Raw genomic sequence first — 57,671 nt, 5'->3', positions numbered from 1 at the left:
GTCCAATTTCTCCTCGCATCCCCCCTGTACCGAATTCCAGATATTTATAAAAGCAATCCTCCGTCGCTTTTTCGTCTTTCGTTATTTCTTTCAGCAGGTCCTTTAAATCTTGATCTAAGCCTTCAAATGAACTCCAGCGTTCATAATGTTTCTTCCAAACCATACCTTTCCTCCTCGTTTCTTTCCAGTAGTAAAGCTTACTTTCTCTTCCATTTTTAGAGTATCATGTACATTATTATTTTTATAGAAAAGTTTTCTTTTTCCTTCTTTTTTCCTCCAACATATATAGATCTCGTTCGTCAAATTTCTCTTTTCCCCAACATGTACTGGGGTGAGTTCTCTCAAATTACAGGGAAAAAAGCAATTTTTTCTCACAAAAAAGGAACAGGCAGCCTGTTCCTTTTTGTCTTATCCCACCACTTTTTTTGCTTCAGGACCGGATTCCTTTCCTAAAGGTACCTGAGCCCACTTTATTTCTTCCTCTAGTACTCTAGTAAATAATCTTTCTTGCTCCTCTGTCCAACGCAAGTGATCTTTCATATAAGCAGTGACGTTCTCCTTATAGGCAGTTACCTGTTCCATTCCAAAATATAAATAAGCTGTTCTGCGATTAAAGAAGTCAAGTGGAGTCACTGCCATTTCATCCTGAAGAGCATACAGAAGTTTACCAGCTAAGTGAAGAGGCAGTCCATACTCCTTTGCAATCTCCCCTTGTTCTTCCAGTAATTCAAAAAGACGGAGAGCGTTTGATCCATAAAACCGTACGATCTCCCTTGCCTCTTCGTGGGATAATCCAAGTGATAGTCCCTTAGCTTGATTTTCTTCAATAAAATGATCAAACCCTGCGCTTCCCCCTACATCCCCGCCTGATAGTTTTATATGTTCAGTCGGGCACGGGGCGTGAATGTTAAGCTTTTCGGTAACAATATCAGCAATACGTTCTGCCATCTTCCGATACCCTGTCAACTTTCCCCCTGCAATGGATATTAATCCAGACTCAGAGATAAACACCTCATCTTTTCGGGAGATTTCAGAAGCATTCTTACCTTCTTCATAAATAAGGGGACGGAGGCCGGCCCAGCTTGATTCCACGTCTTCTGGTGACAGGTTCACTTCAGGAAACATCTCATTTGCTGCCTGAAGAAGATAGTCCCGGTCTTCTTCGGTCATTCTTGGACTAGCAATATCTCCTTTATATACCGTGTCAGTCGTGCCTACATACGCCTTTTTGTCCCGGGGGATGGCAAAGACCATTCTTCCGTCAGGCGTATCAAAGTAAACAGCTTGCTGAAGCGGGAACCTTTCCCGGTCAAACACCAGATGAACACCTTTTGTTAAATGAAGCTGTTTCCCCTTTTTTGATCCATCTTTTTCCCTTAACTCATCGACCCAGGGACCTGCCGCGCTTACAATATGCTTTGCATAGATTTCATAGGTTTTATCGTTAACCAGGTCTCTAACATTTACTCCCACCACTTTATTTCCTTTATAAATAAATGACTCTGCTTTCGCATGGTTCACAGGGTTGGCACCTAAATCATTGGCCTTCTTTATCGTTTCTAATGTTAAGCGGGCATCATCAGTGCGATATTCCACGTAAACTCCGCCGCCTTTTACTTTATCCTTTAATAATAACGGTTCTTTTTTTAACGTTTCCTCTTTATTTAACATGTAACGCTTTTCACTCTTTTTTACTCGTGCAAGAGTATCATAAACTTTTAAACCAAGAGATGTTGAGAATTTACCAAAGGTGCCGTTTTCAATGATAGGAAGCAGCATCCATTCAGGTGTTGTAACATGGGGAGCATTTTCATAGACAATCGCTCTTTCTTTTCCTACCTCAGCCACAAGCTTCACTTCAAATTGTTTTAAGTAGCGAAGCCCTCCGTGTACTAGTTTGGTAGATCGACTTGACGTTCCTTCAGCAAAATCCTGCATTTCAATCAAACCTACATCTATTCCTCTTGCAGCTGTATCAAGGGCTATGCCTGCACCAGTAATCCCACCGCCGATGACAAGCAAGTCTAGCTCCTTACCTGACATTTCTTCTAACCGCTCTGTTCTAGATATGGCAGAAAACCGTGATTGTTTCATAGGTACCTCTCCTTTTTCTATTGTCAGAATTAGGAATAAAAAAAGACCACAATACACCTGCTGTTGCGTAGCAGGGTATTGTGGTCTCTCTGTAACTCCGACCATTTTATTAACTTAGTTCTATTATAACGAGAACCACTGATAATATCAAACCCTTTGCTAAAACAGCAGGATTTCCTTGATGATAACAAGACCTTTCTTAACTAAATCATGTAATAGTTATTTTCTGTTAAAAAATGCGACAAAACAACATACTTTTCAACAAAAATAATCTTTTTTCTGCTGATTGGACGGGGAATGGAATGACTAAGCCACTTTCCTTGTTGAGTCTCAGGTTGTTTTGCCTGTTTTCCACGTCCGACAAATGTTCTAGGCCGATGTAATAAATAATATAGTTAAACGCTACGCTTTTTGTTTGCACTTTATTATCTACCTATTATTTCAGGTGCATGTAGTGAGAATGCAGTGTTTTTAAGAATCATATAATCATGTACCCTGCATATAAATATTTTACGCGTTTTGCAGAAAAAATTTGTCAAAAAACTTCGCAAAGTTTTCTAAGCAGTTAGAAGGTTTATTTCTCTGTGAAAGAGAAACTTATACTAACTCAAAACGGCTCTGTAGTTGACAGCCAGTAACTTTTTCATTTCACCAGGGGGATTGCAATGGATAATTTAGGGATTTCTGAACACGATTTGTATTTATTTCACCAAGGAACTTTTTTTCAAAGCTACGAGACATTTGGCTGCCACCACTTGGTACTTAACGGAGAATCTGGGTACCGCTTTGTTGTCTGGGCTCCTCATGCAAAGCAGGTCAGTGTGGTGGGAGAATTTAACTATTGGAACGGGGATGATTATCCCCTTCACCGGATTAATGACCAGGGAGTATGGGCTGGCTTTTTCACTTCCATTGAAGCTGGTACATCCTACAAGTACAAAATCACCACATCTTATGACGAAACATTATTAAAAGCAGACCCTTATGCTTTCACTTCCGAAGTTCGGCCTGCCACTGCCTCAGTAGCACCAGCTCCATCCACCTATAAATGGAGTGATCAGGAGTGGTTTTCAGAAAGAGAGAAGCAAGCGCCTTATGACTCCCCTCTTCTAGTCTATGAAGTGCATCTGGGTACGTGGAAACGCAAAGATGATGGAACTCTTTATTCCTACCGGGAGCTTGCTGAAACTCTTGTCCCATATGTGAAGGACATGGGGTTCACCCATATCGAACTTCTTCCTTTATCAGAACATCCATATGATCGCTCATGGGGTTATCAGATTACAGGGTATTTCTCTGTCACAAGCAGATTTGGCTCTCCTGATGACTTCCGTTACTTTGTTGATACGTGCCATAAGCATCAAATTGGTGTCATTATGGACTGGGTACCTGGCCATTTTTGTAAAGATAGTCACGGTCTTCGTCTCTTTGATGGCGGTCCCGTATTTGAATATGAAGATTCAAGGAAGGCTGAAAAGCTTTCGTGGGGGACATTAACCTTTGATTTTGGTAAGCCTGAAATCCAGAGTTTTCTTATATCCAACGCTGTTTTCTGGATGAAGGAGTTCCACATCGACGGATTGAGAGTGGACGCAGTAGCTAACATGCTCTATTTAAATTTTGATAAGCATGATGGAGAAGAAAAGATTTATAACACGTACGGTGGAGAAGAGAACCTTGAAGCCATTGCTTTTTTACGCAAGCTGAATGAAACGGTTTTTAAATACCATCCTCATGCATTAATGATGGCTGAAGAAAGTACTTCCTGGCCTCTTGTCAGCTCCCCTACTCATGTTGGCGGGCTTGGCTTTAATTTCAAATGGAACATGGGCTGGATGAATGACATGCTTGAATACATGGAGATGGATCCCGTCCATCGAAAGTGGAATCACTCACTCATTACTTTCTCTTTAATGTATGCCTTTTCAGAGAATTATATTTTACCTTTATCTCATGATGAAGTGGTCCATGGGAAACGTTCCCTTCTTAATAAAATGCCAGGTGACCAATGGCAGCAGTTTGCTCAGCTCAGATTGCTTTACGGCTATATGATGACCCACCCTGGAAAAAAACTACTCTTTATGGGAGGCGAACTGGGCCAATATGATGAATGGAAAGATTTAGATGACCTGGATTGGAACCTTTTAGACTATCCTCTGCACAATAAAATCCATCGTTATGTAAAAGAGCTGAATCACTTTTACCTTGAAGAAAATGCATTGTTTGAAAAAGACCACGAAGGTGAAGGATTTTTTTGGATTAACGCTAATGATTACGAGCAAAGCATTATTTCCTTTGTAAGAAAAGGATTTGATCCTGAAGATGAACTTCTAATTGTATGTAACTTTACACCTGTGGTGCGGTATGACTACCGCGTAGGAGTACCTAAACCAGGCACCTATAAGGAAATATTCAACTCTGACTCTGAAGCTTTCGGAGGTTCCGGGCAAACGAGCTCAGCCCCCCACTTTACTGTTCCTGAACATTGGAACGGCCAAGATCAATATATATCGTTGAAAATACCTCCTCTAGCCATCACTGTATACAGGCGCCTTCCCGAGGGGGAACAAGCAAGGGAGGAAGAACAATGAAAAAAGAATGTGTCGGAATGCTCTTAGCAGGAGGAGAAGGAAAAAGATTAGGACTTCTTACAAAAGATACGGCAAAACCAGCCGTTTATTTTGGCGGGAAATACCGCATTATAGATTTCACATTAAGTAATTGCACAAATTCTAACATTGATACAGTCGGAGTCCTCACCCAATATGAACCTTTGGAATTAAACAAGCATTTGGGCATCGGGAGACCATGGGATATGGATAGAAAGCATGGCGGAGTTTCTGTACTTCCTCCTTTTACCGGAAAAGGTGAAGCAGGGGAATGGTATAAGGGAACAGCTGATGCGATTTATCAAAATATCCAGTTTATCGAGCAATTTAACCCTCAATACATTCTGGTTATCTCAGGAGACCATATTTACAAGATGAACTATGCAGCCATGCTTGATTTTCACAAGGAAAAGAATGCTGATACTTCTATTTCCGTGATAGAGGTGCCATGGGAAGAAGCTTCCCGCTTTGGGATTATGAACACGGCGAGCGATTACTCAGTAACTGAATTCCAGGAAAAACCTGCTGTGCCTAAAAATAATCTTGCTTCTATGGGAATTTATATCTTTACCTGGAGTGTCCTGAAACAATATTTATTGGACGATGCAAAAAGCGAGGTTTCCAGCCATGACTTTGGAAAAGACATTATTCCGGCGATGCTGAGAGATCAAAAGCGACTCTTTGCCTTCCCGTTCAAGGGTTATTGGAAAGACGTTGGAACTATTAACAGCTACTGGGAAGCCAATATGGACTTACTTAAAGAAAGTCCATCTCTTCAGTTAACGGACTACAACTGGCGGATTTATTCAGTCAATCACAATCAGCCCCCTCACTACGTCGGTCCTGGTGCGCAGGTTACGAGCAGCCTAGTAAATGAAGGGTGTCAAATATACGGAAAAGTTCACCACTCCATCTTATTCCACGGCGTAGAAGCTGGCCAAAACTCAACTATTGAGCACTCTGTTATTATGCCAAACGTAAAAATAGGCCGGAATGTAAAAATTGAAAAGGCCATTATTAAAGAGGGAACAATTATTCCTGATAACTGTACGATTCAGTCAGGTCCAAATGAAGAGTTAAGAGTTATAGATAAAGACACGATGCTTGAAGATTTTGCCGTCAGTAAATAAGTAATGATTGGATATTAAACATTCATACATTGACATTCGCTAGGAGGCTCGCAGATGGAACGCATGATGGGCATTATAAATTTAGATCATGAACACGATTTTTTGCAGGAGTTAACTTATTTCAGGTGCGGGGCCGCTGTTCCTTTCGGCGGCCGGTACAGGCTCATCGACTTTGTTCTCTCCAATATGATTAATAGCCAAATCCATGATGTGGCTTTGTTCACCCGGTATAAATACCGTTCTCTTATGGATCATTTAGGCACAGGTGCAGAGTGGGATTTAGACCGAAAAAGGGGCGGGCTATTTATTCTTCCCCCAGACTGGAATGATCCCACTGATATTTCCAGAGGAGATCTTCAGCATTTCCACAATAACAGAGACTTTCTTTACCGGGGAGGACATGCCCAGTATGTATTAATCAGCGGAAGCCAGTTCATTGGCAACGTGGATGTTCAAAAGGCATTCAGGCACCATTTAGAAACAGAAGCTGATGTCACGCTGATCAGCAAGCAATTTGAACAAAAAGAACCTGAACATTCCCCCTGCTTGAAGCTCGAAACAGATGAACAGGGCTGGGTTACGGATATTACTCATGACCAAAATAATTCTCATGTCTTTTCTGGCATGTATATTATTGGGAAACGCTTGCTTTTGAGTCTGGTCGATGAATGTATTGCCTATGAAAAAAGCAGCTTCTTCCTTGACGGAATTAAACGGAACTTAGACCGTCTCCATGTCCAGTCTTACGTGTTCGATGGATATGCAGCAATCATTAATTCTGTTGAAAGTTTTTATAAGCATAATATGAAACTCTTAAACCCAGAGGTCTATCAAAACCTTTTTTACGGGGATCAATTAATATACACAAAAGTAAAAGACGAACCACCCGCTGAGTACTCGCCCTCTTCCTCTATCAGCAATTCATTGATCGCCAATGGCTGCAAAATCGATGGAGAAGTGGAAAACAGCATTTTGTTCCGGGGCGTCAGAGTTGAAAAAGGGGCAAAGGTCAAAAATTCTATCATCATGCAGAAATGCAAGGTAAAAGAAGGAGTACACTTAGAAAATGTCATTTTAGATAAGGACGCCGCGGTTTCAACGGAACGAACATTAATTGGCGGCTCAGAGCAGCCTTTTGTGGTTGCCAAAAGCAAAACATTATAAGTCTATCTTAAACACCAGAAAGGAGTTCCCTTACAATGAATGTTTTATTTGTCGCTTCAGAATGTACCCCTTTCGCCAAAACCGGGGGACTTGCAGATGTCATCGGCTCCCTTCCTCAAGAACTAAAAAAGAATCACCGTGCAGACGTGCGGGTGATTCTTCCTTTATATGAGGATATAGCAGATGAATGGAAGGAACGAATGGAGAAAGTAGGATCTACTACCGTTCCCGTCGGCTGGAGAAATCAAAAAGCCACTCTTTATAAATTAACTCATGACAGCATCACCTACTATTTTATCTACAACGGATACTATTTTGGCAGAAACGGATATTATGGCTATTACGACGATGGCGAGAGGTTCGTTTATTTCAGCAGAGCTGTCATAGAATGTCTGTCCCTTACTGACTTTACTCCTGATATTGTCCATGGTCATGACTGGCAGGCAGGCCTTGCTATCGCCCTGTTTAATATCCTTCAGCCCGTACCGGGGATAAAAACAGTTTTTACGATACATAACTTGAAATACCAGGGAGTCATGGGGATTGATATGTTTCAGGACATGTTAAATCTTCCTGGAGAACACCTCTTTGGTTTTGAATGGAACGGGATGCTCAATTGTATGAAAGCCGCTCTCTTCCACGCAGACAAAATTACTACAGTCAGTCCCTCATATGCCAAAGAAATCCAGTACCCTTACTTCGGTGAAGGGCTGGACTCTATCCTTCGCGACCGGCAAGAGGATGTAGAAGGAATCATTAACGGAATAGACGGTGAAGCTTATAATCCTGAGTCAGATCCCTATTTGGAAGCTCCCTATAAGCAGGATCCAGACGCTAAACAGACCAATAAAGAGGCTCTTCAACGAAAGCTGGACCTTCCAGTAAACAAGGATATACCTGTCATAGGCATTGTTTCGCGCCTGGTGGAACAAAAAGGTCTTCCTCTCGTTCTTCATATGATGCCCGAATTAATGGAACAGGACGTTCAGATTGTAGTGCTTGGCACTGGCGAGAAGGAGCTTGAGGATGGTTTTTCCCATGCAGCTTATCTCTATCCTGACAAAATTTCTGCTAATCTTTACTTTGATGAAGGGTTAGCTCATCAGATTTATGCAGGTTCTGATTTCTTTCTTATGCCGTCTCTCTTTGAACCATGCGGTTTAGGACAGCTTATTGCACTGCAATATGAAACGATCCCTATTGTCCGGGAGATAGGAGGTTTAAAAGATACTGTTGCTTCATTCAATGAGTACACCGGAGAGGGAAATGGTTTCACCTTCCGCAACTATAATGCCCATGACATGTTTAATACAATTAAGTATGCTTTAACAGTTTATGCTGTTCCTGAAAAACGACAAACCCTGCTTACAAACGTTTATCACAGTCAATATGACTGGAAAGATTCAGCCCATCAATATATTTATCTCTATTCATCACTCGTTCCCAGCCAATAAAGAAATAGAAAAAAAGGAGTGGAGCCTTCCAATGATTATGACGGCTGAAAGCATGAAAGAAGCCATTGTTGACAGACTCGAAACGACATTAGGAATTCCTTTTGACCAAGCAACAGAACGTGATATCTATGTGGCTTTAAGTACTCTTGTAAAAGAACAGGTCAGTAAAAATTGGACACGCACCACTCAAACATATAAAAAACAGCAAGAACGACAAGTTTACTATTTTTCTATGGAGTTTTTACTTGGACGTTTAATTGAGAATAATCTTCTTAACCTAGGTCTCCTTGACGTTTGTAATGAAGCGTTGCAGGAATTAGATTTTGTCCCTGAAGAAATATACTCTCAAGAACATGATGCTGGGTTAGGAAATGGCGGACTTGGCCGATTAGCCGCTTGCTTCCTGGATTCCCTTGCTTCCCTTGAGCTGCCGGGCCACGGCTGCGGCATACGTTATAAGTATGGATTGTTTCGCCAGCGTTTTGTTAACGGTCACCAGGTAGAACTGCCTGATTACTGGCTGAAAGAAGATTACGCCTGGGAGACCAGACGTGGTGAGCAAGCGGTAGAAGTTCGTTTTGGCGGAACCGTTGAGATGAATGACAATGATGGCAAATTAACATTCCGTCATAAAGATTATGAAACTGTACTGGCCGTCCCCTATGACGTTCCCATTGTAGGGTATCAGAACAAAACCGTAAATACACTCCGGCTGTGGAGCGCAGAGTCTTCATCGGATGACTTTAATTTTTTTGGAAGCGATAGGGCTGACTACTATAACTACCTTGAATACAAAAGGTCAATCGAACAAATATCCGAATTTCTATACCCTGACGACTCTCATTTTGAAGGCAAAGTATTGCGCTTAAAGCAGCAATATTTCCTGGTGGCCGCCGGCTTAAAAAGTATCCTCCGTTCATATAAAAAGAAGCTTGGCCTGCCCCTCTCCTCTTTGCCAGAAAAAATAAAGATACAAATAAACGATACTCACCCGAGCTTGGTCGTTCCGGAACTCATGAGGATTTTGCTGGATGAAGAAGGGTTAAGCTGGGAGGAAGCATGGGAAATAACGAGGAAAACAGTTGCCTATACCAACCATACAACCTTGAGTGAAGCACTGGAAACATGGCCGACTGAAATGGTAAGAGATCTTCTCCCTCGTATTTTTATGATTATAGATGAAATCAATGAACGTTTCTGCAAAGGCCTATGGTTTGATCACCCTGAACTCCGGGACCAAATACCTGAACTTGCCATTATCGCTTACGATACGATAAGAATGGCTCATCTAGCCATCGTAGGAAGCTTCAGCGTCAATGGTGTTGCTAAGATTCATACAGATATTTTAAAGAAAAAAGAGATGAAAATGTTCTATTCTCTCTATCCGCAAAAATTTAACAACAAAACAAACGGGATCACTCATAGACGCTGGCTGCTTCATGCCAACCCAGAGCTTTCAGCTGCCATAAGTGAAGCAATCGGTGATAAATGGATTGAGCACCCAAAAAACCTGATTGGGCTTCTTCGCTACGTAGATGATAAATCCTTTCAAGAGAAGATTGATAGCGTAAAACGATACAACAAACAACAATTTGCCAAGATCATTAGAGATCAAACAGGAATCATAGTTGATGACCATTCCATTTTTGATGTTCATATTAAACGACTTCATGGGTACAAACGACAGCTTTTAAATATCTTCCATATTATTTATCTTTATAATACTTTACGAGAAAACCCGTCTCTTGATATTACACCCCGGACATTTATTTTCGGGGCAAAAGCTGCTCCCGGGTATCACTTCGCTAAGCAGGTAATCAAACTCATTATTTCTGTGGCGGACATGATCAATAGTGATCCATTGATTAAAAATAAAATCAAGGTCGTCTTTATGGAGAATTACAGTGTAAGCCTGGCTGAAAAGATCATTCCGGCAGCTGATGTAAGTGAACAGATTTCTACAGCAAGCAAAGAAGCATCCGGCACGGGCAACATGAAATTAATGATGAACGGGGCCCTGACTCTAGGGACTCTTGATGGGGCAAACATTGAAATTAAAGATATGGTTGGAAAAGAGAACAGCTTTATTTTCGGCCTCAGTGCGGATGAAGTTCTTCATTATTACAATCACGGTGGATATGTTGCAAGAGATATTTACAACACGGATGACCGAATTCGTACAGTCATGGATCAATTGGTCAATGGATTTTTTGGTTCCGATGAAATGGAATTTAAAGATATTTACTATAACATCCTTTCAAATAATGACGAGTACTTTGTTTTGAAGGACTTTGACAGCTATGAGGAAGCACAGGAACTTGTAGATCAGACATACCGTAACCGAAGTAAATGGATGCAGATGAGCATTACCAATATTGCTCACTCGGGCAAGTTTTCCAGTGACCGGACCATCTCTGAATATGCAGCTGAAATATGGGGGCTTCGATCCACTACCGTATAGTCACCCTTCTCAATAAAAAAGACAAGCTTATCGCTTGTCTTTTTTTGATGAACTAATTTTGCCATAGATTGATTTACCAAATGTCTACCCACTAGTGAATGAGATTGTAGAGTGTTCCCTAAACGTAAGCGAAGAGATAAAGAACAAAACTCATCTGTCAGTCTCTACATATTACATTACGTTAAAAAGATGTGCCCCATCACCCCAAACAATAATGTTGATATCAACGTAATCACTCCCCCGACTAAAAATTCATACGGAAGCAGCTGAAATCTTTCTTTTAATGACATATCCACTGCAGCTCTGGAAATATGAAAAAGCGTGCCTTGTGGCATATTATCAAACATCCCGGCTCCGGCATGAAGCATAGCTGCCCCTGCCAAAGGATGCACTCCCAGCTCCAGTATTGATGGAGCAAACACATTTCCGGCTACAGCTGCCGCTGCCGAAGTAGAGCCTGTTGCGACAGACATGCTCATCCCCGCTACGGGTGCAAGCATATATGCAGGCATCCCTAATTGATCAATTCCGGTAATAATTATCTCTATCAGTTCAGAGTGAGCGATAATACCTGCCAGCGTCCCTGTGCCAATCAAAAGGATGGCAACCCCGCTCATTCTTTTGAGTCCTTCATGAGCAAAATGATTCAGGTCTTTTCCTTTTTTCATCATAAATGCTCCAATTGCTCCCCCAGCAGGCAAAGCAACCAAAGGGTCTATGGCAATACCGAATAAGGGCTGAAGGAGAAGAAGACCAATAGCTGCTGCAGGCCCTGACAAAGAAGCTGTCAGTGAAGGGAGCTCAGAGGTACTCACTTTTTCTGTTTCCTTCTTGTCTACCTTCTCCCCTTTATGCTGAAGATGCCTGGCGATAATATAGGTTATCCATATCCCTCCTAAAGCGGGCACAATCCCGGCAAACATCACTGTCGTCAGAGGAAGCTGAAATGCATCAGCTACTGCAATCGTGTTAGGGTTGGGAGATATAATGTTTCCGGCCTTTCCTCCGCATGTGATAGCAAGAAGTACAGCCATTTTCGAAAGGTTGGCTTTATGGGCAATGGATAATGCTATCGGAGCCACAGTTAAGACAGCAACCCCTATAAACACACCAACACCTGTCAGAACCATCATGGCCCCAGCAATAGCGAGCAAGGCTTTGGATACCCCTAATCGGTTAAAAATTTGCTCAGCTATTGTCCGAGCAGCTCCCGATTCTATCAGCACCCCTGCCAACACTCCGGCTGCCAGTACTCTTAACACTACACCAGTCATACCACCTGCACCGTCTATCATTACCAGTACAGTGTCTTCAATTGTTATTCCTCCTGCTATGCCTGCAAATAAAGCTCCTATCATCATCGCATAAGCGGGACTTACTTTTTTTATAATGAAAAAAATAGTCAGCCCAAGGCCCAGTAACGTGCCTAAGGCTGAGATTTCGATACCATTCATGGGGGCGTCTCCTACGTATCTATTTTATGTAAATCAAATAACTAGAGTTTCTCTACTATTTCAATGTTTTTTATGTATCTCCTCTTTTAAATACCTATTATTCTCATTTTTTGTCGAAAAGAAAAATAATATTCTCTAACAAGGGGCACTTTCCTTCGTAATTATTTGCTGTATATAAAAAGAACGCAGGATCCCTGCGTTCTTTCCTTTTAGGATTTTATATCCATCCCCTCACGGTCCTTACTGGTCTTTTTCTTGGATCCCGACCAAAGGGATACGAGAGCCGGTCCGGAAATATTATGCCAAACGGAAAAGATGGCACTTGGCAAAGCAGCAAGCGGTGTAAAATGCACGGTAGCGAGTGTAGCTCCAAGGCCTGAATTCTGCATGCCCACTTCAATTGAAATCGCTCTTCTTTTTGTCTCATCCAGACCGCAGACTTTCGCTGTTGCATATCCAAGCAAATAACCAAAACCATTATGCAGGATGACAGCTGCAAATATAGCCAGGCCGGAAGTTATCAAGTTCTCTGTGTTTGCTCCAATGACAGCTGCAACGATAGCCAGAATCGCAACGATGGAAACAATGGGAAGGGCGGCTGTTCCCTTTTCTACTGTTTCAGGCATAAAACGCCTAACAAGGATACCTAATGCAATAGGTATGATAATAACCTGGATAATTGACATAAACATTGCACCTGCATCAACAGGAAGCCATTCCCCTGCAAGAACCAATAAAATGAACGGCGTCAAAAAAGGAGCCAGCATTGTAGAAACGGAAGTCATGGCAACCGACACTGGCACATCACCTTTTGCTAGATAAACCATTACGTTGGATGCCGTGCCGCCAGGACACGCACCTACTAAAACAAGCCCCGCTGCAAGTTCAGGAGGAAGCTGCAAAGCGATGGCTAACCCGAAAGCAACCAGGGGCATAATAACAAATTGTGCAACTATTCCAATAAATACCGGCAGAGGTTTTTTAGCTACTACCGCAAAATCTGACAACCTCATCGTCAAGCCCATGCCAAACATTATAATTCCAAGAAGAATTGTAATATATGGAGCAATCCAGACAAAGCCTTCTGGCACAGCAAAAGCAATAAGTGCAATGAGAATAACAAACACTGCAAAATATTTGCTGAAAAAATTACTCGTCCTTTCCAAACTATTCATCTCTCTCACCCTTTATGTATTATTTCACAGGTCTTTATTTTAACTTTTCAAACTTTTTAATTCAACCTTTTACAACATTAAAGTAAAAAAGCAATCTTTTCCTTATTTATTCTCTCGAAGGCTAAAGGTTATTTCATCTGAACACATTCTCTTCCTCAATTTTTTAGGCATATTAGCCTGCCTGTAGATAAAGGAAGTGCCTCCCAAAGTTCTTCTGCCTCCAAAGTATATGTTTAAAACTATCCTTTGCGGGTAGAAAAAAACTAGTCTCATACGAATTATTCTTGGAGGTGTGTTTCTTGTCAAAAAAACCAAATCAGCCTGACCACGCTTATGAAGAACAACCTGATATTCAACCCCCTCAGCATCAGGATCGTCAGCCAGGTATTGAATCTGAAATGGAACCTCAGCCTTATCCGGAAGAAAAAGATTACAAACCAGCCGGCAAGCTGAAAGGCAAGGTTGCTTTAATTACAGGCGGAGACAGCGGCATTGGCCGGGCAACAGCCATTGCTTTTGCCAAGGAAGGTGCTGACATGGTGATTTCTTATTTAGATGAGCACAAGGACGCTGAAGAAACCAAAAATCGTGTAGAAGAAATTGGTCAAAAAGCTGTTCTCATCCCAGGTCATGTGGGGGACCGCTCCCATTGTCAAAGACTGATTGATGACACAATCAATGAGTTCGGAAAGCTGGATATCCTGGTAAATAATGCGGCAGAACAGCATCCTAAAGACGGCTTAGAGGAGATCGACCTTGATGACATGGAGCAGACCTTTCAAACGAATATATTTTCCATGTTTTATTTAACTAAAGCAGCTCTTCCTCACTTACAAGAAGGAAGTTCAATCATCAATACGACTTCTGTCGTAGCTTATCGAGGCAACCCGGGGTTAATCGACTACTCTGCAACAAAGGGTGCCGTTACCTCATTTACTCGTTCAATGGCTGTTTCATTGGCCAAAAAAGGGATCAGAGTGAACGGTGTAGCCCCGGGACCTGTCTGGACACCACTAATCCCTGCTACCTTTGATGAGGATCATGTGGACAAATTTGGCGGCAATACGGAAATGGACCGTCCAGGTCAGCCAGCAGAGCTCGCTCCTGCTTATGTTTACTTGGCAAGTGAAGATTCCTCATTCATGTCAGGACAGGTTCTCCACTTAAACGGCGGTATGGTAGTAAACGGATAAAATCTGGAAGGGCTGTTCCCTGAGTCTACGTCAGGCTTGTCAAAGGGGCAGCCCTTTATTGATAAACATAGCATGGTAGTGCCCCCTATTGTTAATCATTCGTTTATTTAGTGTACTTTTCTGGTCCATATGGCAGCTTTTCGGGTCAATTCGTTAGTAATTGGATCACTCTGAAGTTATTTGGGTCAATTTTGTTGTTATTTAAGTCAATTCGGTCCTTATTTGGGTCAAATTTATCACTAATTGGGTCAAAATAGATAACTTTTCGGTCAACTGACTTAATTAGACAAAATCTACCCCTCCCCTTCCATCCACTCTATATGCTGAATTGCTTCCTTTCCAACCTTCTCAACGCGCTTCCTTTCCTCGTTTTTCATGCACCTGTTATAATGTTATTCTACTTATTGTTGAAAGGACGTGAGACTTGTGGGGGATCAAGCTGTAAATTCCACATTAGAAAAAGCTACCTTTGCCGGAGGATGTTTTTGGTGCATGGTTAAGCCATTTGAAGAAATGGACGGCATAATTGAAGTTGTTTCCGGCTATACCGGAGGACATAAAGAAAATCCAACATACGAACAGGTAAAAACCGGGGCCACCGGCCATTATGAAGCTGTTCAGATCACTTACGACCCAACTATTTTCCCTTATGAAAAACTATTGGATATTTACTGGCCCCAGGTTGATCCAACAGACAATGAAGGGCAATTTCATGACCGTGGCCCTCAGTACAGGCCTGCAGTCTTTTTCCATAATGAAAAGCAAAAAGAACTAGCCGAACTGTCAAGAAAGGAAATTGAAACAAGCGGTCGTTTTTCCAAGCCTGTAGTAACCCCTATACTCCCTGCAGCACCTTTTTATCCCGCAGAGGACTATCATCAGAAGTTCCACAAGAAAAATCCTAAAGAGTATAAAGAAGACCGTGCAAAATCAGGAAGAGATGAATTTATGACTAAACATTGGGGATAATTGTCTACTGTCTACATAAGAGAGGAGGAGGCACAGCTATGAGGCTTGGATACCCTTGCCAAAACTTAACTCTGCCAAGCCGGTTTAGAACGTGCCGGCTGCAAACGATGAAAACAGAAGGAGAAGAAAAGGTAAAAGAGCTGGCACTTCACAATTTCAAAGAACTCCAACGAGTATTGGAATGGAATATTACAGAAAATATTACTTTCTTTCGTATCAGCAGTGATATTGTCCCGTTTGGAAGTCATCCCCTTTTGGAATGGGAATGGTGGAAAGATGATGATATCTTAGCCGCTGCCTCCTCTATTAAAAAACTCCAGCAAAAGCACAATATGCGTTTAAGTGTGCATCCAGGACAATATACTGTATTAAATTCACCCAAAGAAAATATTGTGGAAAATGCTGTCTCGGATCTTGAGTATCACGGACACTTACTCTCTCTTTGCGGAGGAACAGATATGATTCTTCATATTGGGGGCGGATATGGAGATAAAGAATCTGCCAAAGAAAGATTTATCACCAACTTTGATAAAGTAAGCCCTTTTGTTAAAGAAAGCCTTCGTCTAGAAAATGATGATAAAACATACCACATTGAAGATGTACTTGAAGTCTCCAACCATCTTAAGGTACCGGCTTGCTTTGATATTCACCATCACCGTTGCAATCCGCCTGGGGAAAATAAGACGAGGAGTTACATTGAAGACGTATTTTTAACTTGGAAGAATAAGAGCATCCGTCCTAAAATGCATATTAGTTCTGGTAAAGCTCATCAAGTTGATACCTCTCATGCCGATTATATAAACGATGAAGATTTTCATTCTTTTATAGACCTTTTGCCGGATACAAATATCGATCTAATGCTTGAAGCAAAGAAAAAAGAGAAAGCTGTGTTCGCTTTACGAAAGTAGCTGATCATGTTTACTTTTTTGGTGGAGGCGTTGTCAATGCTCCGTTTCCATATTACAATATAAATGTAAGGGCGGGATGTAGCTCAGCTTGGTAGAGCACAGGCATGGGGTGTCTGGAGTCGCAGGTTCAAATCCTGTCATCCCGACCAGCCACCACGTACTAAATCAAACCAGACTCCTTAATGGCTATCCAACCACTAAGGAGTATTTTATTACTCTTATTAACATAGAAAGATAACTGCCAGAACCTCTACAGGAAGGAAAAATCCCAAGCTGGAAGTCTTTTTGTATGGCTTAGTAAATAAAAAAGTTCGGATGTATTATCCGAACCATGACAGCATCCATTCAATTCCATAAAAAGATGCAACTGTCATTCCAGCAGCCCATAAGGCCAAACTTGCATTCATCCACAGAGCTATTTTCGTTTTGTTGGCTTTGAAAGCCATCGCAAACAAAGTCGCAAGATGGATCCCCGTAATCGCCGGGCCTGTAATGGCGAGCCCAGCCAGCCCATACTTCTCGAATATCCTTTGCATTCTTTCTTTTCTGGCTTGTTTCTTTTGGAGCTTTTCCTCATTTATTTGTTCGTTCTTTCTTTGTTTGTTCAGTTCCCTCTTCTTCTTCCACGCAAGATACCATCGGTTGTTTGTAAGCCAATGAAACTTATACAGAAGAAGAAACACAGGAATGGCATTTCCCAGGAACGCAATAAATCCTACAGCAACAGGATTCAACCCTGCTCCTATTCCTATAGGGATAACCACAAGCATTTCAAGCCAAGGAGTAGCAGCCATTATGAATATACTAAAGTACCAGCCTATCACTTCTAACATTTATCCCACCTGCTCTCATGCTGTAATGCCTTTCCAAAAAATTTCCCAGGAAGCCTCCACTTTTTCTTTCACTTTGGAAGTCTCATATATAAACATTTCTGTTGCTACGCCGTCCACTAAGCAATAGTACGCTTTTAAATACGTATCTACAGGACCTTCTCTTATTTCTTTATTGGAAATACCTTCAATTATAAGGTTATTAAATAGGTCGTCTGTTACTCCCTCACATCTTAAAAAGCGTGTTTTAATTTCGTTCTCCAATTCCTTTGGAGGAAACATTAATACGCGCATATAAAGAACACCTACATCATGACTGCTTAAAAATTGGCATGTGGAATATAACACTTGCTTTAATTTGTCTTCTACGTTGCTTTCCCCAAGAGCGGAGAGAGAGTCATGGACATAGGTAATGTAAGACGTGAAAACATCTTCTACAATTACTAAGAACAATTCTTTTTTGCTTGAAAAGTGATTATACAGGGATGGCTTTTTAATACCGACTTGGTCAGCAATGTCTGCCAAACTTGTTCCATTGTACCCGTGTTCAGCAAACAAGGCCCTTGCAGCCTCTTTAATTTCATCTATTCTCATTGCTTTTCTCTCTCCTTTCCCCTTTATGCCAAGCTTATGAAACTAACGGTCGTTAGTAACAATACCTCATCCTGTTTTTTGAGTCAAGAAAGAGCGTTTGTGCACGGTGAAGGGGGAATACTCTTACAATTGAAAGAGCTCAATTTACTATACAAATTTGTACTCCTCACACTCGTTTTGGTTCTATGTGGACAACTGACACGTTTAACGTTGCCCCTCCTTTTGTTGAACAGCATATTCATTTCAGCAAAAAAAACAGCATCATAAGTGATGCTGCTTTTTCATCCGTTATTTCTGTCTCTTACTGAATTTCTTTCTACAAGACTTCCTTGCAGTCCTTTCATGATAGGCTGATCACTGCTTTTATTTTCCTCTTCAAGTAACAGCTTGATAGAATGTTCAACCATTTCATCAACTGGCTGAAGCCAAGTTGTTAATTCATAAGAAGCCCATCCGGACGTTTTTACGTTATCAAAACCAATTATGGATATATCCTCTGGGATCCTGTATCCCATTTTTTTAATCGCATCCATGGCTCCAAAAGCTGATACATCATTGGCACAAAAAATTGAATCAACAGCTGGATTATCTTTCAACAACCTGATTGCTGCGTCAAAACCGCCTTCATAGGAATACTTTCCATCTTCAGAAGGAAAAGTTACGATTCCCCCCTCAAAAAGGGCTTCCTTAAAACCTTTCTCCCGGTCTATAGTTGTAGAAGTATTCGTTGGACCTGAAATAAAAGCAGGCTTTTGATGGCCCTTTTCAAGCAAATATGCGCCTATTTTCTTTGCAGCTGAATAATTATCACAATATACTGCGCTGCAGCCAGAAAAGTAGATATAGCGATTAAATAACACAACGGATATCCCGTTTCTTAAAAACCTATGGACCGCTGAAGAAGCGAGAAGGGCATCTGTAATGATTACCCCTTCGACGCTGTATTCAATAAGCTGACTGATTTCGTCTTCTTTAATTTCATTGTTCTCTGAGTTAATAAAGAGAAGCTGGTACCCTCTCTCCGAAAGCTTATTGTAGAACTTTTCAAGTACTTCTGGATAGAAGGGGTTCCCAACATTCCTCATTACAATTCCAATGATTCTTGATTTATTCGTAGTAAGTCCTCTTGCAAAGGCATTAGGCTGATACCCAAGTTTCTCCGCAGCTTCTAATATTCGTGCTTTTTTCGTTTTTGATACACTCGAACTCTTGCTAAAAGCTCTGGAAACACTAGATTGAGAGACGCCTGCAAGACGAGCAACATCTGTAGCAGTTACTTTTTTATTACTTTCATTACTCACTTTTCTCTCCTCCTGACTACCGTCGACAGAGAGAATTATACCAAATTCACTGATCCTTTTTCATTATTGCTTATTTCCATATCTTCTGACACGCAAGGAAGCCTGCTCTTTATGGCCCATAAATCCTTCTAATTCACAAAGACGCTCTGCGTATTCGCCGATTTCCACAGTGGCTTCTGGAGTCACACGCTGATACGTGCAGTTTTTAAGAAATTTCCCTACCCATAACCCGCCAGTATATCTGGCAGCCTTTTTGGTTGGAAGTGTATGGTTTGTACCGATTACTTTATCCCCGTATGCTACATTTGTTTCTGGTCCAAGGAACAGTCCGCCAAAGTTCGTCAGATTTTCCAGGAAGTAATTTGGATCCTCTGTCAGTACCTCTACATGCTCATAGGCAAGTTTATCGGCTTCCACTACAGCCTCTTCAAGACTGTCAACTAAAATGATGGTACCATTATCTCTCCATGCCACTTCTGCCACATCCGCTGTTGGAAGTACTTTAAGCTGTCGCTGAATTTCGTCCTCAAGCTCTTCAGCAAGTTTTCTTGAAGTAGTAATCAAAGCACTAGGAGATGTCGGGCCATGTTCAGCTTGTCCCAGTAAATCCGTTGCTACGATTTCAGCATCAGATGTTTCATCAGCTATTACCAAGGTTTCAGTAGGGCCAGCAAATAGATCAATTCCTACACGGCCATAAAGCTGACGCTTTGCTTCTGCGACAAACGCATTCCCTGGTCCTACAATCATGTCTACAGGGTCGATTGTTTCCGTTCCTACAGACATCGCCGTCATCGCTTGTACGCCGCCCAGAATATAAATTTCATCAGCACCAGCCATGTGCATCGCATACACGGTGGATACTGGAATTTCTCCCTGTGCTGGAGGGGTACAGGCAATCACTCTTTTCACTCCTGCAACCTTGGCAGTCAAAATACTCATGTGAGAAGAAGCAACCATAGGATAACGTCCGCCTGGAATATAGCACCCTACGCTGTTAACAGGGATATTTTTATGACCCAAAAATACTCCCGGTCTTGTTTCTACTTCAATGTCTTTAATAGAATCCTTCTGGTGTTCAGCAAAGTTTTTAATCTGTTCCTGGGCAAATTTAATATCCTCTTTAACTTGTTCAGGGACTGATTCAATTACTTTTTGGATATCTTCCTCTGATAGACGAAAACTCTCTGGAGACCACTTATCAAATTTTTCAGATAGTTCGCGGACAGCAGAGTCACCGTTTTCTTCTATATTTTTAATAATGCCGCTGACTGCTTCCTGGACTTTTGTATCTGCTTCCTGGATTTCTTGTTCGCTTTTTCCCTTTTTAATAAACGTTGCCATGTAAGTGTCACTCCTCAATTCATATAATTTATAATTATTACTACCCGACTTTTTTGCAGTTTGAGAGTTGGTAACGTCTCTTTGATGCTACTGCAGATCCAACACTTTTGAATACGCATTCAAAAGTACACAAAAAAATGACTCCCTGATTATTCATATTACTTTTCATTTACATTAGTTATAAGTATTAAGCAGTAACATTGCACCTTCAATGTTGTCGATTCTTCAAAAAAGTCAGTTTTTTGAATACGTATGCAATTATATCTCTTTTTTTCTTTCGTGTAAACGTTTTACTGACATTTTTTAAAAAATTTTGTATGATTCTTTATCAACGAGCTGTTCCTTGAATGAAAAATAATTCAAAATTTCCCCAGTCGGTTTCCATGAAATAGAAAGGCTGCTCAAGATGAACAGCCTCCCTTCCTTTAAGCATACAGCTCATTTTCTTCTTTCCGAAAGAACCATTTTAAAGCCTCGAATATATCTCCTTTTTGCTTCAAAATAAAATACCTGAAACGTTCATCTTCAATGTTCTTATATGAACTCATCAACGTAGAGTGACGGTGATATTGGTTAACTTCTGCGTATCCTACCATACTCGACAGCTCCATGAGCTCCTGGATGTGATTAAGGCAACGAGCATTATCGGAGGTTAAGTTGTCTCCATCGGAGAAGTGAAAAGGATAGATATTGTAGCGTTCAGGATTGTATTTCTGGTCGATTACTTCCAAGGCTTTCCTGTAAGCTGAAGAACATATAGTTCCTCCACTTTCCCCTTTTGAAAAGAAATCATCTTCGGTCACTATTTTTGCTTCTGTATGATGAGCAATAAATTCAATTTCCACAGTTTCATACTTGGTACGTAAAAACCTTGCCATCCAGAAAAAGAAACTTCGAGCCATAAACTTTTCCCATCTTCCCATTGAGCCTGAAGTATCCATCATCGCTATGACTACTGCTTTGGATTCAGGACGGATTTTCTCATTCCACGTCTTAAATCGGAGATCATCGTTATGAATCGGGTTGATGCCAGGTTTTCCATCCATAGCATTTCGTTTAATTGCAGATAAAATAGTCCTTCTTTTATCAATATTCCCCATGAGCCCTTGTTTCCTAATATCATTAAATTCAATGTCTTCTATAACGATATTATCCTCTTCTTTTTCTTGAAGGTTCGGTAATTCCATTTCACTGAAAAGCAGGTTTTCCAGTTCCACAATAGAAACCTCTGCTTCATAGTAATCTTCCCCAGCCTGGTCACCAGCCTGGTCTCCCTTGCCGGGAGCTTTCTGGCCGCTTCCTGGTTCACGCGCCACAACGTCCCCTACTTCACTATCTCCATCGCCCTGGCCAACATGTTTGTTTTTATCATAGTTATAACGGATCTTGTATTCATCAAGGGAGCGGATCGGTATCCTGACCACTTCCCTCCCATTGGACATAATGATATTTTCTTCACTGACAAGGTCTGGAAGATTTTTCTTAATGGCCTCTTGTACTTTTTCCTGGTGCCGCCTTTGGTCTTGATGGCCTTTGCGATGGAGGGACCAATTTTCTTGAGATACAACAAAATTATGCCTTTTTTCTTTTCCCATCTTACGCCCTCCTTACTTTTTCATTTGAACTGGTCACAATAAATGAGTTTGATTCATACACTAAAGCGATTATGTCATTTAAAGGGTTTACTTTATCCTATGCAGAGAGACAAGAGAGTTGCTAAAATTTCAGATAATTTCCTCAAGACAAGCTTCCTTTTTCAATTGGATATGATGCTTTTATCCTTTAGTCTCGCTGTAAAGAAGACCTGTCCAGAGCATAAGGGTGTTTTTGCCAGATAAGATAAGCTGCATTGGGAAAACAGCCCGGTTACAAGGATAAGCTGAAAAAAATAGCCCCCACGTTAGTGAGGACCATCCTTTACTGATCTTTTATTATTTCATTTTAAAAACTGTTTTTTTATCGTACAAAAGAAAATTCACTTACCGGCCAGTAACGTACATTTGCCTTGCCGACTACATCCTCAAAAGGGATAAATCCTAATTGCCTGCTGTCCAGGCTGTTTCTTCTGTTATCTCCAAGAACAAAGATATGGTTTTCCGGAACCTCTATTTGGCCAGTCAGCTCTTCAAGCGTGAAGTCCGGAGTGTATGTATCCCCTTCAAACCCGGCACGCCAATCGTCTAAGTATTCTTCCTCATAAGCCTCACCATTGATATAAAGAATATCATCTTCCACTCTTAGTTCATCTCCTGGAAGACCAATCACTCGTTTAATATAATCACTATCTTCTGTAGCATGAAAAACCACCAAATCAAAGCGAGTTGGCTCAGAAAACTCGTAACCTATTTTATTTATGATTAACCTCTCTCCACTTTGTATGGTCGGCATCATTGACTCTCCATGGACCATGTAGTTAGCGAAGAAAAAGGTTCTTACAATTAACACGATGAGTATAACAATAGCGAACGTTTTGACCCAGTCTAATACTTCTCTTGCTACACTGCTCATAACGACTCCTCCATTTCTTCCCTTAACTTTACCACTCAATGTTTTGATAAACAATTAAAATTTTACAGGGGTAAACTTATGTATTCTTTACGTAAAACTTATAAGAATGTACCCTTTTTTCTTCAGTAAAAATCGTATTTCGTTTTGAAGCCAGGAAGAGAAAATCATCAGTGTGCTTCTCCTTTAAACCTTTTTATAGATCGGTCAAGAAAAAAGAAGGAAATAAATGGTTTTCGTAGAATGTGGTTTACAAACTATGTAAACGGGTAAATACTAGAGGTTCCACCTTTGACATTTTCACATATTTTGACTAGCATATAATAGTTGATAAGTATTTTTATCCCAAAGCATTATTATCTTTTCTTATTTTACTAGATCCAGAATTCATTTTTACAAAGGGATATTAAGCGAGGAGTGTGAGGAGTATGAAGCACTTATTTATAGTCTTTTTATTTACTCTTTCTGTGTTTCATTTGTGCTCTTCTTCTACTGCAGCCAAAAGTGAGTCATCTGCTGAAGCAGACCCTGCTTTTGTTCAGTATGAACTTAAGGGAAATAATGTAACTTTAACGTGGCAGCCAAAACCAGCCCTGGGCTATCAGATTACTATAGAAAATTATGAAATAAATAATGAAACGTTACATTTATATTATTCTCTTCACTTTGCTGATCCCGCGACGAATCCTTTACAGGTAACTACATATCCTCAGGCAGTGGTGGAGCTGCCAGTAACGGATGAAGAGATTGAAGATGTACAATTGTTTGAAGTTAGGGATTCATATGTTTTTAAAGAACACAGACCGCCGGTAGAAATTAAAGAAAACAAAATCTGGAACATTGATTTTAGTTCACCAGTTGTTTCTTCTGCTATTAATAATGAAACTGTTCACATAGTTGACGATGACAATAATCCAGTAGATACAGTTATTCTTCTAGCAAACAACAGAGAGGTGAAGATTCTTCCCCCTGAAGGAGGCTACGAACCAAATAAGCTCTACAGCTTATACGTTGCTCCTTCTATTACAAATCAAAATGGGGTTGAAATGGAGCATGGTTTTAAGCAGACATTTTATACGGGCCTTCTGAAAAGTGACATAGATTTGAATTTTCAAGATGGAACGATCCTTGGTCCACAACCATCACAAGGACAGCAGGAAGAAGCATCCAATGAGGACAGTGACACCGACCTCCTTATCTCCTTTGCTAATGACGGGGAAGAAGAAGAAGTTACAAAACCGATATTTGAGGAAGAATTTGAAATTATCCCCCTTACTGTAGGGGAAGAGGGAAGAGAATTTATTATCCACAAAACCTTTCCTTCCAGTACAGAAACCATAAACGAAGACCACTACTTTTTTCCATTGCAGTATAACAACCCTTTTGCAGACTCCATGCGCCGTTTCTTCCTGGTTCCCTATCTCCAGTATTTAGAAAGATAAAAAACAGGAATAAAAAACCTCTTGTACCTTCACAGGGTACAAGAGGTTTTGTTAACATTTAACGATTCAATAAACTCCCCACATATCTAAGCAGTTCGTTAGCGGAGACAGAATTATATCCATGCTCATCAATTAACCGTTCTATGACACTATTAATCTTTTTCAACTGTGATTCATCCGGCGTTTTTGTGGAGGTAGTAATTTTCACAACGTCTTTTAAGTCAGCAAATAGTTTCTTTTGAATTGCTTCGCGCAAACGTTCATGAGAATTATAATCAAATTTCTTTCCTTTGCGGGCATATGCTGATATCCGAATAAGGATTTCTTCCCTGAACGCTCTTTTCGCATTTTCAGAAATCCCAATCTGCTCTTCAATGGAACGCATCAGCTTTTCATCTGGATTCATTTCTTCACCGGTAAGTGGATCCCGAAGTTTGTTCTTATTGCAGTAGGCTTCTACGTTATCAAGGTAGTTATCCATAAGCGTCTTCGCTGATTCTTCATAGGAGTAGACAAATGCTTTCTGAACTTCTTTTTTCGCAATTTCGTCGTATTGCTTTCTTGCAATAGATATGAAGTCCATATATCTTTCTTTATCTTCCTGAGATATAGAAGCATGCTGGCTTAACCCATCCTTTAAGGAACGAAGAACATCCAGGGCATTTATCGATGAGATCTCCTTCCTGATCAACGCAGAAGAAATCCGGTTAATCACATAACGTGGGTCGATTCCATTCATTCCTTCGTCTTGATGCTCTTTTCTTAACTCATCGATGTCCTGTTCGTTAAAACCTTCAACATCCTCTCCATCGTATAAACGCATTTTCTTAACTAAGTCCACACCTTGCTTTTTCGGATCTTTCAGCCTTGTCAGGATAGTAAATATGGCTGCAGTCCGCAAAGCATGAGGAGCAATATGAACGTGAGACAAGTCGCTTTCTTCAATCATTTTCTTATAAATTCTCTCTTCTTCAGTCACCTTTAAGTTATAAGGAATATTCATTACAATAATACGAGAGTGAAGTGCTTCATTCTTTTTATTGGCTATAAAGGACTTATACTCTGCTTCATTCGTGTGTGCAACAATAAGCTCATCTGCGCTTATTAACGCAAATCTTCCCGCCTTGAAATTACCTTCCTGCGTTAAAGAAAGCAAATGCCACAAAAATTTCTCATCACACTTAAGCATTTCCTGAAACTCCATCATACCTCTGTTTGCTTTATTAAGTTCTCCGTCAAATCGGTAGGCACGGGGATCGGATTCTGAACCATATTCTGCGATTGTGGAAAAGTCTATGCTTCCAGTTAAATCTGCAATATCCTGAGACTTGGGATCAGACGGACTGAACGTTCCTATTCCCACTCTTTTATCTTCTGATAAAAAGATCCTTTCTACTATTACATCTTCAATATGGCCCCCATATTCTTTCTCAAGTCTCATTAAATTGAGAGGGGACAAATTGCCTTCTATTCTGATTCCATACTCTTTAAAAAAATCTTCACGTAAATGGTGAGGAATCAAATGAAGGGGATCCTCGTGCATCGGACACCCAGAAATTGCATAGACGGCTCCTGGATCCGTATGAGAATACTTTTCCAATCCTCTTTTCAGCATTGTTACCAGCGTGGATTTCCCCCCGCTGACCGGCCCCATAAGAAGAAGTATTCTCTTTCTTACGTCAAGCCTTCTAGCAGCTGAATGAAAATATTCTTCTACCAGTTTCTCAAGGGAATCTTCAACCCCGAAGATTTCTCCTTTAAAAAAGTTATAATGTTTTTTACCATCTATTTCCTCAATCCCAGCGTCTTTTATCATATTATACACCCGTGAATGAGCAGTTTGGGCAACGTGAGGGTTCTCTTTTAAAATATCTAAATACTCCGCAAATGTACCTCTCCACTTAAGCTTCTCTTCTTCTTCCCTGGAGTTACGAATTTTATTTAAAATGTCCACCTGATAAAAGCCTCCCTTTCTTAAACTTCTAAAATTTTGCTGGCTGCAAAGGGGGGCGCAGGCCGGAACGTTTGACCTCCGCCTATGTTGTTCTGTTACTCATTTTTATGCGGTCTTATGAAAAAGATAACCTGTCTCTGTTTATTCCTTTAATAAATTTAGGGTCCGGCTCCTGATATTCAATGGTTTCCAGCACTACTGGCAATATCGTTGCCGTATTTCTTTACCAGCTTGGACCTCCTGAGCAGCCAGCCATACTGGATAAAGAAAATAGAATCCAGTATGGTGATTCATGGTAAAATAAAGGTTCATTAACCAGTTTCTGCATTCAGTCACAGGTAGAAAGAAGGAACGCGAGCATGAGAGTTGCAACCGGCTATACAGTCATTTTTCTTTTTGTTGCAATATTTATTGTTGTATTTTTGCACGTGATTGATGAAGCAAAAAGTATTCGTCCATTTCCAGCAGTTTTGGCAGAGGAAATTGATGTCACTGATGTGGAGTTAATGAATATTAGCTATATGTATGATACAAATGGTGATCTTATTTCAGAGATTGCCGGGGAAGAGAAAAGAAAATATCTTCCTCATGATGAGATACCGATTATGTTTAAACACGCTTTTCTGGCAACAGAAGACCGTCACTTCTATGAACACCAAGGCCTGGATATGTCCTCTGTGGTCAGAGCTTTTATCACTAACATTCAATCTCAATCCATTGAACAAGGGGCCAGCACAATCACACAGCAGCTCGCCAGAAATTTATTTTTGGATCACTCACAATCCTATAATAGAAAGCTCAAAGAAGTGTTATACGCTTATCAAATGGAACAGGAATACAGCAAGGAAGACATACTGGAACTCTACCTAAATACAATTTATTTTGGCAATGGAGTGTACGGGATTGAAACTGCCAGTGAATTTTACTTTGATAAACCGAGCCAGGAACTTGCTGTAAACGAGATAGCTTTTCTCACCGGCATTCCGGCCAATCCTACATTCTATAATCCTTTAACAAACTTTGAAAATACGAAACAGCGCCAAGAATGGGTCCTTGAAAAAATGACAGAATACGAAAGTATCAGTGAAGAAAAGAAAGACAGTGCAATAGCAGCTGAGGTTGTTCTTCAGGTGAAAGACCGAGTGGATCAATACCCTTCATACGTCACCTACATAGAATATGAGCTTAAAGAGCTGATTGCAGAAAACGAAGGATTTACCAAAAGACTTAACAATGCTGAAGGAGAAGAAAGAATTGAAATAGAAAGAGAACTTCAAGGACGTACAATGGAGTGGCTGCGTTCAGGCCTGAAAATTGAAACCAATCTTCAACCCTCTATACAAGATCAGGTTAACCACGCCTTATCGAGTCATTTGGGTGCACAGGAAGCCGAAGGAACGGCTGTGGTGGTTGATCATCAAAATCACAGCATTGTAGCTGTTTCCGGTGGAAAGAATTATAAGAAATATGATTTCCACAGAGGCTTCCAGGCATACCGCCAGCCAGGCTCAGCAATCAAGCCTCTTCTCTCTTTTGCTCCTTATATCGAAGAGCACGGGGTATCCATTAATAGTTTAGTCAACGGCAGCCGGTTTTGTACCCAGGGATACTGTCCCCGCAACTTTGGCGGAGCGTCATATGGGCATGTCTCTTTGAACCATGCGTTTACCCACTCCATTAATACAGCGGCTTTAAGATTGGCAGAGAGAACTGGCCTTGAAACTGCCTTTTCCTACTTAGAACCTTTTTCTTTCTCTAAAGTCACAGAGGATGATTATTCCTATCCCTCTGTGTTAGGAGGTTTAAATCAAGGTGTTACCCCTTTAGAGCTGACTAGAGCGTATACCACTTTTTCTAATAATGGCATATACACTCCCCCGCGGGGAATTCACAAAGTCACTGATTATGACGGGAATGTACTACTTGAGTGGCCTCACAAAGAAACGAAATTGTGGAGCACAGAGACAAATGAAAAGATGAGAGCCCTTCTCCAAAACGTGATAAAAGAAGGAACAGGAAGAAACGCATCCTATGAGTCTCATTTGGCTGGCGGAAAAACAGGAACCACCAATAGTTACCATGACCTTTGGTTCGTTGGTTATAATGAAGCCTATACAACTGGTGTGTGGATAGGCAAAGATCAACCTGGTTCTATCCAGCCCTTAAGCTCGGAAGGAACTCACCTGGCTGTCTGGCGCAGTATTATGAGTCAGATCCAATAAAGCCGCTACGGCTGTTTTATCAACGGAAGGTGGATAATATGCTAAATAAAGATCTTGCCTCTGAGATTGTCCAAAGGACAATGGGTATTATTGATTGTAATGTGAACGTCATGGATAGAGAAGGAAGGATCATTGGTTCAGGTGAACCAAAACGACTGAACCAGGTTCATGAAGGAGCACAAAAGGTCATCCGCAAACAAACTCCTATTGAATTTTCCAGAAAAGAAATTGATGAATTAGATGGTACTCTCCCGGGTATAAATCTCCCAATCAGATTTCAGGGGACCATTGTAGGTGTCATCGGTTTAACGGGTGAACCCGAAGAAATAAGAGGGTTTGCTCAGCTTGTACAGATGGGTGCCGAGTTAACATTAGAACACGCTGCTTTAGCGCAAGAGATTCAAAGTGATAAAAGTGTCAAAGAAAGTACTCTTTCCCATTTATTACTAAATACTGAGACAGATGACACCTTTGTAGAAGAGAGAGCGCGTTCTGTAGGAATTAATATACATGCTTATGGAACTGTATTTTTATTTTCATTTCCCTCTCGTCAGTCTAGTACCTTCAAAAGCTGGCTTGAGCAACATATTGCAGAAGAAGGAGACGAATTCATTCGCTTATATACATCAGAGTTAATTTTTTTAAGAAAAGGAGGCACAAAAGCAGCTGATTCAGCGAGAAAGGAAATAAATCACTGGCTATCTACCTCATCCTTTCAGGGAGTAACAGCTTCATGCGGGCCTGCTGAGTACGGTTATAAAGGATGGCGCCACTCTTTTGAGGTTGCTCGTTTACTCAATAACGCAGCTGCCGCCTTAAAGAAATGGAACACGGTATGGACAATGGAATTTTTACATACAGAGGCCATGTGCTATGGATTTTATCAAAATTTCCCTAAAGAATCTTTCCCCTTGATACAAAATTATAAAAAGGTTTTATTAAATGAAAATGGTGATGAGTTGCATAAAACTTTATTAGCCTTTATTGAAGAAAACGGTGAGATGATAAAGACGGCAGAACGACTTCATATACATAGGAACACCCTTGCCTACCGTCTTGAAAAGATACAAAACATAACTGGAAAAAACCCTAAATTAATCAGTGACCTGTTTGATCTTAAAGTGAGCCTTCTATTCGCATTAATCGATGAGAACAGTGTGTCGTCGTAGGTAAATTTCTTTTAAAAGAATAACTACTTTTGTGCCGCTGCACGATAAAATCCATTATTTTTCACTTTTCTCTATTCAGTTGCCTAATGAAAGTTACTTTGTAAACGGTTATCCTAGAGATAGAGCCCCCTCGTAAACGGGGATGTCAGCAGGGAAATTCCAATCGCACTTAAAGTCATGGCCTAGGAAAGTCTTGTTGATTCTACCTCCGCATTAATATATTTAGTATTTCGCTTATTTTAGAAAAGGAGTGATCCACATGGTAAAAGTAGTCATTGCACCGGATTCGTTCAAAGAATGTATGACAGCACAAGAGGCCGCTACTGCCATTGAAAAAGGGTTTCAGCAAGTCTTTGAAAAGGGCATTGTTATTGATAAAATCCCTATGGCTGATGGCGGTGAAGGGACAACTCAATCACTTGCCGACGCTCTGAACGGAAAGATTTACACTACTGAGGTTACTGCCCCTATGGGACAAAAAGTGATGGCCTCCTACGCTGTGTCAGGCGACAAGGAAACTGCAATTATGGAAATGGCTGAAGCATCAGGTCTTTCCCTTGTTCCCGCTGAGGAAAGAAACCCTCTTACTGCTTCTACATACGGAACTGGAGAATTAATTAAAGCTGCGTTAGACCATAATGTTTCTAAAATTATTATTGGAATTGGAGGCAGTGCTACAAATGATGGCGGAGCCGGGATGATCAAGGCCCTGGGGGGAAAGCTGCTGGATCATAAAGACAATGAGATCGAAGAAGGAGGAGCTGCTTTAAAGGAGCTTAGCCGCCTTGATTTGGAAGGTCTGGATCCAAGATTAAAACATGTTAACATTACTGTGGCTTGTGATGTAACCAACCCTTTGACTGGTCCAAAAGGAGCTAGTGCTGTCTACGGCCCTCAAAAGGGAGCCACAGAAGAAATGGTAGAAGAACTGGATGAAGCTTTAAAGAATTTTGGAATGATACTGGAAACCAGCACTGGTAAGCCTGTTTCAGACATTCCAGGTGCCGGGGCTGCAGGGGGCTTAGGAGCTGGTTTGCTTGCATGTCTTCAGGCAGAGTTAGAGTCTGGTGTGACCATTGCTCTCCAAGAAACCTCCTTTCATGATAGAGTGAAAGACGCCGATTTAGTGATCACAGGAGAAGGGAAAATTGACAGCCAGACCATATACGGAAAAACTCCAATAGGAGTAGCACAAGCCGCAAAGAAACATGGTTGTTATGTTGTAGCTTTGTGTGGCAAGCTTGAGCACGGATATGAACCAGTGTTAGAGTGTGGAATTGATGCTGCATTCAGCCTCGTGCCTGGCCCTGTATCACTGGACGATGCGATGAAGCACGGAGAACATTACTTAGAAGACCTCTCGCGAAATATTGCTGCCATCATTAAGCTACAAATGTAATAATTACATGAGGCTAGGACAAAGCTGTTTCATCTAAGTAAATTAGGCACCAATTATCTTCTCTTGATAATTGGTGCCTTATATTTGGATTCAAGCCTTTCTGGTTATGCGTCCAGGCGATATACTTTCTTAAGTCACCGCCGACTGTGCTTTCTTTCGGAAACAGAAACAAACGAGATCTACGGCGAGCGTTTTGTTGAGGTGATGTAACTTTATCAGAAGTACCCATTTTGCATACACAATGTTAGAACCTGAAGGTCTGTCTTTAATTGTTTAAAATTACGAGACACCTGCGGGAAAATTGGTCCCGGCCTCTTAGACGTCATATCGGCAGGCTTGCGATAAAACTATTATATAAAACAGTGCAGGTGTAGATAACAACCAAGCTGAATGAGGACCAGAACATAAGATGGAAGAAGATGACCCCTGTCATTCGACTAAAAGAAAGGGAACCGCTGATTTTATACACAAAAAAAGTAAAGTAAATAACTGAAGCTGAAATAAATAACATGATAATGACTTCCGGTATAGCTATGAAAAACAGTGATAGGCCACTTGCAATGATAAAAATCCAGGAACCCTTTCTAATTTTGTAAAGGTCCTCCCCTTCCTGATCGTTTGAAAAAAATAATAGAGACAGCTGAATAAGTGTATCGGAAATTAATTTCAACGCTGAAAAGACCATAAAATAAAACAAAAGAAATAAAAAGAGAAGTGTGCCTTTGATTCCTGCTTCAGAGAAGAATTCCATCATTCCTCTGTATAGCCCGATCTCATGTAACCATCCTGTGATGAGGCCTTCCGTATATATGGCAAGTGAGCAGCTGAACAACAGGATTGAAAACAAAGGAAAGTGGCTTGTGATATATGTATTTTTCATTGATGACTCCTAAAGAATTCTATATTAGTATACTCTTTCTAATCATAGCAAGCATAAAAAAAAGATCAACAGATTTTTCTGTTGATCTTCCTATTCTCACGTCTGGTAAACAACCTCATAAGCATTCAGTTCACTGCCTGAAGCCGGGCTTTTTTCTTTAGACTCTCTTTTTTCTTTGTGGGCATTCTTAAAGGCATCGCTGTTTTTCCAATCCTCGAAATGCTCTTTTGTCTCCCATTTCGTAAACACAACCAGCTTCCCATCCGGGTTTTCATTATCGAGGAATAAATATTCAAGACATCCAGGAACCTTCTTCATGTTTTCAGCACTTTGGGCAAAACGCCCCTTCATTGCATCCTTTGCTTCTTTAGGCACGTGAAGCTCATTCATAACTACGTACATTTGCTATCCCTCCTAAATATGTATCATACCTTTATTATACATGGGATTTGAATTGCCACAAAATCGAAAGCATTGAACATTCACATTGATTGTATTTTCGTCTATAATATAGGTTAGACTATCCATCCACCAACAAAGGAGGCTTTCACAATGGGACTAGTCTTAATTCTTGGTGTTTGTGTAGCGTTCCTCGTTTCCATCCTGACAGCAGGTGTAGAAGAGAAGCCACACAGCCAGTGAGTATGAATAAGAATTAAGAAAAAGGAGCTTTTTTCCTCAAAAAAGCTCCTTTTTTATTTTAAGACAACCCTTTAAACCCTTGCTGGCGCATTGCCTCATACACTAAAATAGCAGCCGTATTTGAAAGGTTTAATGACCTTACTTTATCTGTCTGGGGAATACGAAGACATTGTTCTTTATACTTATCTGTGATTTCACCAGGAAGTCCTGTCGTTTCCTTTCCAAAGACAAAAAAATAATCCTCTGCTGGATCAGTATAGTCAAAGTCACTGTATGTTTTTGTCCCAATAGTTTCCACAAAGAAAAAATTTCCTTCTGGATGGCTTTCAAGCAATTCTTCAATAGCATCATAATAATTAATCTTAACATTCGGCCAATAATCACAACCTGCTCTTTTTAACATTTTATCATCGGTAGAGAACCCTAATGGCCTGATTAAATGAAGAGACGTATTAGTCCCCGCGCAGGTTCTTGCAATATTGCCGGTGTTGGCAGGAATTTCTGGCTGATATAAAACGACATGGATTGCCATGGCTATTTGCACCTCGTTTCTTCAATAACATGGGATATTATATCATATTACTCCGGCCCTTCCTATTCCCCGCTCAGTACTTAAAAAAGACACAAGAAAAGGGCTGACAGTGTCACACCCCGATGCGGAAAAACTTATATTTTACGTTAGGCGTCCAGGCTGTTGAATCCTCATATGCCCAGTATCTCATTCTGCTATTTGTTGTCTGGGCATTTACCAGCGGTTCATTATTTGCATCTTTAGCCGTAACAATGGTTGTATGCTGCCAGCGCCCATCCCCGTTAAAATCATAACAAATCACATCGCCAGCCTCGAGGTCTTCTGCCCTCTCTGCCTCAGAAGCTGACAAACCCTGGGTTGACCCGCTTAAGTACCACCTCATTGAGTGAGCCACAGACCAGCTGTAACTCCAGTTGTTATTTTGATACCACCAGCCTTGTGACCGGTTAGGGTACCCTCTCATAGGAGCATTCCCAGCTCGTAAACATTGGGAAATAAAATTTGTACAATTATCTGTGAATTTTTCATATTGAGGATTGTAATCATTCCACCATCGTTCAGCATAGCGAATTGCTTCTCTTCGATCATATTGAAAGGAGCGTCTCTCTTGTGAAAAAAAACGGGAAGGAGAATCATTATTTTCAAACAAATACGGTACACTAATAATTTTATCTTCCAGCAGTTTCTTCCCATCAAAAGTGGCTCTTCTCTTTTGCATGATTTCTTCCATGTAAAAATCTTTCTTTAAACGAATGAGAAATGAAGTCACAAACAAGTAATCTACAGCCTTCTCCCCGCTCTTTGAAAATACCCTGTAAGGCAGAATCTCACCGCTGCCTTTTACTCGTTCAGCCTTTCTCTTGCTGTTGCGCTCCTCTCCCCTTCTCAAAGCTGCAAGTTCTTGATTTTCTAATTTACTTATCAATGTTTTTTGTCTTTTCGTATCCCCAGCTACCATGTAAGCTAACAGTTGATCACTATGTTCCGTTAATGTGGACTCCCATTCTCTCACACTATCATCCTCCTCCTTTAAAGATATGAAGGAGGGTGATCGGATACGAATAAGAAATCATACTAGACTGCTTGTTCCTTTGTCTGCCCTGCCTGCAGCTCAGCATAAAAACCTTTATTATTCATTAATTCTTCGTGTGAACCTTTTTCTGTTATTTTTCCATGTTGAAGCACAATAATCTGGTCTGCCTGCCTGATTGTATTTAAGCGGTGGGCGATAACAAAGCTGGTTCGTCCCTTCATCAGCCTTTGCAGTGCTTCTTGTATTTTGATTTCAGTGACAGTATCTATGCTGCTCGTCGCTTCATCCAAAATTAAAATGGCTGGGTCTGCCAAAATCGCCCTGGCAATAGAGAGTAACTGTTTCTGCCCCTGACTGATGCCCTGACCGTTTTGTTTTAAGGTTGTCTCATATTTCTCAGGAAACTTCTGTATGAATCCATCAGCGTTAGCAAGTCTGGCGGCTCGTTCAACCTCTTCATCTGAAGCAGAAAGGTTTCCATACCGTATATTTTCCCTGATGGTCCCTTGAAACAAAAAAGAATCCTGTAATACAAACGCCATATGGCTTCTCACGCTTTCTCTTTTTATGTGAGCCATATTCCGGCCATCCAACTGAATTTCCCCTTTGTCTGGATCATAAAAGCGAGATAACAGATTTATTATTGTTGTCTTTCCGGCTCCTGTCGGCCCGACAAATGCTATAGTCTCACCTGCATGAGCGGTAAAGGTAACCTCAGTCAGCGTCTGTTCATCCCTTTCATAAGCAAAGGATACGTTTGAAAAGGTAATCTCCCCTTTCACTTCTGACAATACTGCCGCCCCTTTTTCATCACTTCTTTCATCTTTTTCATCCATCACTTCAAAAACACGCTCCGCCCCTGCAATTGCAGATAAAAGGGTGTTTACTTGGTTTGCAAGGTCATTTAGTGGCCGGGTAAACTGTCTTGCATATTCTGCAAAAATTACGATTACCCCGATGGTTATCACACCCTGCAAAGCAAGAATACCTCCCACCCCTGCAATGACGGCAAAGCTGAGATTATTCAGCATATTCATCAGCTTTGGAATAAAGCCGGAAATCGTTTGAGCCCAGAAACCAGACTGGCGTAAACGCCCGTTTTTCTCCATAAATGAGTCAATCACTCGTTTTTCAAGAGAAAAAGTCTTTACGATGCTATGCCCGGACATGGTTTCTTCAATATACCCATTCACATCCCCAAGATCACGTTGCTGCTCTTTAAATAACCTTCCTGTCCGTTTTGTGATCCATTTCATCCCGTATACCATTGCCGGTACAATGAGCAGGGTAATCAAAGTCAGAAGGGGACTAAGCCATAGCATGACACTAATTGTGCCAATAAGTGTTAGCAGGCTTGAAAAAATTTGAATGACTGAGCTGTTAAGAGTGTTACTTACATTTTCCATATCATTGGTAACCCTGCTCATCAACTCACCGTGCTGTTTTTTGTCAAAGAAAGGGATAGGGAGGCTGTGAAGATGAGTGAACAAGTCGGTTCTCATTGTATATACTGTCTGCTGGGCAATCCCTGCCATTAAAAAGTTTTGAAGAAGGAGTGAGCCCGAATGGATGAGGTAGACAAAAACAAGGCCAAGAAGGAAAGAACGTAAAGCCCCCAGGTCACCTGTAACCACATAATTGTCAATAGCCATTCCAATCATAAATGGCCCCAGAAGTGCAAAAGCAGAACTTAGCAATACAAGAAATAATACGAAAAAAAGCTTCCCTTTCCGGTAAGAGAGATATAACCAGATTCTTTTTAACGTATCTTTCCAATTATCAGCTTGAGGACGCTTCTTTACTAAAGCATTTTTATTACCATGGCTAAGTGCTCGTTTTTCGTATGAAAAAGGCTCCTTAAGTTTAGAAAACATGTGCTAAGCCTCCTTTCCCGCCTGGGACTTGTTTATACGATAATATAAAGAAGACATGCTCATTAATTCTTCATGCGTTCCTTTGGCAGTCAGCTGTCCTTCATCAAGAAGTAAAATCGTGTCAGCCTCCATGGTAGTGCTTATTTTCTGAGTGATCATTAACACTGTACATGATAAGTCATCCAGCTCCTGCAACAGCTTCATCTCCGTTTTCACATCCAAGGCACTCGTACTATCATCGAGCAACAGAATTCTAGGCTTTCTAATAAGAGCTCTTGCTATGGAAAGGCGCTGCTTTTGGCCGCCTGATAAATTAACACCCTTTTGACCTAAGATGGTGTCGTATTGATGTGGCAGGGATAATATCGTTTCATGTATTTGAGCTTTCCTTGCCGCTTCCTTAATTTCTTCCAAAGAAGCATTTTCTTTGCCCCATGCAATATTTTCTTTAATCGTCCCGGTAAAAAGGAGGGCCTCCTGAGGAACATACCCTATGTTATTCCTTAAAAGGGACGAATCCATTTGCCTTATGTCTTTTCCATCTATAAGTACAGAGCCTTGTTCTGGTTCATATAACCTGGGAATCAACTGGAACAAGGAGGTTTTCCCTGAACCTGTGGCTCCTAAAATGGCAGCCTTTTCCCCTCCTTTGATCACAAAGGAAAGGTTCTCCAACACGGAATCCCTGCTTTCAGGATAACGAAAGGAAACTTGTTGAAACTCGATTTCTCCACGGCCGATTTCCGTAGGCTCGTCCTTACCGGTTTCTACCTCATTTTTTTCAGATTCCAATACTTCCGCAACTCGGCTTGCTGATGCCCGGGCTCGTGAAAACATCATAATAATCATCGTAAAAATAGAAAGGGCTCCTGTCATTCTAGCCGCGTAATTAACAATGGCAACAACCTCCCCTACCGTAGCCCCTCCTGCATTCACCTCAATTGTTCCATACCATAGGACAAACAAGACACTGCCATTGATAAGCAGAAGAATGACGGGCATGGCGATTTCTGTCAGGCGAAGGGCTTTAATTACCTTCGCCCGAAGTTCGTCACTGGCGTGTATAAATCGATTAATCTCATGTGTTCTCCGTAAAAACGCTTTAATGACCCTGATCCCCGCTAAACTTTCATACATTACATTGTTGACTTTATCCAATCGTTCCTGGACTATTTTAAATAGTGACCCCGCTTTTTTCATGACTCCTATTAAAAATATAAGAAGTATAGGAACAGTAATTGCAAAGATTATCCCTAATTGAGCATTTACAATAAAAATCATAGTTATGCTTCCGAGTACTAACAAAGGAGCTCGCAGCATGATTCGAAGACACATAAATATTACATTTTGCAATTGAGTAATATCGTTGGTCATTCTTGTCACCAGGGAAGAGGGTGGAAAAAGGCTAAACGTAGAAAATGAAAAGGATTGGACTTTTGTATATATGGCTTTACGAATGTCATGTCCAGTACTCTGGCTGACATGAGCGGCGTAAAAGGAGTTGATAATACCTGCAGTAAAAGCAACTAGAGAAAGGCCCACCATGACCCCTCCCCATTGAAGAACAACAGAAAGATCCCCTTCCATAATACCATCATCAATAATTCGTGAAATTAAAAAAGGCTGTACCAATTCAACCCCAAGTTCTATAAGCATTAACAGCAAAGCAACAAAAGCTGCCAGCCGGTATGGCTTCATAAATGAAAAAACCTTTCTCATCGAAGTTCCCACCTTCAACAAAAGACAAAGTACATGGTTCATTTATCGAAATACTTTATATCACTTTATCACACTTGTTAACCTCTCATAGATAAAAACGCACCCTCTTTGAAGACAGGAAGACAAAAAAAAGAGACTGTCTCAAAAGCAAAGCTTTTGCGCACAGCCACTTCTTTTTTAGGTCTAAGCATTTAGTCAGTCGTAGTGCTGTCCTCTTATTCTTACAGGTTTAAGAGGAAACTTTCTGCAAGGCTCCTTCCAACACTAATAACTGCTCTTTTTTGCGAAGGCCTCCTCCGTAACCAACCATCGCCCCGTTGCTTCCTACTACGCGATGACATGGCAGGATAATAGGGAGTGGGTTTTGGTTGTTTGCTGCCCCTATCGCTCTGACGGCTTTCGGGGCTCCTATTTCCAAAGCTACTTGTTTATAAGATTTTGTTTGGCCGTATGGAATAGCATTCAACGCTTCCCACACAAGCCTTTGAAATTTAGTTCCATAGAGATCTATCTCAACATCAAATGTATTTCTTTCACCTGAAAAATATTCTTCCAGCTGGGTAACAACCGTCTGAAGAGCTTCATTGTTTTGTTGAAGCAGGTCGACTTTTAAATTCTTTTTCTTCAACCATGTTTTAACCAAGGGGAGAGAGTGTTCGGCAGACCCATATTGGAGCATGCAAACCCCCTGATTGGTACCTACAAGCGTTATTGGACCTATGAAACTGTCCATCTCTGAATAGAAGACTGATCGCTTCTCAGACACAGATACCACATCCTTCCATGCCATTCTTGTCCTTAATACTACATAATTATTATGGAACTTTCCAAAGCTATTTTATGCTATATTAGCTTATTTTAGGGCATTATCAACTTCTTTTTTTACATTGCTGTCGATTTCTTGTTTAAGCGCCTGATTAAGATAATCTCTGGACTCTCTATTATTTATTTCACCTAATGCCCAGGCAGCAGTGCCACGAATGACTGGACGAGGATCATCAATAAGCAATTTCCCTAAATCGTCTACAGCCTTTTCTTCTTTAAAATGACCTAAAGCAATAATAGCATTTCTCTGTATAGGTTTCTTCCCTCTCCAAGAACCAGCAATTGGACCAAACTTTCTCTTAAATTCTTTATTGCTGATTTGAAGCAAGGGAATGAGTTTCGGCTTAACGATTTCAGGATCTGGTTCAAACTCTTCTTGATGATGATAATCGATCCCTTTATTTTCTGGGCAAACCTGTTGGCATGTGTCACAGCCATAAAGTCTATTGCCAAGCTTTTTCCTATATTGATCCGGTAAAAAGTCTTTTGTTTGTGTCAGATAAGCAATACATTTATTAGAGTCAAGCTGGCCTCCTTGAACCAACGCCCCTGTCGGGCAAGCCTCTACACATTTATTACAAGAACCGCATTGATCAGTAACTGGCTGATCAGGAGGAAGGGATAATGTAGTGATCATTTCTCCTAAATAAACATAAGAGCCAAATTCCGGAGTAATAATGGCGCAGTTCTTTCCGCTCCATCCTATGCCGGCCCGCTCTGCCACAGCCCGGTCAGATAATTCCCCAGTGTCTACCATTGATTTCATCCTGGCGGCCGGAGCTTTTTCCTGGATAAATTCCTGCAGCTTTTCTAATCTGTTTTTCAATACTCTATGATAATCCTCCCCCCAGGAAGCACGGCAAAACACGCCTCGTCGGTCGCCTTTTTTGCTTTTTGGAGGGTTTTTCATTTTTGATGGGTAGGCCAAAGCAATTGCTATGATTGTTTTAGCTTCCGGGAGAACCATATCAGGGTGAGTTCGTTTATAGATATCCGGTTCTTCAAATCCAGATTGATATCCAAGCTCCTGCTGCTTTAACAACCTGTCTTTTAAGGATAAGAAGGGATTTGCAGAAGCAAAGCCAATCTTATCAATTCCAATCTTTTTACTATATGCAATAATTTCTTCTTTCAACTGGGCATCTGCCATTCTTCTCACTCCTATCTCAATAAAGCACTTGTATAGGCGGCCTGGACTAAGTTGTGATAAACTAAGCAACAAATAAATGCAAGAGGAGGAAGGCAATGAACATATCTATTCACCAGGACATCAAAAAACGAGTGCCTGATTTTAAAATCGGTATCCTTACCTATAAAGATATTGTGGTTGATGAGTCCCCTAAAATGTTAAAAGGGCGGCTCGAGTTTTTTCAGGAAAAAATTCAGGTTGATTTAGAAAACGACTCTGTAACCAGGTATCAAGGCGTGAAAGAATGGAGAAAGGTATTCAAGACTCTTGGCATTGATCCCGGCAGGTATAGGCCGTCTCATGAAGCCCTCTTTCGAAAAGTAGGGCGAAAACAGAAAATGGGCTTTATAAACTCAGCAGTGGATCTAAATAATTTCTTTTCTCTGCAATATGAAATCCCATTTGGAATTTATAATTTGGACCAACTTCAAGATTCTATCATATTACGCCTTGGTAATGAAGGCGAAAGTTATAAAGGCCTGAACGGCCGGGAAAATTCCTTACAAGGCCGCCTTGTCTCCGCTGATGCTCAAGGGCCCTTTGGCAGTCCTATTGTAGACTCGGCAAGAACGAAAGTAGACAATACCACTGCAAATGCGTTACATATTGCTTACCTTCGGCCGTCGATGGCGTCTGCAGAAGCCAATGAGATGTTAAGCTCTCTGGCAAAAATGTTCACCCAGCTTCATAGCGGTGATGCTGAATGGTTTCTCTTAGAGTAGTCCTACCTTCATTTATGAAGAGGCTGTCCCATAAGCTTTTTGGGCAACCTCTTTTTTTAACGATGGCATGGAAGCTCTCTTTCACCAAAGGTACAAGTGCGACAGCCATTTCGCCTTCACTTCATATTCATTCACTGTTTTCTTTGCCTAAAATGCATGACGACTCTTCGGGTACAAACATACATCATTTATAGGTACCTTCATATCCCATTTTTTCACAATGAGCTCAAAAAATATCGAGGGGTCTAATAAGACCGCTAATTGTGCGGCTTGTTAAGACACCCTCTTCATTATACCATGATCAACTGCCCAATAAACCAGGTTGACCGTTGTTATTCCAACGGTAATACTGCTTTAGATTCTGAAGCAAGTTCCGTGAGAGACTGTTATACGACTAGAGCTTTGGATCTTTATGGTTGTCTAAGCAAGGAAACAAAAGAAAAGCCACCCTGATGTTACTTCAGGCTGGCTTCTTATAGAGTAATAGCTTGTAAAATGCTTTCTTTGGAAGATCGGAAGACCGGGTAGGATATTCCTTCCTCTTTCAGTGAATGGCTGTGGGAAAATCCTATACGTTGTAATATCCTTTCTCCATCCTTTGAAATGGCAATAGCTCCAATCTCTTTAATGTTCTGGTCCTGTTTCTCAATCCAATGAAGCTGTGAAACCATATCATACAAAAGGTGTTTCGTATATTCCTTTGCCTTTTGACTATGAATATCAACGATAATAGAAATCAAGTAAAGATATACATCACCTGGTTTCTTGTAATCTATAATATGTTCGCATAAGCTCTTTTCCGATATTTCACCGGTCAGGACCTGTTCGTACACCGTTTTGGGAAGAGGGAATAAACTGTGAATCCCTTTAACCTGTTTATTCTCTTTATACACCCTGTAAACAAAAGGGTTTCTTTCCATAATAGAAAGGACATACTCTTTTGAAACGTGCCACTCTTTTGGGTAAATTTTATAGTTCAGCTCTAACATTTCATTTATGTCTTCTTTTTCTGGTGTTACCATTTCACCGTTATTATGCCGGGTCATGTTTATTGCTCCAATCTACAGCGATTGTTTTTTCCTCTTCTTCTACTTCGTTGATTACAGATAATACAAAGGCAGCAAATTCTTTGTCATACCATGCAGCGGAATCTTTAAACATCCCTCTGGCCAGAGAGCAGCCTTTAAAAAAGTGTTTGATAAAAGCTACCCAGGATTCCCAATCTTCTTTGTCGTTCTTATTCTTGTAGATCTTTTTGTGGTAAAAATCAAAAATGATGTCAAAGAAGTTAATATAATAATAAATAAAAGCCTCTTTTTTTCCTTTTCTTAACGGGGTTTTTTCTATATGCTGCGAAATAGGATGATCGTCATAAATACTCCATAAATCCGGATCCTCTATGTACATCTTGTCAATTTCAAGCATTAACTTATTATGTTCTACTCTGGCCTCATTTCTTATTGTGATATTATTATACCGGTATGTAATAACAGCTACTCCCCCTGATATAGTTAAAGACAGCAGGGAAATAAGCAAGGTTACTGTATTTGCATCCACCATTAGTCACCCTTTAGTATTCATTTACGCCATTATACCAAAGTCCCACTTTCTTGTGGATTTTTCATCCATCATTACATAATAAAAGCACCCCAACTTATAGGTGGGGTGCAGTCCTTTCTTTGTTTACGAGTCACTTACCGGATGAGGCTGCTGAAAATCTTTTGCACAAGAGTGGCATACATCAAGAAGTTCGTGATCTGCTGCTTCTTCCATTCTTTCTTCCTCACGTCTGCCGCATATTTCGCACACCCGTGGCATCGGCGTGCACCTCCTCAGAAGTATGTTTTTCTAAGACCCTTCGTCGCCTTCCACTCTATAGCCAGCATCAACAACGGCCTGCTGAAAATCGATGTATGATGCTGCTTTTTCATCATATGAAAATACCGCTTCCTGCTTATCCACATCTACATTGACTTTTCTTATGCCCCAAACATCTCTAAGAATATTTTCCACTTTCAGGGCATCCTCTTGATTGCTCAAATTATTTATGACAAGCTTTTGGGTTTCCATTGTGACTTCTCCTTACCTACAAGTATGAAAAACACAGAGAGAGTGGGATCGTAGCTCTCTTCCTCTTATCGATCAGCTTCAGGTTTATGGTTGTTCAACGCCTCTCCCATTCCTTTTAAGAAACCGAACATCGTTTGCATAGAAGCATTGATATCAGGATCTCTCAATGATTTTGCCATTCCCCAGAGGGAGAGCTTCTCATCGCTTTCTATCCCTTTACTTGTGCGGTCAAGACCATTAGCAACCCCTGCAAGTAATATCTCCATATCCTTCGGGTCCACTTTACCTAAAAATTGAAAAGCCTGGGTTCCTGCCTGTACCACGCGGTGCACATTCGGCTGATTAATCTGTTCTACGGCAATGGCACCAATTTTATCCCGGGTTCTCAAAAATCCCCGTGCCATATCTAACACTTCTGCATCCTTAACTTCTTTAATAACCTCCAGAAGAAGCATGAGTGACTCATGATTATCAGCTGTCATGTCCACAAGTGTTCTGATTGCTTCTTCTCTTTCTTCTGCCTGACTTGGATTATGCTTTTCAATTTGCGTGATCTGTTTGGCCATCATTCATCCCCTCTCCTTCAATAAGATCAGCAATCGGGGTAAAGTCGTCCCTTGACCACTTGTCTTCCACTTTTACTCCAAACTGCGGCTGGCGGTTACCAAACCTGTAATTATGCCGTGGGAGCGGAGACTCCCCATCCGCTTCAATGACCTCCATTTTGACACTCATTTCCTTATAGTTTGGAGTATGAGTCACTTTATCATGGTAGCTGCTCGTCAGCATGTTTACGGCTTCCATTTCATCCGTTGTATTCATCGGCAGATACAGCTCTTTCCCAGAGACATGCTCGGTCACCCAGACTCTTATCTTCACTTCGCCATACGGGGACGTTAATTTAACAAGGGCTCCCGTTTTTATTCCGCGTTCTTCTGCCAGTTCTGGAGACACTTCAAGCCAAGGCTGAGGAACTTTGTGAGTAATACTCTTAGACCTGTACGTTAAGTTCCCTTCATGAAAATGCTCAAGCAATCTTCCGTTATTTAAATGTAAATCATACTCTTTTTCGTCGGGCACATAAGGCTTTCTCCATTCCACAGGATAGAGCTTCGCTTTCCCGTCTGCAAATGGAAATTTCTCAGTGTACAAAAGAGGTGTACTTTCTCCACTTTTTTGGACAGGCCAAAGCTGGCTGTTCCATTTCTCAAGCCGCTCATAGCTCACTCCGGCAAAAAGCGGTGCCAGACTTGCTGCCTCATCCATGATTTCGCTTGGGTGCTTATAATTCCACTTAGCCCCTAAACGATTAGCAATGGCCTGGAATATTTTCCAGTCAGGCTGACTGTCCCCAAGTGGTTCAAAAACTTTATGAAAACGCTGGATTCTTCGTTCCGTGTTCGTAAATGTTCCATCCTTCTCAAGGCTGGGAGCAGCAGGCAAAACAACATCTGCAAACTCGGCCGTTTTGGAGAAGAAGACATCCTGGACTACAAAGAACTCAAGCTTTTCAAAAGCGGCATGTACGTGATTAATATTGGCATCAACCAGACCCATCTCTTCACCGAATAAATACATTCCTTTTACTTTCCCACTGTGAATGGTTTCAACAATTTGATGGTTGTTTAAACCTGGTTTTCGAGGCAGTGAAACACCCCATGCCTTTTCATACCTTGCTCTTATTTCTTCATTTTCCACAGGCTCATAACCTGGCATCCAAGCCGGCATCGTCCCAAAATCGCAGGCTCCTTGAACGTTATTATGTCCTCGCAACGGATAAGCCCCTGTACCTGGCTTGCCGTAATTTCCGGTTACTAACAAAAGGTTGGAGATGGCTGTACTCGTTTCAGTGCCTCCAATATGCTGTGTAACCCCCATCGCCCAGCATATGCACATCGTTTCAGCCTCATTGATCGTAGTCGCTAATTCAATAAGCTCCTCTTTCTTTAATCCGGTTTCTTGTTCAGCATATTCTAACGTATACTTGTCTAAAGAATCGACGTATTCGTCAAAATTATTAACCCTGTTCTTGATAAAGTCATCATCCGCCCAGCCCTGATCGATGATGTACTTTGTCACCGCAGAGATCCATATTAAATCTGAAGATGGAACTGGATGGAGAAATTGATCTGCCATCTGAGCTAATTCATGTTTTCTTAAATCAGCGACAATCAATTTCTGCCCATGAAGCTTATGGGCTCTTTTTATCCTCGTTGCAAGAACAGGGTGTGATTCAGCAGGATTTGCTCCAATTACAAAGACTAAGTCAGTCGTCTTAAGATCCTCTATGGTTCCTGCATCCCCTCCGTACCCAACTGTCCTCATAAGTCCCGCTGTCGCCGGGGACTGACAGTACCTGGAACAGTTATCTACATTATTTGTGCCCATTACCCCGCGGGCAAGCTTTTGAAAAAGGTAATTTTCTTCATTCGAACATTTAGAGGAGGCAATGAACCCCATGGAATCTGGGCCATACGTGTCCTTTAATTCAGTAAATTTAGAAGCAATGAGCGTTAATGCTTCATTCCAGGTAGCTTCTACAAACTTTCCTTCTTTTCGAATCAAAGGCTTGGTAAGCCTCTCTTCACTGTTTACAAAATCCCATCCCCATTTTCCTTTAACACACGTCGAAATACCGTTGACAGGTGCATCAGGCTGAGGCTGGATTTTTAAAATATCTCTTTCCTTCGTCCATACTTCAAAGCTGCAACCTACCCCGCAGTAGGTGCAAACTGTTTTGGTGCGTTTTATCCGATCCTCACGCATCGTTGCTTCAATGTTTGACATTGTAAAGATCTCTTGATATCCCGGCTCTACCTCTTTGGTTGTTTCAATAAGCGGGCCAAGAACATCCTTTGGCATCCCTGTCATATATCCAGCTTCCCCGAGCATTGATTTTTCCATCAAGGCATTACATGGACAGACAGTGACACAATGACCACACGACACACAAGACGATTGATCAATGGGAACGTCATTATCCCAAATGACACGTGGGGTTTCCCGCTTCCAGTCAATGCTAAGCACTTCACTCACCTGTAAGTCCTGGCAAGCTTCTACACAAAGGCCGCAAAGGATACACTGGTCAGGCTCATACCGGTACATAGGATGTGAATTATCAGGAGGATAAGGTTTTGGTTTAAATTCATACTTTTGGTGTTCAATTTCTAAATATTCTGCTGTATTGTGCACTACACAGTTACCATTGTTGTTATCACATACTGTGCAATACAGCTCATGGTTTTTTAGGATTCGCTGCATACCTTCTTCCTGAGCTTCCTTTGCCTTTTCAGAGACCGTTTTAACCACCATTCCAGGTGCTGCTTCTGTCGAACAGGAACGTTTCAGTTCTCCGTTTACTTCAACAAAACAGGTATCACATGTTTCAATAACTCCAAAGCCTAAATCAGGCTGTGAGGAGCAAATGGCAGGAATATACAGATCGCCGTACTTTGCTGCCTCAAAGATTGACTGGCCTGGTTTTGCCGTAAACTCTTCACCGTTGATTTGTATGGAAAAAGTCTGACTGTCCAGTCTCATCACCTGCTTTCCAACAATTTCTTAGTAAAATATTTCCCTGTTTTTTTTGCATTATACAATGAAAGCTGTCAGCTCTGATTTGCTAATTTCAGCTTTTCTTTCTGAATTCCTTGAATATCCCGCTTGATCAAAAAGGCTGTACCAAGAGCAGTTGCAATTAAAAAAGCAAAGACATAGAAGGTCGTAGTATAAGCGTTTGTCGCTTCCCTTATAAATGAAACAATCATAGGGCCTACAACACCCGCCACTGCCCATGAAGTCAGGAGATAACCGTGTATGGCTCCAAGCTGTTTTGTACCAAACATGTCACCTATAAATGCCGGCAGTGTGGCAAAGCCTCCTCCGTATATAGAAACAATAAGGTACATTAAAATCTGGAAGATAAGAGCATTACCCACCATGGGCAGGATCATAAAGGAAACCAGCTGAACACCGAAGAAAATTAAGAATATATTAGGCCTCCCGATATAATCCGAAAGAGTAGACCAAATAATACGACCACCACCATTAAAGAGCCCCATAACCCCAACTACAGTAGCAGCTGCCATAGCCGTCATTCCAACTAACTCCTGAGCCATAGGTGAAGCCACAGCAATTAACATGATTCCTGCGGATATATTTATAAGCATCATCCACCATAGCAGCCAGAAACGTTTTGTTTTTATGGCTTCATTAGCTGTTAACTGAGCCAGATCTTCTCTTTTTTCAACCTCGCCGTCGTCTTTTTTCTCTTTAGCTGCTGCAGGCATCCAATCCTCTGGAGGCCGGGCAATGTACCATGCGCCCAGAGACATCAAAACAAAGTAAACAGCTCCTAACAGGTACAGAGTATTGGCCACCCCCATTCCTTCAATGAGCCTTGCAGCTACTGGACTGGCAATTAAAGAGCCTGCTCCAAAACCAAACACCGCCATCCCTGTAGCAAGCCCCCTTCTGTCAGGAAACCATTTCACCAGAGTAGACACCGGAGAGATGTATCCAATGCCAAGACCGATCCCTCCAAGGATCCCGTAGGTAAAATAAAAGCCATATAACGATCCGATTCCTATGGAAAATCCTGCGCCAATTAAGCCTGCACCAAATAGAACAGCTGCTAAAAAGGCCGATACCCTGGGACCACGTTTTTCAACAAACCTTCCAAAAAAGGCAGCTGAAATGCCAAGGAAAAAGATGGCCAGCGTAAAGGCTATCGTCACTGTTGCCCCGCCCCAGCCCAGTTCCTCATACAAGGGGGTTTGGAACACACTGTACGCATAAATAGATCCAATGGAGAGGTGTATAAATACAGCAGACAACGCAATCAACCACCGGTTTTTTTGCTTCATAACATGAACTCCTTCCATAAAAGAATTATCAAGTCTTCATAGAGTAACCAAAAACATAAAAATTACCCAATATAGGGTGCCTGGCACCACTCTCATTTGTAACATAGATGTAACATAAATGACCCAGCCTCCTTTCATTAGAGGCTGGGTCTCGTTTCATGCTTTCAGGATTCTTCTTTTTTCTTTTTAATAACCATAATAAGCTAAAATCCCCGCTGCGCCTTGTAAATTTTTGCAAAAACCACTAGATTTTTAACTTATTTTTTTCATTGAAGTTGCTCATATTGTGCCATATAATGAACTTGTTCAGTTCTTGTTGTAGAACAAAAGTGATAGAATCACCCTTAGAAAGGAGCAGCTACCATGAATCAATCCCTTCATTTTCCTAAATCGAACGCCCCTTAATGACAGAAGAATCCTTCCTTGTGACTTTTATGCTTTTGTTCTTTATATAGTTTTTATTTTATTTTAGTAAAATGACAATTCTATCTGCCTTTATGCATACATTGACGTGTGGTTATTAAATAGGAAAAGAGGGGTGTAGGTTGAAAAAGGTTCTCGCCTGCATACTGGTTGGACTTCTGTTTTTACTGTGGCAAGTTCCAACTACATCAGCATCTACTGGTCAAATGATTGTCATTAACAAAGCAACGAATCAGCTCGCATTTTATGAAAGCAACAAATTAGTCCGGACGTTCAGTGTAGCTACCGGACGGAGTTCTAATTTAACACCTGAAGGAAAACACAAAGTAGTCAATAAAATTGTGAACCGCCCGTATTATAAAGGCAATATTGCCGGCGGCGATCCAAAAAACCCTTTAGGAAAGCGCTGGATTGGCCTTAACGCCAGAGGAACCAACGGAAACACATATGCCATCCACGGAAATAACAATCCCTCTTCCATTGGTACTTATGCAAGCGCAGGCTGTGTCAGAATGCATAACAATGAAGTGGAATGGCTTTTCAGCCGGGTAAAAGTAAACACTCCTGTTGTCATTACTACATCCAGCCAGTCTTTTGATACAATTGCAAAGAATAATGGGTACAAAATAAATGGAAGCAGCAGCCCTTCCAGTCCAGGAGGCACTACAAGCGGAACACTTAAACGAGGAAGCAAAGGAGAAGCAGTAAAAGAAATTCAACGACAGTTGAGTGCTGCAGGTTACAAGGTTTCTGCAGATGGCATATTTGGAAAAGGAACCGAGGATGCTGTGAAAAAGTTCCAGAAGGCTAATAAGCTCAAAGCCGATGGGGTTGTAGGCACTCAGACGAAAAACCTTTTAGCAAACCAGAGTAAAACCGTCAATAAGTCTCCATCCACTTCCACTCAAATTAAAAGCGGTACACTAAGAAAAGGAAGCAGCGGAAGCGAAGTGAAAAAGCTTCAGCAGAAACTGACCAGTCTTGGCTTTAACACAAGAGGTGCTGACGGGAAATTCGGTCCTGCCACAGAAGCGGCAGTGAAGAGCTTCCAAAAAGCCAACAAGTTGAAAGTCGATGGCGTTGCCGGACCACAGACTATTAAAGTAATTAACAGTAAATAAAAACAAACCCGTTCCCATAATCAGGAACGGGTTTTAATATAATTTTTTAATAATCTATCAAAAAGGCTGTTCTTTCTTTCTAGGGCGTAAGGTTACTGCCATTGAATGACTTGGGCGATAATGAGAAATACAGCTGCAATCGCGGCCCATATTAAGAATAAAGGAAAATAGAACTTTACCCACTTATGCCAGCTTACCCCTGCCAGAACAAGAGTAGCCATAAAATAACCTGAAGTAGGAAAAAGAATGTTTCCTAAGCCATCGCCAAATTGAAAGGCAAGTACAGCAGTTTGTCTGGTCACCCCAATCATATCAGAAAGAGGAGCCATAATAGGCATCGTTACCAGAGCCTGTCCGCTGCCAGAAGGTACGAGGAAGTTAAACAGTAGTTGAGACATAAACATCCCTATTGCGCTTAAGGTTCCAGGAAATTGACCTACCACTGCTCCTAAGTTATAAATGAGCGTATCCATCACCTGGCCGTCCTCCATAACAACGGCTACTGATCTTGCGACTCCAACGATAATTGCTCCCACTAATACCTCGCGAAATCCTTGATTAAAGCCTTCACAAACCTGAGCTGCTGTTAAACCGGCTGCCATACCTACCACAATTCCCATAACAATGAAAAGGCCTGACATTTCCAGCATGAACCATCCTTGAGCAATGACTCCATATATCAGAATGGCAAAAAAGCCAATTAAAAAGACGCCAGCTCCTTTCTGCCTTGGAGTAAATCTTCTACTTTTTGATTCATCAGGATTTGAGTAAGTTTCACGTTTTTCTCTATCTTCTTCATAGACCAGACTGCTTTCTGGATTGGCTTGTACCTTTTTAGCATAACGAATGACATAGATAATCCCCACTCCTAAGATAACTACAAGAGCTATCAGCCGAAGCTCTATTCCTGAATACAAAGGGACTTCCGCTATTTGCTGTCCAAGCCCCGTGTTAATTGGATTAAGAAATCCGGTCATAAACCCAGCAGTCGTTGCTATAAGAGCTACAGCTGCTGCCACCATAGAATCATAGCCTAAAGCTATTAAAAGCGGAATAATAACTGGAACATACACTAAGCTTAGCTCCTGTGTGCCGATAACTCCGCAGACGGCAGCAAAAGCGATCATTAGAACCGGAATTACTGCAGTACTTTTCGTTGAAAAAGCTGTTGTCAGCTTGTTTACCCCTATTTCAATAATGCCGGTTTTACGAAGAACCATAAACATGCCGCCAATAATAAGAGTAAAAAAGACTACTTCTCCTGCTTCCACTAATCCTCTTGGTATGGCGAGCATGAATTCCTCAACACCAGCAGGTGATGCATCTACCTGAGTATACGATTCTGGATCGATAGACTCCCTTCCCTCCGGTCCAGTAATCCGTTCAAACTCACCAGCAGGAATGAGATGTGTTGAAATAGCTGCAAGAGCCATAAGAATGAACAATATAACATAGATGTGCGGCATCTGAAACTTTTTTCTTTTTGTTTCACTTTTTGTTTCACTTTCTGTATTCATTTCTATATCCCCCAGTAGAAGTCTAAAGTTGTTATCCTTGATTAGTGTTCATAATACTGGGGGGGAAAACGAAAGTCATTGTACACTTTAAACAAAATATTTGATATTTTTTAGAATAATTATATATAAAAAAACACATTTGCCTATTTTCCAGGGTCTACAGATGTCAGATTTCCTCACATGGAAATTTATAAATTCTCATTTTAGTTATGGGGTGTTGTACCCACTATACTTAATGATTCACTTTGAAACGTTTAAAATGGAATCAAATGAAGCAGTAGGAGGAGGGTTTGCCTCTCCATCCTCTCACACCACCGTATATACGGATCTCGTATACGGCGGTTATGCCTTTCATGCATTTTCTTATAAAAAGCTTCCATGTTTAGAAGTCCTGCTTTTTGCAGGACTTCTTTTGTGATGGCACGATGTAGAATAAAGGACTTTGATATTCACCAGTAGCCCTTGCGGGTATTAGCCCATTCCCATGCCTTATCTCTGGGAACTTTCAGCTTGATCAAACTTCGATATCTGGTTTTCACTTTCTTCCACCTTTTTCAGATTAACTGTCTGATCCTTCTTCTCACCCACTGGGAGATATTATGAACATAGTTCATCATCCTGGAGATCCCCCATGGTATGCAACCCAGCCGCGAAGAACACTGCACACTCAAGCATTACTCTTCGCTTCCAGCGTACCCTCCCGCAGGCATCCATCTTTCGATGTTGTCTTTGCTCGTTGCATTCTCCACACCTCCAAGCTTGTCAGTGATTCTTATTGTTCGACCCTTCGTTACGAAGTGTATGTGACTACTATGGTCTCTGTTGACTTCTTATCATTCACAATCCCATCGCTGGCATCGTTATCCCTGTAAGGAATTTCTCCTTCGTAGAAACCCTGATAAGACCTCCCCGGGTAAGTCTGACCGCTTTCCACCCGTGGGTGCGGTATTTACTGTGCGGAGTTCGGGCAATGTAGGATTTTATCTTGTTGTGCAAACTCATCCTTTCCGCTTCAGCCTTGTATCCTGTTTCTGTTCGTTACCGCGTGTGATTACGTCCGGCTTTCTTCAGATTCCGGGTCGCACTGGACACCCTTCCCATTCGCTAACGACTCCCATTACCATGCCGTAGTGGACTTTCACCACATAGCTGCCAGACACTCCGGACCCACAAAAAAGACTTCCCACTATTGTGAGAAGCCTTGACTTAAAGAGTTATGTAATATGTATGGTACCGGTGGTCGGGGTCGAACCGACACTCCATAAGGAACACGATTTTGAGTCGTGCGCGTCTGCCAATTCCGCCACACCGGCTTAATATACATATTCAGTTAAATAAATGGTGCCGAGGGCCGGACTCGAACCGGCACGGTTGAAACCAACCGCAGGATTTTAAGTCCTGTGTGTCTGCCAATTCCACCACCCCGGCAGCTGTTACCTAAGTTGGAGGCGGCACCCGGATTCGAACCGGGGAATAAGGGTTTTGCAGACCCGTGCCTTACCACTTGGCTATGCCGCCATGTGCATGTTTTCATTATATGCACAAGGACTATACAATATGAAAATGGAGCGGAAGACGGGATTCGAACCCGCGACCCCCACCTTGGCAAGGTGGTGTTCTACCACTGAACTACTTCCGCGAAATGGCTGGGCTAGCTGGATTCGAACCAGCGCATGACGGAATCAAAATCCGCTGCCTTACCGCTTGGCTATAGCCCAAAATCTATGGGGCGATTGATGGGAATCGAACCCACGAGTGCCGGAGCCACAATCCGGTGCGTTAACCACTTCGCCACAACCGCCATATGAGTAAGATAATGGCAGGGGTAGTAGGAATCGAACCCACATCAAAGGTTTTGGAGACCTTCGTTTTACCATTAAACTATACCCCTATTAAATAGATGGTGGAGGGGGACGGACTCGAACCGCCGAACCCAGAGGGAGCAGATTTACAGTCTGCCGCGTTTGGCCAACTTCGCTACCCCTCCAAAAGGGACAATAAATATATTACAAAACATTTACTTTATCGTCAAGTGTATTTCTTGGTAGATTTACTATAAACTGGCTTACTTATAATAACATTAATCACTTTGTTTCCAATATGCTTATAGTAAAAGTGGTGCCGGCCAGAGGACTTGAACCCCCAACCTACTGATTACAAGTCAGTTGCTCTACCAATTGAGCTAGACCGGCCTACTATGAAAGTGGTGGCTCGAGACGGAATCGAACCGCCGACACGTGGATTTTCAGTCCACTGCTCTACCGACTGAGCTATCGAGCCTTAAATGGCGGGCCTGACGGGGATCGAACCCGCGATCTCCTGCGTGACAGGCAGGCATGTTAACCGCTACACCACAGGCCCCTATTAATTTGTTTGCATTCCTATGTTTTATTGCTTTGACGCTTATTCGATGTCGTAGCAAAAACTTAATTGGTTGCACCCTGGCGGGAATTTTTTTGGTTGCACTCTTCCGAGTACTACTCATGTTTTTTTGCTTTGACGCTTATTCGACGTCGTAGCAAAAATTTAATTGGTTGCGGGAGGAGGATTTGAACCTCCGACCTCCGGGTTATGAGCCCGACGAGCTACCAGACTGCTCTATCCCGCGATATTATAAATATAGATGTGAAAATACTTGGTTGCACTCTTTCGAGCACTACTTATTTTTTTTGCTTTACGCTTATTCGACGTTGTAGCAAAAACTTAATTGGTTGCACCCTGGCGGGCACTAATGATATTCCCTTGCCGCTGAGGTCTCTCGACGTAGTAGCGGGAATTATTTTGGTTGCGGGAGGGGGATTTGAACCTCCGACCTCCGGGTTATGAGCCCGACGAGCTACCAGACTGCTCTATCCCGCGATATTATTAAAAAATATGGTGGAGGATGACAGGATCGAACTGCCGACCCCCTGCTTGTAAGGCAGGTGCTCTCCCAGCTGAGCTAATCCTCCAAATAAGTGGTGACCCGTACGGGATTCGAACCCGTGTTACCGCCGTGAAAGGGCGGTGTCTTAACCACTTGACCAACGGGCCACTATCTACAATATCCAAAATGGCGGAGAGCGAGGGATTCGAACCCTCGAGACGGGTTTAAACCGCCTACACGATTTCCAATCGTGCTCCTTCGGCCACTCGGACAGCTCTCCGTGGCTCCACAGGCAGGATTCGAACCTGCGACCGATCGGTTAACAGCCGATAGCTCTACCACTGAGCTACTGTGGAATATTGGAAAGCCTGGCAGCGTCCTACTTTCACAGGGAGTTGCCCCCCAATTATCATCGGCGCTGAAGAGCTTAACTTCCGTGTTCGGCATGGGAACGGGTGTGACCTCTTCGCTATCGCCACCAGACATAGAGAACATCGTTCTCTCAAAACTGAATAACAGAGAAGAAATAGAGTATATCACCGAGGCGCCCACCTATTTGTGTTAGGATAAGCCCTCGACCGATTAGTATCTGTCAGCTTCACGTGTCGCCACGCGTCCACCTCAGACCTATCAACCTTGTCATCTTCAAGGGGTCTTACTAGCTTGGCGCTATGGGAAATCTCATCTTGAGGGGGGCTTCATGCTTAGATGCTTTCAGCACTTATCCCGTCCACACGTAGCTACCCAGCTATGCTCCTGGCGGAACAACTGGTACACCAGCGGTGTGTCCATCCCGGTCCTCTCGTACTAAGGACAGCTCCTCTCAAATTTCCTGCGCCCGCGACGGATAGGGACCGAACTGTCTCACGACGTTCTGAACCCAGCTCGCGTGCCGCTTTAATGGGCGAACAGCCCAACCCTTGGGACCTACTTCAGCCCCAGGATGCGACGAGCCGACATCGAGGTGCCAAACCTCCCCGTCGATGTGAACTCTTGGGAGAGATTAGCCTGTTATCCCCAGGGTAGCTTTTATCCGTTGAGCGACGGCCCTTCCATACGGTACCGCCGGATCACTAAGCCCGACTTTCGTCCCTGCTCGACTTGTAGGTCTCGCAGTCAAGCTCCCTTTTGCCTTTGCACTCTTCGAATGATTTCCAACCATTCTGAGGGAACCTTTGGGCGCCTCCGTTACTGTTTAGGAGGCGACCGCCCCAGTCAAACTGCCCACCTGACACTGTCCCTGAACCGGATCACGGTCCGAGGTTAGAATTTCAGTACAGCCAGGGTAGTATCCCACCAGCGCCTCCACCGAACCTGGCGGTCCGGTTTCCAAGGCTCCTACCTATCCTGTACAAGCTGTACCAAAATCCAATATCAAGCTACAGTAAAGCTCCATGGGGTCTTTCCGTCCTGTCGCGGGTAACCTGCATCTTCACAGGTAATATAATTTCACCGGGTCTCTCGTTGAGACAGTGCCCAAGTCGTTGCACCTTTCGTGCGGGTCGGAACTTACCCGACAAGGAATTTCGCTACCTTAGGACCGTTATAGTTACGGCCGCCGTTTACTGGGGCTTCAATTCGAAGCTTCTCCCCGAAGGGGATAACCTCTCCTCTTAACCTTCCAGCACCGGGCAGGTGTCAGCCCCTATACTTCGCCTTGCGGCTTCGCAGAGACCTGTGTTTTTGATAAACAGTCGCTTGGGCCTTTTCACTGCGGCTCTCCGGGGCTTTAACACCCTAGAGAGCACCCCTTCTCCCGAAGTTACGGGGTCATTTTGCCGAGTTCCTTAACGAGAGTTCTCCCGAGCGTCTTAGAATTCTCATCCCACCTACCTGTGTCGGTTTGCGGTACGGGCACCTCTCACCTCGCTAGAGGCTTTTCTTGGCAGTGTAGGATCAGGAACTTCGGTACTATGATTTCCCTCGCCATCACAGCTCAGCCTTACAAGAAGCGGATTTGCCTGCTTCTCAGCCTACCTGCTTGGACGCGCATATCCAACAGCGCGCTTACCCTACCTTTCTGCGTCCCCCCATTACTCAAATGGTGAGGAGGTGGTACAGGAATTTCAACCTGTTTCCCATCGCCTACGCTTTTCAGCCTCGGCTTAGGACCCGACTAACCCTGAGCGGACGAACCTTCCTCAGGAAACCTTAGGTTTTCGACGGAAGGGATTCTCACCCTTCTTTTCGTTACTCATACCGGCATTCTCACTTCAAAGCGCTCCACTGGTCCTCACGATCCAGCTTCTCAGCCCTTTGAACGCTCCCCTACCACGAACACCTGATGGTGTTCATTCACAGCTTCGGTGATACGTTTAGCCCCGGTACATTTTCGGCGCAGAGTCACTCGACTAGTGAGCTATTACGCACTCTTTCAATGATGGCTGCTTCTAAGCCAACATCCTAGTTGTCTAAGCAACTCCACATCCTTTTCCACTTAACGTATACTTGGGGACCTTAGCTGGTGATCTGGGCTGTTTCCCTCTTGACTACGGATCTTAGCACTCGCAGTCTGACTCCCGAGAAATAAGTCTCTGGCATTCGGAGTTTGACTGAATTCGGTAATCCTGTAGGGACCCCTAGTCCAATCAGTGCTCTACCTCCAGGACTCTAACTCGAGGCTAGCCCTAAAGCTATTTCGGGGAGAACCAGCTATCTCCGAGTTCGATTGGCATTTCACCGCTACCCACACCTCATCCCCGCAATTTTCAACTTGCGTGGGTTCGGGCCTCCAACAGGTGTTACCCTGTCTTCACCCTGGACATGGGTAGATCACACGGTTTCGGGTCTACGACCACGTACTATGGCGCCCTGTTCAGACTCGCTTTCGCTGCGGCTCCGCCTCTTCAGCTTAACCTTGCACGGGATCGTAACTCGCCGGTTCATTCTACAAAAGGCACGCCGTCACCCATTAACGGGCTCCGACTACTTGTAAGCACACGGTTTCAGGATCTCTTTCACTCCCCTTCCGGGGTGCTTTTCACCTTTCCCTCACGGTACTGGTTCACTATCGGTCACTAGGGAGTATTTAGCCTTGGGAGATGGTCCTCCCGGATTCCGACGGGGTTTCACGTGCCCCGCCGTACTCAGGATCCACTCCGGAGGAAACGAAGTTTCGGCTACAGGGCTCTTACCTTGTCTCGCAGGTCGTTCCAGACCGCTTCGCCTACTTCGTTTCTTTGTAACTCCAATGGAGTGTCCTACAACCCCAGGGTGCAAGCACCCTGGTTTGGGCTGTTTCCGTTTCGCTCGCCGCTACTCAGGAAATCGCATTTGCTTTCTCTTCCTCTGGGTACTAAGATGTTTCAGTTCCCCAGGTCTGCCTTCTTACACCCTATGGATTCAGGTGCAGATCCTATCCCATTACGGATAGGGGGTTCCCCCATTCGGATATCTCCGGATCAAAGCTTACTTACAGCTCCCCGGAGCATTTCGCTGTTCGTCGCGTCCTTCTTCGGCTCCTAGTGCCAAGGCATCCACCGTGCGCCCTTTCTAACTTAACCTATTAGGTGGTTTGTTTCTAAGTCACGCCTCGAAAGTTCCACTTTCATGAAACTCCGGTGTGATTTTTGGCTCTATTTCTTCTGTTATCCAGTTTTCAAAGAACGATGAAGCACAGGACGTGCTTTCCCTAAAGGAAAGTTCCTGTTTTGAGAGTTATCCTCTCAAAACCGAATGAAAGTCAAAACGTCCGGCCAGGACCCGAAGGTCCTAGTCGTCGATTCGGAAAAAATTACTCCGTAGAAAGGAGGTGATCCATCCCCACCTTCCGGTAGGGATACCTTGTTACGACTTCACCCCAATCACCTGCCCCACCTTCGGCGGCTGGCTCCTAAAAGGTTACCTCACCGACTTCGGGTGTTGCAAGCTCTCGTGGTGTGACGGGCGGTGTGTACAAGGCCCGGGAACGTATTCACCGCGGCATGCTGATCCGCGATTACTAGCGATTCCGGCTTCATGCAGGCGAGTTGCAGCCTGCAATCCGAACTGAGAATGGCTTTTTGGGATTGGCTAAACCTCGC

43 protein-coding genes, 18 tRNA genes, 2 rRNA genes and 1 other annotated feature (2 of these 64 cut by a window edge) are annotated in these 57,671 nt (G+C 42.2%); of the genes, 17 read left to right on the top strand and 46 right to left on the bottom strand.

The window, feature by feature from the left end; translation table 11 throughout:
• A protein-coding gene (locus CEF17_RS02130) for a phospho-sugar mutase (RefSeq protein ID WP_100398083.1) crosses the window boundary here: on the bottom strand, positions 1–163 show its 5' end (the start). Its footprint begins 1,574 nt before the window's first position; 163 of the gene's 1,737 nt are visible here — the first part of the coding sequence; the start codon lies at positions 161–163; its stop codon lies off the left edge, out of view.
• Between the two features lie 245 nt (positions 164–408).
• On the bottom strand, positions 409–2,094 hold the full coding sequence (locus CEF17_RS02125) for a glycerol-3-phosphate dehydrogenase/oxidase (RefSeq protein WP_100398082.1): 1,686 nt from the start codon (positions 2,092–2,094) through the stop codon (positions 409–411).
• Positions 2,095–2,759: 665 nt separating this feature from the next.
• Here CEF17_RS02125 and glgB point away from each other — a divergent pair.
• From glgB to CEF17_RS02100, 5 genes are read left to right on the top strand one after another with little or no spacing between them, the layout of a single operon-like run.
• Positions 2,760–4,685 carry a 1,4-alpha-glucan branching protein GlgB gene (gene glgB / locus CEF17_RS02120; RefSeq protein ID WP_100398081.1) on the top strand — a complete coding sequence of 642 codons (1,926 nt, stop codon included), beginning with the start codon at positions 2,760–2,762 and terminating at the stop codon, positions 4,683–4,685.
• Complete coding sequence (locus CEF17_RS02115) at positions 4,682–5,833, top strand: glucose-1-phosphate adenylyltransferase (protein WP_100398080.1); 1,152 nt, start codon at positions 4,682–4,684, stop codon at positions 5,831–5,833. Before glgB ends, CEF17_RS02115 begins: the two co-directional genes overlap by 4 nt.
• Before the next feature lie 54 nt (positions 5,834–5,887).
• A complete protein-coding gene (gene glgD / locus CEF17_RS02110) occupies positions 5,888–6,997 on the top strand; it encodes a glucose-1-phosphate adenylyltransferase subunit GlgD (RefSeq protein ID WP_100398079.1) in 1,110 nt (369 codons plus the stop codon).
• A 35-nt stretch (positions 6,998–7,032) separates the two neighbouring features.
• Entirely contained in the window at positions 7,033–8,451 is a 1,419-nt protein-coding gene (gene glgA, locus CEF17_RS02105) for a glycogen synthase GlgA (protein WP_100398078.1), read from the top strand.
• A 31-nt stretch (positions 8,452–8,482) separates the two neighbouring features.
• Positions 8,483–10,912 (top strand): glycogen/starch/alpha-glucan phosphorylase, encoded by a 2,430-nt coding sequence (locus CEF17_RS02100; RefSeq protein ID WP_100398077.1) that lies wholly within the window; start codon positions 8,483–8,485, stop codon positions 10,910–10,912.
• Positions 10,913–11,088: 176 nt separating this feature from the next.
• On the opposite strand, the gene CEF17_RS02095 is transcribed toward CEF17_RS02100, so the two are convergent.
• Both CEF17_RS02095 and CEF17_RS02090 read right to left on the bottom strand, forming a co-directional pair.
• On the bottom strand, positions 11,089–12,366 hold the full coding sequence (locus CEF17_RS02095) for a GntP family permease (RefSeq protein ID WP_100398076.1): 1,278 nt from the start codon (positions 12,364–12,366) through the stop codon (positions 11,089–11,091).
• 209 nt (positions 12,367–12,575) lie between these two features.
• Complete coding sequence (locus tag CEF17_RS02090; protein WP_100398075.1) at positions 12,576–13,541, bottom strand: bile acid:sodium symporter family protein; 966 nt, start codon at positions 13,539–13,541, stop codon at positions 12,576–12,578.
• A 299-nt stretch (positions 13,542–13,840) separates the two neighbouring features.
• On the opposite strand from CEF17_RS02090, the gene CEF17_RS02085 reads away from it, so the two are divergent.
• From CEF17_RS02085 to CEF17_RS02070, 4 genes are all read left to right on the top strand, one after another.
• The gene (locus CEF17_RS02085; RefSeq protein WP_100398074.1) at positions 13,841–14,734 is read left to right on the top strand and encodes an SDR family oxidoreductase; all 894 of its coding nucleotides are present in this window, start codon (positions 13,841–13,843) and stop codon (positions 14,732–14,734) included.
• Positions 14,735–15,160: 426 nt separating this feature from the next.
• The gene (msrA, locus tag CEF17_RS02080) at positions 15,161–15,703 is read left to right on the top strand and encodes a peptide-methionine (S)-S-oxide reductase MsrA (RefSeq protein ID WP_269799435.1); all 543 of its coding nucleotides are present in this window, start codon (positions 15,161–15,163) and stop codon (positions 15,701–15,703) included.
• Between the two features lie 38 nt (positions 15,704–15,741).
• Positions 15,742–16,611 carry a UV DNA damage repair endonuclease UvsE gene (gene uvsE / locus CEF17_RS02075; RefSeq protein WP_100398073.1) on the top strand — a complete coding sequence of 290 codons (870 nt, stop codon included), beginning with the start codon at positions 15,742–15,744 and terminating at the stop codon, positions 16,609–16,611.
• Between the two features lie 72 nt (positions 16,612–16,683).
• Positions 16,684–16,760 (top strand) — tRNA-Pro (locus CEF17_RS02070).
• A gap of 171 nt (positions 16,761–16,931) precedes the next feature.
• On the opposite strand, the gene CEF17_RS02065 is transcribed toward CEF17_RS02070, so the two are convergent.
• The 6 genes from CEF17_RS02065 to lepB all read right to left on the bottom strand — a co-directional run bounded on the left by CEF17_RS02065 (position 16,932) and on the right by lepB (position 23,188).
• On the bottom strand, positions 16,932–17,444 hold the full coding sequence (locus tag CEF17_RS02065; RefSeq protein ID WP_100398072.1) for a small multi-drug export protein: 513 nt from the start codon (positions 17,442–17,444) through the stop codon (positions 16,932–16,934).
• A 15-nt stretch (positions 17,445–17,459) separates the two neighbouring features.
• A complete protein-coding gene (locus CEF17_RS02060; RefSeq protein WP_100398071.1) occupies positions 17,460–18,035 on the bottom strand; it encodes a TetR/AcrR family transcriptional regulator in 576 nt (191 codons plus the stop codon).
• A gap of 281 nt (positions 18,036–18,316) precedes the next feature.
• The gene (locus CEF17_RS02055; protein WP_100398070.1) at positions 18,317–19,336 is read right to left on the bottom strand and encodes a LacI family DNA-binding transcriptional regulator; all 1,020 of its coding nucleotides are present in this window, start codon (positions 19,334–19,336) and stop codon (positions 18,317–18,319) included.
• Between the two features lie 63 nt (positions 19,337–19,399).
• A complete protein-coding gene (hisD, locus tag CEF17_RS02050) occupies positions 19,400–20,680 on the bottom strand; it encodes a histidinol dehydrogenase (RefSeq protein WP_054636682.1) in 1,281 nt (426 codons plus the stop codon).
• Positions 20,681–21,105: 425 nt separating this feature from the next.
• Positions 21,106–22,275 carry a sporulation protein YhbH gene (gene yhbH, locus CEF17_RS02045; protein ID WP_100398069.1) on the bottom strand — a complete coding sequence of 390 codons (1,170 nt, stop codon included), beginning with the start codon at positions 22,273–22,275 and terminating at the stop codon, positions 21,106–21,108.
• Positions 22,276–22,636: 361 nt separating this feature from the next.
• A complete protein-coding gene (gene lepB, locus CEF17_RS02040; protein WP_100398068.1) occupies positions 22,637–23,188 on the bottom strand; it encodes a signal peptidase I in 552 nt (183 codons plus the stop codon).
• A gap of 425 nt (positions 23,189–23,613) precedes the next feature.
• On the opposite strand from lepB, the gene CEF17_RS02035 reads away from it, so the two are divergent.
• Positions 23,614–24,627, top strand: a complete 1,014-nt coding sequence (locus CEF17_RS02035; RefSeq protein ID WP_100398067.1) for a hypothetical protein — start codon at positions 23,614–23,616, stop codon at positions 24,625–24,627.
• A 58-nt stretch (positions 24,628–24,685) separates the two neighbouring features.
• On the opposite strand, the gene CEF17_RS02030 is transcribed toward CEF17_RS02035, so the two are convergent.
• Entirely contained in the window at positions 24,686–26,581 is a 1,896-nt protein-coding gene (locus CEF17_RS02030) for a PrkA family serine protein kinase (RefSeq protein ID WP_100398066.1), read from the bottom strand.
• A 359-nt stretch (positions 26,582–26,940) separates the two neighbouring features.
• On the opposite strand from CEF17_RS02030, the gene CEF17_RS02025 reads away from it, so the two are divergent.
• The 3 genes from CEF17_RS02025 (at position 26,941) to CEF17_RS02015 (ending at position 31,371) form a co-directional block, all read left to right on the top strand.
• A complete protein-coding gene (locus CEF17_RS02025) occupies positions 26,941–28,803 on the top strand; it encodes a transglycosylase domain-containing protein (protein ID WP_100398065.1) in 1,863 nt (620 codons plus the stop codon).
• Positions 28,804–28,841: 38 nt separating this feature from the next.
• Positions 28,842–29,972: a sugar diacid recognition domain-containing protein gene (locus tag CEF17_RS02020; RefSeq protein ID WP_100398064.1), complete on the top strand. Its 1,131-nt coding sequence runs from the start codon at positions 28,842–28,844 to the stop codon at positions 29,970–29,972.
• Positions 29,973–30,231: 259 nt separating this feature from the next.
• Positions 30,232–31,371 carry a glycerate kinase gene (locus CEF17_RS02015; RefSeq protein ID WP_100398063.1) on the top strand — a complete coding sequence of 380 codons (1,140 nt, stop codon included), beginning with the start codon at positions 30,232–30,234 and terminating at the stop codon, positions 31,369–31,371.
• A gap of 322 nt (positions 31,372–31,693) precedes the next feature.
• Here CEF17_RS02015 and CEF17_RS02010 read toward each other — a convergent pair whose 3' ends face one another.
• The 8 genes from CEF17_RS02010 to queG all read right to left on the bottom strand — a co-directional run bounded on the left by CEF17_RS02010 (position 31,694) and on the right by queG (position 40,026).
• Positions 31,694–32,251, bottom strand: coding sequence for a DUF5366 family protein (locus CEF17_RS02010; RefSeq protein ID WP_100398062.1), 558 nt, complete (start codon positions 32,249–32,251; stop codon positions 31,694–31,696).
• 96 nt (positions 32,252–32,347) lie between these two features.
• Positions 32,348–32,653, bottom strand: a complete 306-nt coding sequence (locus CEF17_RS02005) for an antibiotic biosynthesis monooxygenase family protein (protein WP_054636673.1) — start codon at positions 32,651–32,653, stop codon at positions 32,348–32,350.
• A 298-nt stretch (positions 32,654–32,951) separates the two neighbouring features.
• Positions 32,952–33,425 (bottom strand): tRNA (uridine(34)/cytosine(34)/5-carboxymethylaminomethyluridine(34)-2'-O)-methyltransferase TrmL, encoded by a 474-nt coding sequence (gene trmL / locus CEF17_RS02000; RefSeq protein WP_100398061.1) that lies wholly within the window; start codon positions 33,423–33,425, stop codon positions 32,952–32,954.
• Positions 33,426–33,537: 112 nt separating this feature from the next.
• Positions 33,538–34,383, bottom strand: a complete 846-nt coding sequence (locus CEF17_RS01995) for an amidase domain-containing protein (RefSeq protein WP_100400752.1) — start codon at positions 34,381–34,383, stop codon at positions 33,538–33,540.
• Positions 34,384–34,499: 116 nt separating this feature from the next.
• Positions 34,500–36,332: an ABC transporter ATP-binding protein gene (locus CEF17_RS01990; RefSeq protein ID WP_100398060.1), complete on the bottom strand. Its 1,833-nt coding sequence runs from the start codon at positions 36,330–36,332 to the stop codon at positions 34,500–34,502.
• Between the two features lie 3 nt (positions 36,333–36,335).
• Positions 36,336–38,051 (bottom strand): ABC transporter ATP-binding protein, encoded by a 1,716-nt coding sequence (locus CEF17_RS01985; protein WP_100398059.1) that lies wholly within the window; start codon positions 38,049–38,051, stop codon positions 36,336–36,338.
• A gap of 229 nt (positions 38,052–38,280) precedes the next feature.
• Complete coding sequence (locus CEF17_RS01980; RefSeq protein WP_054636670.1) at positions 38,281–38,841, bottom strand: methylated-DNA--[protein]-cysteine S-methyltransferase; 561 nt, start codon at positions 38,839–38,841, stop codon at positions 38,281–38,283.
• Positions 38,842–38,904: 63 nt separating this feature from the next.
• The gene (queG, locus tag CEF17_RS01975; RefSeq protein WP_100398058.1) at positions 38,905–40,026 is read right to left on the bottom strand and encodes a tRNA epoxyqueuosine(34) reductase QueG; all 1,122 of its coding nucleotides are present in this window, start codon (positions 40,024–40,026) and stop codon (positions 38,905–38,907) included.
• Between the two features lie 95 nt (positions 40,027–40,121).
• Here queG and CEF17_RS01970 point away from each other — a divergent pair, with 95 nt between their 5' ends.
• A complete protein-coding gene (locus CEF17_RS01970; RefSeq protein ID WP_100398057.1) occupies positions 40,122–40,787 on the top strand; it encodes a B3/B4 domain-containing protein in 666 nt (221 codons plus the stop codon).
• A gap of 473 nt (positions 40,788–41,260) precedes the next feature.
• On the opposite strand, the gene CEF17_RS01965 is transcribed toward CEF17_RS01970, so the two are convergent.
• The 7 genes from CEF17_RS01965 to CEF17_RS01940 form a co-directional block, all read right to left on the bottom strand.
• Positions 41,261–41,833, bottom strand: coding sequence for a hypothetical protein (locus CEF17_RS01965; protein ID WP_100398056.1), 573 nt, complete (start codon positions 41,831–41,833; stop codon positions 41,261–41,263).
• Complete coding sequence (locus CEF17_RS01960; RefSeq protein WP_054636668.1) at positions 41,820–42,344, bottom strand: hypothetical protein; 525 nt, start codon at positions 42,342–42,344, stop codon at positions 41,820–41,822. Before CEF17_RS01960 ends, CEF17_RS01965 begins: the two co-directional genes overlap by 14 nt.
• A 126-nt stretch (positions 42,345–42,470) precedes the next feature.
• The gene (locus CEF17_RS20805) at positions 42,471–42,605 is read right to left on the bottom strand and encodes a hypothetical protein (protein WP_269758211.1); all 135 of its coding nucleotides are present in this window, start codon (positions 42,603–42,605) and stop codon (positions 42,471–42,473) included.
• Positions 42,606–42,635: 30 nt separating this feature from the next.
• Positions 42,636–42,857 carry a heavy-metal-associated domain-containing protein gene (locus CEF17_RS01955; RefSeq protein ID WP_054636667.1) on the bottom strand — a complete coding sequence of 74 codons (222 nt, stop codon included), beginning with the start codon at positions 42,855–42,857 and terminating at the stop codon, positions 42,636–42,638.
• Between the two features lie 65 nt (positions 42,858–42,922).
• On the bottom strand, positions 42,923–43,426 hold the full coding sequence (locus CEF17_RS01950) for a helical membrane plugin domain-containing protein (RefSeq protein WP_054636666.1): 504 nt from the start codon (positions 43,424–43,426) through the stop codon (positions 42,923–42,925).
• Entirely contained in the window at positions 43,398–46,397 is a 3,000-nt protein-coding gene (gene fdhF / locus CEF17_RS01945) for a formate dehydrogenase subunit alpha (protein WP_100398055.1), read from the bottom strand. Before fdhF ends, CEF17_RS01950 begins: the two co-directional genes overlap by 29 nt.
• Positions 46,398–46,465: 68 nt before the next feature.
• Positions 46,466–47,722 (bottom strand): L-lactate MFS transporter, encoded by a 1,257-nt coding sequence (locus CEF17_RS01940; RefSeq protein ID WP_100398054.1) that lies wholly within the window; start codon positions 47,720–47,722, stop codon positions 46,466–46,468.
• Positions 47,723–48,267: 545 nt separating this feature from the next.
• Here CEF17_RS01940 and CEF17_RS01935 point away from each other — a divergent pair.
• Positions 48,268–49,266 (top strand): L,D-transpeptidase family protein, encoded by a 999-nt coding sequence (locus CEF17_RS01935; RefSeq protein ID WP_100398053.1) that lies wholly within the window; start codon positions 48,268–48,270, stop codon positions 49,264–49,266.
• A gap of 92 nt (positions 49,267–49,358) precedes the next feature.
• Here the strand turns inward: CEF17_RS01935 and CEF17_RS01930 are convergent, their stop codons facing one another.
• Complete coding sequence (locus CEF17_RS01930) at positions 49,359–50,783, bottom strand: YfcC family protein (RefSeq protein ID WP_232725389.1); 1,425 nt, start codon at positions 50,781–50,783, stop codon at positions 49,359–49,361.
• A gap of 163 nt (positions 50,784–50,946) precedes the next feature.
• Between CEF17_RS01930 and CEF17_RS20250 the strand changes: the two genes are divergently transcribed.
• Positions 50,947–51,201, top strand: a complete 255-nt coding sequence (locus CEF17_RS20250; RefSeq protein WP_198508858.1) for a hypothetical protein — start codon at positions 50,947–50,949, stop codon at positions 51,199–51,201.
• Between the two features lie 181 nt (positions 51,202–51,382).
• Positions 51,383–51,655 (top strand): hypothetical protein, encoded by a 273-nt coding sequence (locus CEF17_RS19800; RefSeq protein WP_157842894.1) that lies wholly within the window; start codon positions 51,383–51,385, stop codon positions 51,653–51,655.
• A gap of 356 nt (positions 51,656–52,011) precedes the next feature.
• On the opposite strand, the gene CEF17_RS01920 is transcribed toward CEF17_RS19800, so the two are convergent.
• From CEF17_RS01920 to CEF17_RS01830, 19 genes are all read right to left on the bottom strand, one after another.
• Positions 52,012–52,096, bottom strand: a tRNA-Leu gene (locus tag CEF17_RS01920).
• 26 nt (positions 52,097–52,122) lie between these two features.
• A tRNA-Leu gene (locus CEF17_RS01915) sits at positions 52,123–52,211 on the bottom strand.
• Between the two features lie 15 nt (positions 52,212–52,226).
• Positions 52,227–52,301, bottom strand: a tRNA-Cys gene (locus tag CEF17_RS01910).
• A gap of 46 nt (positions 52,302–52,347) precedes the next feature.
• Positions 52,348–52,422: transfer RNA gene (locus CEF17_RS01905), tRNA-Gly, on the bottom strand.
• Between the two features lie 4 nt (positions 52,423–52,426).
• A tRNA-Gln gene (locus CEF17_RS01900) sits at positions 52,427–52,501 on the bottom strand.
• Between the two features lie 7 nt (positions 52,502–52,508).
• Positions 52,509–52,584: transfer RNA gene (locus CEF17_RS01895), tRNA-His, on the bottom strand.
• Between the two features lie 16 nt (positions 52,585–52,600).
• Positions 52,601–52,674: transfer RNA gene (locus tag CEF17_RS01890), tRNA-Trp, on the bottom strand.
• Between the two features lie 10 nt (positions 52,675–52,684).
• A tRNA-Tyr gene (locus tag CEF17_RS01885) sits at positions 52,685–52,770 on the bottom strand.
• Positions 52,771–52,899: 129 nt separating this feature from the next.
• Positions 52,900–52,975: transfer RNA gene (locus CEF17_RS01880), tRNA-Thr, on the bottom strand.
• A gap of 12 nt (positions 52,976–52,987) precedes the next feature.
• A tRNA-Phe gene (locus tag CEF17_RS01875) sits at positions 52,988–53,063 on the bottom strand.
• Between the two features lie 5 nt (positions 53,064–53,068).
• Positions 53,069–53,144 (bottom strand) — tRNA-Asp (locus tag CEF17_RS01870).
• 170 nt (positions 53,145–53,314) lie between these two features.
• A tRNA-Met gene (locus tag CEF17_RS01865) sits at positions 53,315–53,391 on the bottom strand.
• A gap of 174 nt (positions 53,392–53,565) precedes the next feature.
• Positions 53,566–53,642: transfer RNA gene (locus tag CEF17_RS01860), tRNA-Met, on the bottom strand.
• Between the two features lie 16 nt (positions 53,643–53,658).
• A tRNA-Val gene (locus tag CEF17_RS01855) sits at positions 53,659–53,734 on the bottom strand.
• Between the two features lie 7 nt (positions 53,735–53,741).
• Positions 53,742–53,816, bottom strand: a tRNA-Glu gene (locus CEF17_RS01850).
• A 20-nt stretch (positions 53,817–53,836) separates the two neighbouring features.
• Positions 53,837–53,929: transfer RNA gene (locus tag CEF17_RS01845), tRNA-Ser, on the bottom strand.
• 1 nt (position 53,930) lies between these two features.
• Positions 53,931–54,005, bottom strand: a tRNA-Asn gene (locus CEF17_RS01840).
• A 10-nt stretch (positions 54,006–54,015) separates the two neighbouring features.
• A 5S ribosomal RNA gene (gene rrf / locus CEF17_RS01835) occupies positions 54,016–54,132 on the bottom strand.
• A gap of 79 nt (positions 54,133–54,211) precedes the next feature.
• Positions 54,212–57,152 (bottom strand): 23S ribosomal RNA (locus tag CEF17_RS01830).
• Positions 57,153–57,393: 241 nt separating this feature from the next.
• Positions 57,394–57,671: a sequence feature (mutual gap in cmsearch alignment for this rRNA model is longer than 100), on the bottom strand; it runs 1,004 nt beyond the window's last position.

Origin of the sequence: Bacillus sp. FJAT-44742, from assembly GCF_002797315.1 — a bacterium.
GTDB classification, from domain to species: Bacteria; Bacillota; Bacilli; order Bacillales; family Marinococcaceae; genus Thalassorhabdus; species Thalassorhabdus alkalitolerans.
The sequence above is the reverse complement of the archived record's forward strand: the minus strand, read 5'-3'. Positions and strand labels throughout refer to the sequence as shown.

What these genes read in the sequence shown, in the direction of transcription:
- glgD (WP_100398079.1), top strand. Translation starts at nt 5,888, where the DNA reads ATGGAACGCATGATGGGCATTATAAATTTAGATCATGAACACGATTTT.
- CEF17_RS02025 (WP_100398065.1), top strand. Translation starts at nt 26,941, where the DNA reads ATGAGAGTTGCAACCGGCTATACAGTCATTTTTCTTTTTGTTGCAATA.
- CEF17_RS02095 (WP_100398076.1), bottom strand. Translation starts at nt 12,366, where the DNA reads ATGAATGGTATCGAAATCTCAGCCTTAGGCACGTTACTGGGCCTTGGG.
- hisD (WP_054636682.1), bottom strand. Translation starts at nt 20,680, where the DNA reads ATGGCAACGTTTATTAAAAAGGGAAAAAGCGAACAAGAAATCCAGGAA.
- CEF17_RS02100 (WP_100398077.1), top strand. Translation starts at nt 8,483, where the DNA reads ATGATTATGACGGCTGAAAGCATGAAAGAAGCCATTGTTGACAGACTC.
- glgB (WP_100398081.1), top strand. Translation starts at nt 2,760, where the DNA reads ATGGATAATTTAGGGATTTCTGAACACGATTTGTATTTATTTCACCAA.
- CEF17_RS01955 (WP_054636667.1), bottom strand. Translation starts at nt 42,857, where the DNA reads ATGGAAACCCAAAAGCTTGTCATAAATAATTTGAGCAATCAAGAGGAT.
- trmL (WP_100398061.1), bottom strand. Translation starts at nt 33,425, where the DNA reads ATGGCAATCCATGTCGTTTTATATCAGCCAGAAATTCCTGCCAACACC.
- yhbH (WP_100398069.1), bottom strand. Translation starts at nt 22,275, where the DNA reads ATGGGAAAAGAAAAAAGGCATAATTTTGTTGTATCTCAAGAAAATTGG.
- CEF17_RS19800 (WP_157842894.1), top strand. Translation starts at nt 51,383, where the DNA reads ATGAACATAGTTCATCATCCTGGAGATCCCCCATGGTATGCAACCCAG.
- CEF17_RS02020 (WP_100398064.1), top strand. Translation starts at nt 28,842, where the DNA reads ATGCTAAATAAAGATCTTGCCTCTGAGATTGTCCAAAGGACAATGGGT.
- CEF17_RS02125 (WP_100398082.1), bottom strand. Translation starts at nt 2,094, where the DNA reads ATGAAACAATCACGGTTTTCTGCCATATCTAGAACAGAGCGGTTAGAA.
- CEF17_RS01950 (WP_054636666.1), bottom strand. Translation starts at nt 43,426, where the DNA reads ATGATGGCCAAACAGATCACGCAAATTGAAAAGCATAATCCAAGTCAG.
- CEF17_RS01965 (WP_100398056.1), bottom strand. Translation starts at nt 41,833, where the DNA reads ATGACCCGGCATAATAACGGTGAAATGGTAACACCAGAAAAAGAAGAC.
- CEF17_RS02065 (WP_100398072.1), bottom strand. Translation starts at nt 17,444, where the DNA reads ATGTTAGAAGTGATAGGCTGGTACTTTAGTATATTCATAATGGCTGCT.
- CEF17_RS20805 (WP_269758211.1), bottom strand. Translation starts at nt 42,605, where the DNA reads ATGCCACGGGTGTGCGAAATATGCGGCAGACGTGAGGAAGAAAGAATG.
- CEF17_RS02090 (WP_100398075.1), bottom strand. Translation starts at nt 13,541, where the DNA reads ATGAATAGTTTGGAAAGGACGAGTAATTTTTTCAGCAAATATTTTGCA.
- CEF17_RS01990 (WP_100398060.1), bottom strand. Translation starts at nt 36,332, where the DNA reads ATGTTTTCTAAACTTAAGGAGCCTTTTTCATACGAAAAACGAGCACTT.
- queG (WP_100398058.1), bottom strand. Translation starts at nt 40,026, where the DNA reads ATGGCAGATGCCCAGTTGAAAGAAGAAATTATTGCATATAGTAAAAAG.
- glgA (WP_100398078.1), top strand. Translation starts at nt 7,033, where the DNA reads ATGAATGTTTTATTTGTCGCTTCAGAATGTACCCCTTTCGCCAAAACC.
- CEF17_RS01930 (WP_232725389.1), bottom strand. Translation starts at nt 50,783, where the DNA reads ATGAATACAGAAAGTGAAACAAAAAGTGAAACAAAAAGAAAAAAGTTT.
- uvsE (WP_100398073.1), top strand. Translation starts at nt 15,742, where the DNA reads ATGAGGCTTGGATACCCTTGCCAAAACTTAACTCTGCCAAGCCGGTTT.
- CEF17_RS02115 (WP_100398080.1), top strand. Translation starts at nt 4,682, where the DNA reads ATGAAAAAAGAATGTGTCGGAATGCTCTTAGCAGGAGGAGAAGGAAAA.
- CEF17_RS01985 (WP_100398059.1), bottom strand. Translation starts at nt 38,051, where the DNA reads ATGAGAAAGGTTTTTTCATTTATGAAGCCATACCGGCTGGCAGCTTTT.
- CEF17_RS02010 (WP_100398062.1), bottom strand. Translation starts at nt 32,251, where the DNA reads ATGAAAAATACATATATCACAAGCCACTTTCCTTTGTTTTCAATCCTG.
- CEF17_RS01940 (WP_100398054.1), bottom strand. Translation starts at nt 47,722, where the DNA reads ATGAAGCAAAAAAACCGGTGGTTGATTGCGTTGTCTGCTGTATTTATA.
- CEF17_RS01980 (WP_054636670.1), bottom strand. Translation starts at nt 38,841, where the DNA reads ATGGCATGGAAGGATGTGGTATCTGTGTCTGAGAAGCGATCAGTCTTC.
- CEF17_RS02035 (WP_100398067.1), top strand. Translation starts at nt 23,614, where the DNA reads ATGAAGCACTTATTTATAGTCTTTTTATTTACTCTTTCTGTGTTTCAT.
- CEF17_RS20250 (WP_198508858.1), top strand. Translation starts at nt 50,947, where the DNA reads ATGTCAGATTTCCTCACATGGAAATTTATAAATTCTCATTTTAGTTAT.
- CEF17_RS02060 (WP_100398071.1), bottom strand. Translation starts at nt 18,035, where the DNA reads ATGAGAATAGATGAAATTAAAGAGGCTGCAAGGGCCTTGTTTGCTGAA.
- CEF17_RS02015 (WP_100398063.1), top strand. Translation starts at nt 30,232, where the DNA reads ATGGTAAAAGTAGTCATTGCACCGGATTCGTTCAAAGAATGTATGACA.
- fdhF (WP_100398055.1), bottom strand. Translation starts at nt 46,397, where the DNA reads ATGAGACTGGACAGTCAGACTTTTTCCATACAAATCAACGGTGAAGAG.
- CEF17_RS01995 (WP_100400752.1), bottom strand. Translation starts at nt 34,383, where the DNA reads ATGGTAGCTGGGGATACGAAAAGACAAAAAACATTGATAAGTAAATTA.
- lepB (WP_100398068.1), bottom strand. Translation starts at nt 23,188, where the DNA reads ATGAGCAGTGTAGCAAGAGAAGTATTAGACTGGGTCAAAACGTTCGCT.
- CEF17_RS02005 (WP_054636673.1), bottom strand. Translation starts at nt 32,653, where the DNA reads ATGTACGTAGTTATGAATGAGCTTCACGTGCCTAAAGAAGCAAAGGAT.
- CEF17_RS01970 (WP_100398057.1), top strand. Translation starts at nt 40,122, where the DNA reads ATGAACATATCTATTCACCAGGACATCAAAAAACGAGTGCCTGATTTT.